Annotated in this window: 44 protein-coding genes, 1 tRNA gene and 2 pseudogenes (2 of these 47 only partly in view); 19 read left to right on the forward strand and 28 right to left on the reverse strand. The window is 71.3% G+C overall.

What is annotated here, in order from left to right:
* The 6 genes from ACIP94_RS09410 to ACIP94_RS09435 all read left to right on the forward strand — a co-directional run.
* Positions 1-1,765 carry the 3' portion of a phosphatidylglycerol lysyltransferase domain-containing protein gene (locus ACIP94_RS09410; protein ID WP_402421898.1) on the forward strand. It extends 65 nt beyond the left edge of the window, so the window shows 1,765 of its 1,830 coding nt (coding positions 66-1,830); the start codon falls outside the window, past its left edge; it ends in the stop codon at positions 1,763-1,765.
* Positions 1,766-2,097: 332 nt separating this feature from the next.
* Positions 2,098-3,030, forward strand: coding sequence for a dihydropteroate synthase (gene folP, locus ACIP94_RS09415; protein WP_402421901.1), 933 nt, complete (start codon positions 2,098-2,100; stop codon positions 3,028-3,030).
* On the forward strand, positions 3,027-3,530 hold the full coding sequence (locus ACIP94_RS09420) for a nuclear transport factor 2 family protein (protein WP_402421903.1): 504 nt from the start codon (positions 3,027-3,029) through the stop codon (positions 3,528-3,530). Before folP ends, ACIP94_RS09420 begins: the two co-directional genes overlap by 4 nt.
* 262 nt (positions 3,531-3,792) lie before the next feature.
* On the forward strand, positions 3,793-4,152 hold the full coding sequence (gene folB, locus ACIP94_RS09425; RefSeq protein WP_402421906.1) for a dihydroneopterin aldolase: 360 nt from the start codon (positions 3,793-3,795) through the stop codon (positions 4,150-4,152).
* Positions 4,149-4,760 carry a 2-amino-4-hydroxy-6-hydroxymethyldihydropteridine diphosphokinase gene (folK, locus tag ACIP94_RS09430; RefSeq protein WP_402421909.1) on the forward strand — a complete coding sequence of 204 codons (612 nt, stop codon included), beginning with the start codon at positions 4,149-4,151 and terminating at the stop codon, positions 4,758-4,760. The genes folB and folK overlap by 4 nt, the downstream gene beginning before the upstream one ends.
* 81 nt (positions 4,761-4,841) lie before the next feature.
* The gene (locus ACIP94_RS09435) at positions 4,842-5,333 is read left to right on the forward strand and encodes a DUF3180 domain-containing protein (RefSeq protein ID WP_402421912.1); all 492 of its coding nucleotides are present in this window, start codon (positions 4,842-4,844) and stop codon (positions 5,331-5,333) included.
* A 32-nt stretch (positions 5,334-5,365) separates the two neighbouring features.
* On the opposite strand, the gene folE is transcribed toward ACIP94_RS09435, so the two are convergent.
* From folE to dacB, 6 genes are all read right to left on the reverse strand, one after another.
* Complete coding sequence (gene folE / locus ACIP94_RS09440; protein WP_402421915.1) at positions 5,366-5,971, reverse strand: GTP cyclohydrolase I FolE; 606 nt, start codon at positions 5,969-5,971, stop codon at positions 5,366-5,368.
* Between the two features lie 145 nt (positions 5,972-6,116).
* The gene (gene ftsH, locus ACIP94_RS09445; protein ID WP_402421918.1) at positions 6,117-8,141 is read right to left on the reverse strand and encodes an ATP-dependent zinc metalloprotease FtsH; all 2,025 of its coding nucleotides are present in this window, start codon (positions 8,139-8,141) and stop codon (positions 6,117-6,119) included.
* Between the two features lie 222 nt (positions 8,142-8,363).
* Positions 8,364-8,924, reverse strand: a complete 561-nt coding sequence (gene hpt / locus ACIP94_RS09450; RefSeq protein ID WP_402421921.1) for a hypoxanthine phosphoribosyltransferase — start codon at positions 8,922-8,924, stop codon at positions 8,364-8,366.
* Between the two features lie 231 nt (positions 8,925-9,155).
* Positions 9,156-10,187 carry a tRNA lysidine(34) synthetase TilS gene (gene tilS / locus ACIP94_RS09455; RefSeq protein ID WP_402421923.1) on the reverse strand — a complete coding sequence of 344 codons (1,032 nt, stop codon included), beginning with the start codon at positions 10,185-10,187 and terminating at the stop codon, positions 9,156-9,158.
* Between the two features lie 193 nt (positions 10,188-10,380).
* Positions 10,381-11,514 carry a zinc-dependent metalloprotease gene (locus tag ACIP94_RS09460; RefSeq protein WP_402421926.1) on the reverse strand — a complete coding sequence of 378 codons (1,134 nt, stop codon included), beginning with the start codon at positions 11,512-11,514 and terminating at the stop codon, positions 10,381-10,383.
* 311 nt (positions 11,515-11,825) lie between these two features.
* The gene (gene dacB, locus ACIP94_RS09465; protein ID WP_402421929.1) at positions 11,826-13,481 is read right to left on the reverse strand and encodes a D-alanyl-D-alanine carboxypeptidase/D-alanyl-D-alanine-endopeptidase; all 1,656 of its coding nucleotides are present in this window, start codon (positions 13,479-13,481) and stop codon (positions 11,826-11,828) included.
* A 79-nt stretch (positions 13,482-13,560) separates the two neighbouring features.
* On the opposite strand from dacB, the gene ACIP94_RS09470 reads away from it, so the two are divergent.
* Positions 13,561-14,052, forward strand: coding sequence for an inorganic diphosphatase (locus ACIP94_RS09470; protein WP_402421932.1), 492 nt, complete (start codon positions 13,561-13,563; stop codon positions 14,050-14,052).
* A 223-nt stretch (positions 14,053-14,275) separates the two neighbouring features.
* Entirely contained in the window at positions 14,276-15,946 is a 1,671-nt protein-coding gene (locus ACIP94_RS09475) for a threonine/serine exporter ThrE family protein (protein WP_402423026.1), read from the forward strand.
* Positions 15,947-16,013: 67 nt separating this feature from the next.
* Here the strand turns inward: ACIP94_RS09475 and ACIP94_RS09480 are convergent, their stop codons facing one another.
* Both ACIP94_RS09480 and ACIP94_RS09485 read right to left on the reverse strand, forming a co-directional pair.
* Positions 16,014-17,150, reverse strand: a complete 1,137-nt coding sequence (locus tag ACIP94_RS09480) for a DedA family protein (RefSeq protein WP_402421935.1) — start codon at positions 17,148-17,150, stop codon at positions 16,014-16,016.
* A gap of 201 nt (positions 17,151-17,351) precedes the next feature.
* Positions 17,352-18,113: a MerR family transcriptional regulator gene (locus ACIP94_RS09485; protein ID WP_402421938.1), complete on the reverse strand. Its 762-nt coding sequence runs from the start codon at positions 18,111-18,113 to the stop codon at positions 17,352-17,354.
* A 194-nt stretch (positions 18,114-18,307) separates the two neighbouring features.
* On the opposite strand from ACIP94_RS09485, the gene ACIP94_RS09490 reads away from it, so the two are divergent.
* Both ACIP94_RS09490 and ACIP94_RS09495 read left to right on the forward strand, forming a co-directional pair.
* Entirely contained in the window at positions 18,308-18,610 is a 303-nt protein-coding gene (locus ACIP94_RS09490) for a hypothetical protein (RefSeq protein WP_402421941.1), read from the forward strand.
* A 117-nt stretch (positions 18,611-18,727) separates the two neighbouring features.
* Positions 18,728-20,137 carry a glutamate decarboxylase gene (locus ACIP94_RS09495; protein ID WP_402421943.1) on the forward strand — a complete coding sequence of 470 codons (1,410 nt, stop codon included), beginning with the start codon at positions 18,728-18,730 and terminating at the stop codon, positions 20,135-20,137.
* A 27-nt stretch (positions 20,138-20,164) separates the two neighbouring features.
* On the opposite strand, the gene ACIP94_RS09500 is transcribed toward ACIP94_RS09495, so the two are convergent.
* From ACIP94_RS09500 to ACIP94_RS09510, 3 genes are all read right to left on the reverse strand, one after another.
* Positions 20,165-20,713 carry a DinB family protein gene (locus tag ACIP94_RS09500; RefSeq protein ID WP_402421946.1) on the reverse strand — a complete coding sequence of 183 codons (549 nt, stop codon included), beginning with the start codon at positions 20,711-20,713 and terminating at the stop codon, positions 20,165-20,167.
* Between the two features lie 121 nt (positions 20,714-20,834).
* Positions 20,835-22,295: an aldehyde dehydrogenase family protein gene (locus ACIP94_RS09505; RefSeq protein WP_402421949.1), complete on the reverse strand. Its 1,461-nt coding sequence runs from the start codon at positions 22,293-22,295 to the stop codon at positions 20,835-20,837.
* 135 nt (positions 22,296-22,430) lie between these two features.
* On the reverse strand, positions 22,431-23,267 hold the full coding sequence (locus ACIP94_RS09510; protein WP_402423029.1) for a helix-turn-helix domain-containing protein: 837 nt from the start codon (positions 23,265-23,267) through the stop codon (positions 22,431-22,433).
* A gap of 343 nt (positions 23,268-23,610) precedes the next feature.
* Here ACIP94_RS09510 and ACIP94_RS09515 point away from each other — a divergent pair, with 343 nt between their 5' ends.
* Positions 23,611-24,099, forward strand: a complete 489-nt coding sequence (locus tag ACIP94_RS09515) for an ATP-binding protein (RefSeq protein ID WP_402421952.1) — start codon at positions 23,611-23,613, stop codon at positions 24,097-24,099.
* Between the two features lie 438 nt (positions 24,100-24,537).
* On the opposite strand, the gene ACIP94_RS09520 is transcribed toward ACIP94_RS09515, so the two are convergent.
* The 4 genes from ACIP94_RS09520 to ACIP94_RS09535 all read right to left on the reverse strand — a co-directional run bounded on the left by ACIP94_RS09520 (position 24,538) and on the right by ACIP94_RS09535 (position 26,184).
* Positions 24,538-24,795, reverse strand: coding sequence for a DUF397 domain-containing protein (locus ACIP94_RS09520; protein WP_234512092.1), 258 nt, complete (start codon positions 24,793-24,795; stop codon positions 24,538-24,540).
* A 126-nt stretch (positions 24,796-24,921) separates the two neighbouring features.
* Positions 24,922-25,431, reverse strand: coding sequence for an SRPBCC domain-containing protein (locus ACIP94_RS09525; protein WP_402421955.1), 510 nt, complete (start codon positions 25,429-25,431; stop codon positions 24,922-24,924).
* Positions 25,428-25,802, reverse strand: a complete 375-nt coding sequence (locus tag ACIP94_RS09530) for an ArsR/SmtB family transcription factor (RefSeq protein ID WP_402421958.1) — start codon at positions 25,800-25,802, stop codon at positions 25,428-25,430. The genes ACIP94_RS09525 and ACIP94_RS09530 overlap by 4 nt, the downstream gene beginning before the upstream one ends.
* A 7-nt stretch (positions 25,803-25,809) precedes the next feature.
* Positions 25,810-26,184 carry a VOC family protein gene (locus tag ACIP94_RS09535; protein ID WP_402421961.1) on the reverse strand — a complete coding sequence of 125 codons (375 nt, stop codon included), beginning with the start codon at positions 26,182-26,184 and terminating at the stop codon, positions 25,810-25,812.
* Positions 26,185-26,302: 118 nt separating this feature from the next.
* Between ACIP94_RS09535 and ACIP94_RS09540 the strand changes: the two are divergent.
* The 3 genes and pseudogenes from ACIP94_RS09540 to ACIP94_RS09550 all read left to right on the forward strand — a co-directional run.
* Positions 26,303-26,404 (forward strand): annotated as a pseudogene (locus ACIP94_RS09540) (30S ribosomal protein S14); the annotation flags it as partial.
* Positions 26,405-26,454: 50 nt separating this feature from the next.
* The gene (locus ACIP94_RS09545; RefSeq protein WP_402421964.1) at positions 26,455-26,961 is read left to right on the forward strand and encodes a hypothetical protein; all 507 of its coding nucleotides are present in this window, start codon (positions 26,455-26,457) and stop codon (positions 26,959-26,961) included.
* Between the two features lie 446 nt (positions 26,962-27,407).
* Positions 27,408-27,917, forward strand: coding sequence for a DUF4232 domain-containing protein (locus tag ACIP94_RS09550; protein WP_402421967.1), 510 nt, complete (start codon positions 27,408-27,410; stop codon positions 27,915-27,917).
* A 66-nt stretch (positions 27,918-27,983) separates the two neighbouring features.
* On the opposite strand, the gene ACIP94_RS09555 is transcribed toward ACIP94_RS09550, so the two are convergent.
* The gene (locus ACIP94_RS09555; protein WP_402421970.1) at positions 27,984-29,120 is read right to left on the reverse strand and encodes a DUF2786 domain-containing protein; all 1,137 of its coding nucleotides are present in this window, start codon (positions 29,118-29,120) and stop codon (positions 27,984-27,986) included.
* A gap of 116 nt (positions 29,121-29,236) precedes the next feature.
* Here ACIP94_RS09555 and ACIP94_RS09560 point away from each other — a divergent pair, with 116 nt between their 5' ends.
* Both ACIP94_RS09560 and ACIP94_RS09565 read left to right on the forward strand, forming a co-directional pair.
* Positions 29,237-29,986 (forward strand): Clp protease N-terminal domain-containing protein, encoded by a 750-nt coding sequence (locus tag ACIP94_RS09560; RefSeq protein WP_402421972.1) that lies wholly within the window; start codon positions 29,237-29,239, stop codon positions 29,984-29,986.
* A 57-nt stretch (positions 29,987-30,043) separates the two neighbouring features.
* Positions 30,044-31,741 carry a bifunctional 3'-5' exonuclease/DNA polymerase gene (locus ACIP94_RS09565; protein WP_402421975.1) on the forward strand — a complete coding sequence of 566 codons (1,698 nt, stop codon included), beginning with the start codon at positions 30,044-30,046 and terminating at the stop codon, positions 31,739-31,741.
* A gap of 55 nt (positions 31,742-31,796) precedes the next feature.
* Here the strand turns inward: ACIP94_RS09565 and ACIP94_RS09570 are convergent, their stop codons facing one another.
* Together ACIP94_RS09570 and ACIP94_RS09575 are read right to left on the reverse strand one after the other, a co-directional pair.
* Entirely contained in the window at positions 31,797-35,153 is a 3,357-nt protein-coding gene (locus tag ACIP94_RS09570) for a BTAD domain-containing putative transcriptional regulator (RefSeq protein WP_402423032.1), read from the reverse strand.
* Positions 35,154-35,659: 506 nt separating this feature from the next.
* Entirely contained in the window at positions 35,660-36,574 is a 915-nt protein-coding gene (locus ACIP94_RS09575) for a glycosyltransferase family 2 protein (RefSeq protein ID WP_402421978.1), read from the reverse strand.
* Between the two features lie 644 nt (positions 36,575-37,218).
* Between ACIP94_RS09575 and ACIP94_RS09580 the strand changes: the two genes are divergently transcribed.
* Entirely contained in the window at positions 37,219-38,058 is an 840-nt protein-coding gene (locus tag ACIP94_RS09580; RefSeq protein ID WP_402421981.1) for a TrmH family RNA methyltransferase, read from the forward strand.
* A gap of 119 nt (positions 38,059-38,177) precedes the next feature.
* Here the strand turns inward: ACIP94_RS09580 and ACIP94_RS09585 are convergent, their stop codons facing one another.
* Entirely contained in the window at positions 38,178-38,609 is a 432-nt protein-coding gene (locus tag ACIP94_RS09585; protein ID WP_402421984.1) for a hypothetical protein, read from the reverse strand.
* A 312-nt stretch (positions 38,610-38,921) separates the two neighbouring features.
* Here ACIP94_RS09585 and fxsT point away from each other — a divergent pair, with 312 nt between their 5' ends.
* Together fxsT and ACIP94_RS09595 are read left to right on the forward strand one after the other, a co-directional pair.
* On the forward strand, positions 38,922-41,219 hold the full coding sequence (gene fxsT / locus ACIP94_RS09590; protein ID WP_402421987.1) for an FxSxx-COOH system tetratricopeptide repeat protein: 2,298 nt from the start codon (positions 38,922-38,924) through the stop codon (positions 41,217-41,219).
* Positions 41,185-42,068: pseudogene (locus ACIP94_RS09595) on the forward strand (tyrosine-type recombinase/integrase). The gene fxsT and the pseudogene ACIP94_RS09595 overlap by 35 nt, the downstream one beginning before the upstream one ends.
* A 43-nt stretch (positions 42,069-42,111) precedes the next feature.
* Here ACIP94_RS09595 and ACIP94_RS09600 read toward each other — a convergent pair.
* The 9 genes from ACIP94_RS09600 to ACIP94_RS09640 all read right to left on the reverse strand — a co-directional run.
* Positions 42,112-42,188: transfer RNA gene (locus tag ACIP94_RS09600), tRNA-Thr, on the reverse strand.
* 106 nt (positions 42,189-42,294) lie between these two features.
* Entirely contained in the window at positions 42,295-43,839 is a 1,545-nt protein-coding gene (locus ACIP94_RS09605; RefSeq protein ID WP_402421990.1) for an alpha/beta hydrolase, read from the reverse strand.
* A gap of 269 nt (positions 43,840-44,108) precedes the next feature.
* The gene (locus tag ACIP94_RS09610; protein ID WP_402421992.1) at positions 44,109-45,314 is read right to left on the reverse strand and encodes a DNA polymerase III subunit delta'; all 1,206 of its coding nucleotides are present in this window, start codon (positions 45,312-45,314) and stop codon (positions 44,109-44,111) included.
* Positions 45,315-45,469: 155 nt separating this feature from the next.
* Entirely contained in the window at positions 45,470-48,784 is a 3,315-nt protein-coding gene (gene tmk, locus ACIP94_RS09615; RefSeq protein ID WP_402421995.1) for a dTMP kinase, read from the reverse strand.
* A 243-nt stretch (positions 48,785-49,027) separates the two neighbouring features.
* Positions 49,028-51,886 (reverse strand): type I DNA topoisomerase, encoded by a 2,859-nt coding sequence (topA, locus tag ACIP94_RS09620; protein WP_402421998.1) that lies wholly within the window; start codon positions 51,884-51,886, stop codon positions 49,028-49,030.
* A gap of 255 nt (positions 51,887-52,141) precedes the next feature.
* On the reverse strand, positions 52,142-52,339 hold the full coding sequence (locus tag ACIP94_RS09625) for a hypothetical protein (RefSeq protein ID WP_402422001.1): 198 nt from the start codon (positions 52,337-52,339) through the stop codon (positions 52,142-52,144).
* A gap of 676 nt (positions 52,340-53,015) precedes the next feature.
* On the reverse strand, positions 53,016-54,545 hold the full coding sequence (locus ACIP94_RS09630) for a methyltransferase (RefSeq protein WP_402422003.1): 1,530 nt from the start codon (positions 54,543-54,545) through the stop codon (positions 53,016-53,018).
* A 55-nt stretch (positions 54,546-54,600) separates the two neighbouring features.
* Complete coding sequence (locus ACIP94_RS09635) at positions 54,601-55,209, reverse strand: small secreted protein (protein WP_402422006.1); 609 nt, start codon at positions 55,207-55,209, stop codon at positions 54,601-54,603.
* Between the two features lie 243 nt (positions 55,210-55,452).
* Positions 55,453-57,671: the 3' portion of a sodium-translocating pyrophosphatase gene (locus ACIP94_RS09640; RefSeq protein WP_402422007.1), read on the reverse strand. 184 nt of this gene lie beyond the right edge of the window; the window shows 2,219 of its 2,403 coding nt (coding positions 185-2,403); the start codon falls outside the window, past its right edge; it ends in the stop codon at positions 55,453-55,455.

The raw sequence follows: 57,671 nt of genomic DNA on the forward strand, positions 1-57,671 counted from the left end.
CATACTCCGCGGCCCGCTCCCGGAATCCGTCCCCGCACTGGTCGCCAGGGCCTGCACACTCGTGGGGCTCCTGGACATCGCCGCAGGCGTCTTCCCGCGCTTCCGGCACAGCCGCATGCACCGCATCGTCGAGGTCCTGCCCGGGGCGTTCGGCCCGTTCGCGGCCGCCCTGTCGCTGAGCGCCGGCGTTCTTCTGCTGCTTCTCGCGCACGGGCTGCGGCGGCGCAAGCGCAGGGCGTGGCGCGCGGCCGTGCTGCTCCTCCCGGCGGGTGCCGTGGCGCAGTTCGTCTACCGCCATTCCGTCATCGGCGTGCTGATCTCGGTGGCGCTGCTGCTGCCGTTGCTGCGCCATCGAAGGGAGTTCGCGGCCCTGCCCGACCCGCGCAGCCGCTGGCGGGCGCTCGCCAACTTCGTGCTCATGGGGGCCGGTTCACTGGGCCTCGGCCTGGTCATCGTCAGCGTCCACACGCACCGCATGGTCGGCGACCCGAGCGTGTCCGACCGCATCGAGCATGTGCTGTACGGCCTGCTGGGCTTCGAGGGCCCGGTGGACTACACCGGCGACACCTCCTGGACGGTGGGCTTCTCGCTCGGCGCGCTCGGTCTGCTGACCGCGGTCACCACGATCTACCTCGCCTTCCGCCCCGAACACCCCGCCGCCCGGCTCACCGAGGAGGACGAGGCCCGGCTGCGCGCCCTGCTGGAGAAGCACGGCGCCCGCGACTCGCTCGGCCACTTCGCGCTCCGCCGCGACAAGGCGGTCGTCTTCTCGCCGAGCGGCAAGGCCGCGGTCACCTACCGCGTCGTCTCCGGCGTGATGCTCGCCAGCGGGGACCCGATCGGCGACGTGGAGGCGTGGCCCGGCGCCATCGAGCGGTTCATGGACGAGGCCAAGGCCCACTCCTGGACCCCCGCGGTCGTGGGCTGCTCGGAGACGGGCGGCGAGGTCTGGACCCGCGAGACCGGCCTGGACGCCCTCGAACTGGGCGACGAGGCGGTGGTGGACGTCAGGGATTTCTCACTCACCGGGCGCGCGATGCGCAACGTGCGCCAGATGGTGAAGCGCATCGAGCGGGCCGGTTACGAAACCCGGGTACGGCGCATCCGTGACCTCAGCGACGGCGAGCTGGAACGCATACGGCGCGCGGCCGAGGACTGGCGTGGCACGGACACCGAGCGCGGCTTCTCCATGGCACTCGGCCGCATCGGCGATCCCGCCGACGCCGACTGCCTCATCGCCACGGCGCACAAGCCTGACGCCGCGCAGGGCCCCTACGGCGATCTGAAGGCGATCCTGCACTTCGTCCCGTGGGGCACCGACGGTGCCTCGCTGGACCTGATGCGCCGGGACCGCTCGGCGGACCCGGGCATGAACGAACTGCTCATCGTGGCCGCCCTCCAAGCCGCCCCGAAGCTCGGGATCGAGCGCGTCTCGCTGAACTTCGCGATGTTCCGCTCGGCCCTGGCACGCGGCGAGAAGATCGGCGCGGGACCGGTGCTGCGCGCGTGGCGGGGACTGCTGGTCTTCCTTTCCCGCTGGTTCCAGATCGAGTCCCTGTACAAGTTCAACGCGAAGTTCCAGCCGCGCTGGGAGCCGCGGTTCGTGGTCTACGCGTCCTCCCGCGACCTGCCGCGCATCGGCCTGGCCATGATGCAGGCGGAGGGCTTTGTGAACCTGGCGCTGCCCCGCTTGCTGCGCCGCTCCGCCCCGGTGCAGCGCCCCTGCGCCCACACGGTGGCGGAGCACGGCGTCCGGGCGGCCTGACCCCACCGGACCCGGGCCGGGCCACCTGACCGGGCCGCCTCCCGGCCCGTACGACCGCGGGCCGCGCCGAGGGCCGATCCGCTCCCCTTCACGACAGGTCCAAGACAGGTGCACGACCGGTCCGAGCGAGGGCCCCGGCCCGCCCAGCCCGGAAGCCCTCGCTCGGACGCCCACCCACCTGGCCGTCCCCAAGTACCCCGCTTCCCTCACGGCACACCCGCGGCCACCACAGGCCCACCTGCCGCGGCACCGGCCCGGACCCGGGGCCCGATCCGGTCCCGCCCCGGACCCGCGGGCCCGGGGCGGGACCCTCGGGGGCCTACGCTGAACATATGAGCACGAAGACCGGGCGGGGCCACGTGGCGGGCCTTCCTACATGGGACCGCTGCGCGGTCATGGGCGTCGTCAACGTCACCCCCGACTCCTTCTCGGACGGCGGCCGCTGGTTCGACACCACCGCCGCCGTCAAGCACGGCCTCGACCTGGTCGCGCAGGGCGCCGACCTGGTCGATGTCGGCGGGGAGTCCACCCGCCCCGGGGCCACCCGCGTCGACGAGACCGAAGAGCTCAGGCGGGTCGTCCCGGTCGTGCGCGGCCTCGCCTCCGAGGGCGTCACGGTCTCCGTGGACACCATGCGCGCCTCCGTCGCCGAACAGGCCCTCGCCGCCGGGGCCGCCCTCGTCAACGATGTCAGCGGCGGCCTCGCGGACCCCGCGATGATCCCCGTCGTCGCGGCCTCCGGCGCCCCCTTCGTGGTGATGCACTGGCGCGGCTTCCTGGAGGGGGGCAACGTCAAGGGCGTCTACGAGGACGTCGTCACCGAGGTCGTCGACGAACTCCACGCGCGCGTGGAGGCCGTGCTGGAGGGCGGTATCGCCCCCGACCGGATCGTCGTCGACCCCGGCCTCGGCTTCTCCAAGCAGGCCGAGCACGACCTCTCCCTGCTCGCCCACCTCGACCGGCTGCACGCTCTGGGCCATCCCGTGCTGGTCGCCGCCTCCCGCAAGCGGTTCCTGGGCCGTGTCCTGGCCGGCCCCGAGGGCGCGCCCCCGCCCGCCCGCGAGCGCGACGCCGCCACGGCCGCCGTCTCCGCACTCGCCGCCCAGGCCGGCGCGTGGGCGGTCCGCGTGCACGAGGTCCACGCGACGGCGGACGCGGTGCGCGTCGCACGCGCCATCGAGGCGGCGCGCGCGGCCGGCCCCGCGCCGGACGGCCCCACCGACGGCACGCGCCCGGGCACCGGATCCGCCGAAGGAGCCCGGTGAGCACCGCCCACACCGATGTCGAACAGGTGGAGCGGGCCAACACCGCCTTCTACGAGGCGATGGAAAGGGGTGACTTCGAGGAGCTGTCCTCGCTGTGGCTGACGCCCTCCGACCTGGGCATCGACGAGGAGTATCACGACCCGGCGGACGCCGGCGTGGTCTCCTGCGTCCACCCCGGCTGGCCCGTGCTGACCGGCCGCGGCGAGGTCCTGCGGTCGTACGCCCTGATCATGGCGAACACCGACTACATCCAGTTCTTCCTGACGGACGTCCATGTCTCGGTGACCGGCGACACCGCCCTGGTGAGCTGCACCGAGAACATCCTCAGCGGCGGCCCGGCCCCGGAGGAGGGCGAGGAGCTGGGCCCCCTCGTCGGCCAGATCGTCGTCGCCACGAACCTGTTCCGCCGCACCCCCGACGGCTGGAAGCTCTGGTCCCACCACGCCTCCCCCGTCCTGACCGAGTCCACCGACGAAGAGGACGACGACTCGTCCGCGTGAAGCAGGTGGCAGACGCTGCCGGATTGGGTAGGCGGCCTGACGTGGCGGGAATCACCTACCCCCGGGTAGGGGTCGGCTACCGCCGCGTAAGACACCGTGTTTGCCAGGGAAAACGCCCGATGAAGCCTCCGGCCGTGACAGGGGCGCACGCTTTCGCGAGCGAACGCTGTCGGTGCCCGCAGGTAGATTCGCATTCGAGGCTGGTGCACCGACCGCACTCGGTGCGCACCTGCCGCTACCGACGATTGCAGGAGTGATTCGCGTGGATCGTGTCGCGCTGCGCGGCCTGAAGGCCCGCGGACACCACGGCGTGTTCCCCAAGGAACGCGAGGAGGGGCAGACCTTCATCGTGGACCTCGTGCTGGGCCTGGACACCCGGCCGGCCGCGGTCGACGACGACCTGTCGAAGACCGTGCACTACGGCATCGTCGCCGAAGAGGTCGTGGCCCTGGTCGAAGGAGAGCCCGTGGACCTCATCGAGACGCTCGCCGAGCGCATCGCTCTCGCCTGCCTCAAGCACGCCCCGGTCCGCGAGGTCGAGGTGTGCGTGCACAAACCGGACGCGCCGATCACCGTCCCCTTCGACGATGTGACCGTCACCATCACCCGGAGCCGAGTATGAGCGCCTTCTTCGCCGGGGGTCAGAGCGACCCGACCGTACAGCCGGTGCCCGCCTCCGTGGTGGAGCAGGTGGACGCCGCCGACACGACCCTGCAGAACCCCAAACGCGCCGTGATCTCCCTCGGCTCGAACCTGGGCAACCGCCTGGAGAACCTCCAGGGCGCCATCGACGCCCTGGAGGACACCCCGGGCGTCCGCGTCAAGGCGGTCTCCCCGGTCTACGAGACGGAGCCGTGGGGCGTCGCCCCGGGCAGCCAGCCCGCGTACTTCAACGCGGTGGTCGTGGTGAAGACCACCCTGCCCCCGTCCTCGCTCCTGGAGCGGGCCCATGCGGTGGAGGAGGCCTTCCACCGGGTGCGGGACGAGCACTGGGGCGCGCGCACCCTGGACGTGGACATCATCGCGTACGCGGAAGTCGTCTCCGGCGACCCGGTGCTGACCCTCCCCCACCCGCGCGCCCACGAGCGGGCCTTCGTCCTCGCCCCGTGGTACGACCTGGACCCTGCGGCCCAGCTCCCCACCCGGGGTCCGGTGGCGGATCTGCTCGCCGCCGTCACCCTCGAAGGCGTCACGCCCCGCCCCGACCTGGAACTCCGGCTGCCGGAATAGTCGTTAAGGTCTACCGGGCCGGGATGCTCCCGGCTCCACGACCGCGGACGGGTGACCGTCGGGCGCTGACGAAGGGGCATCGTGAAAGAGCTGCGCATCAGGACGCTGGCGGCGGTGTTCGTGGTGGCCGGAGTGCTGTCCTGGGCGGCGGCCCGTCTGTGGAGCGCGGTGGGCACCCTCCCCCGGGTCCCCCTGGCCGCGCCCATTGTCCTCGCCCTGATCGCCGTGGTCCTGCTGGCCACGGCGCTCTCCCTGCGGACCCGGCTGAAGGCCCAGCGGGAGCGCCGCCCCGGCGCGAAGGGCGTCGACCCGCTGATGGCGGCCCGGGCGGTCGTCTTCGGCCAGGCGAGCGCCCTGGTGGCGTCCCTGGTCGCCGGAATGTACGGCGGCGCGGGCGTCTTCCTCCTGGAGTCGCTGGACATCCCCACGACGCGCGACCAGGCCATCTACGCCGGCTTCTCGGTCCTGGCGGGCATCGCCGTCATAGGGGCCGCCTTCTTCCTGGAGCGCGTCTGCCGCCTCCCGGACGACGACGAGCACAGCGGCGACGGCGACACAAAAGCGGTCTCGTAGGGCCCTGAGGGAGCACCGCGGCCCGCGGGGCCTCAGCGCGCCATGATGAGGCTCATGGCCTCGTTGCGGGTGGCCGCGTCCCGTAGCTGACCGCGCACCGCCGAGGTGATCGTCTTCGCGCCGGGCTTGCGGATGCCGCGCATCGACATGCACATGTGCTCGCACTCGACCACGACGATCACCCCGCGCGGCTCGAGGATCTCCATGAGCGAGTCGGCGATCTGCGTCGTCAGCCGCTCCTGCACCTGCGGCCGGCGCGCGAAGACGTCCACGAGCCGGGCCAGCTTCGACAGGCCCGTGATCTTTCCGCTGGTGGCCGGGATATAGCCGACGTGCGCGACCCCCCTGAACGGCACCAGGTGATGCTCACAGGTCGAGAACACCTCGATGTCCTTCACCAGCACCATCTCGTCATGGCCCAGGTCGAAGGTCGTCGTCAGGACGTCCTCGGGCTTCTGCCACAGGCCGGCGAAGATCTCCCGGTACGCGCGGGCCACCCTTCCCGGAGTCTCGCGCAGGCCCTCCCGGTCCGGGTCCTCCCCGACCGCGATGAGCAGCTCCCGTATGGCGTTCTCCGCGCGCTTCTCGTCGTACTCGCCGATTCTGCCCTCGCCGTCCAGCGTCACCGGGTCGGTCATGTGGTGCCTCGTTCCTGCGCCTGGGACGCGTGCGGATTACGCGTCTGGTGTGCGGCCTGAAGGGAAACGCCGCGCCCCCCAGGCTAAAACCCTGGGGGGCGCGGCAGAAATTCCGGGCCTTCGGGGCCCTTGGGAGGGCCCTGGATCAGCTCTCCCGGCGGTCCTCCGGAGCCTTCTCGGTGGGGAGGGACTCGGTCGCGTTGGCGATCGCCGGGGCCGCGCCGTTCGCCCCGTTCGTCAGTGCGAGCTCCTTCGGGGAGAGCACCGGCGGGCGGGTGGACGGCGTGCGGCGCGAGGAGCCGGTCCAGGCGGGCCGCGGCGGGCGCTTGACGACCGGGGCGAAGATCTCGGCGATCTCCTCCTTGCCCAGGGTCTCCTTCTCGAGCAGCGCGAGCACCAGGTTGTCGAGGACGTCGCGGTTCTCGACCAGGATCTCCCAGGCCTCGTTGTGCGCGTTCTCGATCAGCTTCTTGACTTCCTCGTCCACCAGCGCGGCGACCTCCTCCGAGTAGTCGCGCTGGTGAGCCATCTCACGTCCGAGGAACGGCTCGGTGTTGTCGCCGCCGAACTTGATCGCGCCGAGACGCTCGGTCATGCCGTACTGCGTGACCATCGCGCGGGCCGTGGACGTGGCCTTCTCGATGTCGTTCGCGGCACCCGTGGTCGGGTCGTGGAAGACCAGTTCCTCGGCCGCGCGGCCGCCCAGCATGTAGGCGAGCTGGTCCAGCATCTCGTTGCGCGTCGTGGAGTACTTGTCCTCGTCCGGGAGCACCATCGTGTAGCCGAGGGCGCGGCCGCGGGAAAGAATCGTGATCTTGTGGACCGGGTCGGAGTTCGGCGAGGCCGCCGCGACCAGGGCGTGACCGCCCTCGTGGTACGCGGTGATCTTCTTCTCCTTGTCCGACATGATCCGGGTCCGCTTCTGCGGGCCCGCGACCACGCGGTCGATCGCCTCGTCCAGCATCTGATTGTCGATCAGCTTGCGGTCGCTGCGGGCCGTGAGGAGGGCCGCCTCGTTCAGCACGTTCGACAGGTCGGCGCCGGTGAAGCCGGGGGTGCGGCGGGCGACGGCCGCCAGGTCGACGTCCGGGGCGACCGGCTTGCCCTTCTGGTGGACCTTGAGGATCTCCAGACGGCCCTGCATGTCCGGGCGGTCGACCGCGATCTGGCGGTCGAAGCGGCCGGGGCGCAGGAGGGCCGGGTCGAGGATGTCGGGGCGGTTCGTGGCGGCGATGAGGATCACGCCGCCCTTCACGTCGAAGCCGTCCATCTCGACGAGCAGCTGGTTCAGGGTCTGCTCGCGCTCGTCGTGACCGCCGCCGAGACCGGCGCCACGGTGGCGGCCGACCGCGTCGATCTCGTCGACGAAGACGATGGCCGGTGCGTTCGCCTTGGCCTGCTCGAACAGGTCACGGACTCGGGAGGCACCGACACCGACGAACATCTCGACGAAGTCGGAACCCGAGATCGAGTAGAAGGGCACGCCCGCCTCGCCCGCGACGGCACGCGCGAGCAGCGTCTTGCCCGTACCGGGAGGCCCGTAGAGGAGGACACCCTTGGGGATCTTGGCGCCGACGGCCTGGAACTTGGCCGGCTCCTGGAGGAACTCCTTGATCTCCTGGAGTTCCTCGACGGCCTCGTCCGCGCCCGCGACGTCCGTGAAGGTCGTCTTCGGGGTGTCCTTGGTGATGAGCTTCGCCTTGGACTTCCCGAAGTTCATGACCCGGGAGCCGCCGCCCTGCATCTGGTTCATCAGGAACAGGAAGACGACCACGATGAGGACGAAGGGCAGCAGAGAGAGCAGGATCCCGACGAACGGGTTCTGCTTGGACGGCGAGACCGTGTAGCCGTCCGGGATCTGCTTGGTCTGGTACTTGTCCTGCAGGATGTTGGCCAGGGTCTCGCCCTGGTGCCCGATGTAGCTCGCCTGGATCTTCGAGCTGTCCTGGACCTTCTGGCCGTCCTTCAGCAGGACCTTGACGATCTGCTCGTCGCCGGTGGTCAGCTTGGCCGACTGGACCTTGTTCTCATTGATCGCCGCGACGACCTGGCCGGTGTCCACCGTCTTGTAGCCGCCGGAGGAGCCGACGACCTGCATCAACACGACCACGGCAAGGACGGCCAGCACGATCCACATGACCGGCCCACGGAAGTATCGCTTCACGTCCATCCATACGGAGCGGTGCCGCCCCGTCCCTCCTGCCATAGTGAGTTTGATAAAGACAGTTCTTCTGACGGTACCCCAGGATTGTCACCCGCAGCCGCGGGGACCGCTGGCAATACCGTCCACGCATGCTCCAACGGCGCGAGACCCGCTGGGGTTCCCGAACGTACGGAAAGAGCCCGGACCCCGGGGTTCGGCCGCCGTCGCCGACGGCCGGACCCCCGAGGTTCAGCCGCCGTAGACGTGAGGCGCGAGCGTACCGACGAACGGGAGGTTGCGGTACTTCTCCGCGTAGTCGAGGCCGTAGCCCACGACGAACTCGTTCGGGATGTCGAAGCCGACCCACTCGACGTCGATGGCGACCTTGGCCGCCTCCGGCTTGCGCAGCAGCGTGCACACCTTCAGGGAGGCGGGCTCGCGCGAGCCGAGGTTGGAGATCAGCCAGGACAGGGTCAGGCCGGAGTCGATGATGTCCTCGACGATCAGGACGTGCCTGCCCTTGATGTCGGTGTCGAGGTCCTTGAGGATCCGCACGACGCCGGAGGACTGGGTGCCGGCGCCGTAGGAGGACACGGCCATCCAGTCCATGGTGAGGGGGGTGGACAGCGCCCGCGCGAGGTCGGCCATGACCATCACCGCGCCCTTGAGGACACCGACGATCAGCAGGTCCTTGCCCGCGTACTCCGCGTCGATCTTCGCGGCCAGCTCGGCCAGCTTCGCGTCGATCTCTTCCTTGGCGATGAGCACCTGCTTGAGGTCGGCACCCATGTCTTTCGCGTCCACCCGCATCACTTTCGGTCGTCCCGCCGCTTTGATTGCCCGCTCGCCTCGGGGGTGCCCGTGCCGCTGTGGACGGTCGACCGTCCGCGGACACCCGCGCGGGGCAGCCGCAACGACTACAGCCCTCGCGGCCGGTATCCACTGTCCCTCGCGACAGCGGCACACCCCTTCGGCTCGCTCGCGCGGCTGACCGGTCCCACCCCGGAGGGTGACCGGACGCCTCCCGAAGGGGGCGGGTTTTCAGCCGTGCCGAATCACCAGTCTGCCACCCTGACGCTGGGCGACGACTTTGCCCGGGAGATTGATGGCTCCCTGGCCGCGCCAGCCGGTGATCAGGCGGTCCACTTCCTCGATGTGACGGGCGAAGAGGGACCCGGCCGGAGCACCGGCCTCGATGGCGACGCGCCGCAGGATCCTGCGGCGCACGGCGGGGGGCAGGGCGTAGAGCTTCGCGCACTCCAGGAGGCCGGAGGCGTCGCGTACCGCGGTCTCGGCCTGGCTGGCCCAGGCGTCGAGGGCGTCGGCGTCGTCGCGGGAGAGCTGGGCCGTGCGGGCGAGGGCTTCGACGACGCCCTTGCCGAGCGCCTTCTCCAGGGCGGGCAGGCCCTCGTGGCGGAGCCGGGAGCGGGTGTACGCGGGGTCGGCGTTGTGGGGGTCGTCCCAGACGGGCAGGGCCTGGACCATGCAGGCCTTGCGGGCGGTCTGCCGGTCGATGTGCAGGAAGGGGCGACGGTAGCGGCCGTCGGCCCCCGAGACCGCGGCCATGCCTGACAGGGAGCGGATGCCGGAACCGCGGGCGAGGCCGAGCAGGACGGTCTCGGCCTGGTCGTCGCGGGTGTGCCCGAGGAGGACCGCTGTGGCGCCATGGCGCTCGGCGGTGGCGTCCAGGGCGGCATAGCGCGCGTCGCGGGCGGCGGCTTCGGGGCCTCCGGCGCGGCCGACGCTCACGGCGATGGAGACGACCGGGTCGAGGCCCAGCTCGCGCAGGCGCAGGACCACCTCGTCGGCGCGCAGGTCGGAGCCGTCCTGCAGTCCGTGGTCGATGGTGATGCCGCCGGCGCGGACGCCGAGTTTGGGGGCCTCGAAGGCGAGGGCGGAGGCGAGCGCCATCGAGTCGGCGCCGCCGGAGCACGCCACGAGCACGAGCGGCGCGGAGGGGCGCTCGTGGGAGGGGGAGGCGCTGCTCGGTTCCGTGGTCTGCTCGGTGATGATGTCGTGGAGGACGCGGCGAACCGCCAGGCGTATCGCCGCGACCGCAGGATGGGGACCCATGTCCGGTTCCCTTCATGAAGTTGTCGGGGGGTGAGCCCGATTGCTGGTCACTCTGAGTGTGTAAATGGTGACAGAAACGGGCCGTTCCCCGAGCATTGCACGCCTACCCATCGCTCACGGTCCCTCGGACGAGTGATTGGCGGGGCGTTCACCTGCCGACGGCCGGATTCGTCTCACCCCGCTCGCGCCGGGCTTACGGCTCCGCCCTGCGATGCACCCGTGCGACCCAGTCCGCCGGTTTGGCGATCTCCGCCTTGGTGGGGAGGGTGTTGGGAGAGGTCCACACCCGGTTGAAGCCGTCCATGCCGACCTGCTCGACGACCGCCCGCACGAACCGCTCTCCGTCACGGTACTGCCTGAGTTTGGCGTCCAGGCCAAGCAGTTTGCGCAGGGCGAGGTCGAGACGGGAGGCGCCCCTGGCGCGGCGCTGCTGGAACTTCTCGCGGATCTCGGCGACGGACGGGACGACGTCCGGGCCGACGCCGTCCATCACGAAGTCCGCGTGGCCTTCGAGGAGGGACATCACGGCGGTCAGCCGCCCGAGGATCTCCCGCTGGGCGGGCGTCTGCACGAGTTCGACGAACGAGTGACCGTCGTCACCCTCTTCGCCCTCCGTGCGGCCCCCGGCGAGGGACTGGACCGCTTCCCTCAGGCGCTCCAGGACCGTCATGGGGTCGACATCGGTCTCTCCCAGGAAAGACTGGATTTCGCCCTCGAGGTGATCGCGCAGCCAGGGCACCGCGGTGAACTGCGTGCGGTGCGTCTCCTCGTGCAGGCACACCCAGAGGCGGAAGTCGTGGGGGTGGACGTCCAGCTCGCGTTCCACGTGCACGATGTTCGGCGCGACCAGCAGGAGGCGGCCGCCGCCGTTCTCACCCGCGGGCAGTTCGCGGGTGGCCGGGGCGAAGGTCTCGTACTGGCCGAGGACCCGGGAGGACAGGAACGACAGCAGCATGCCCAGTTCCACGCCCGTGACCTTGCCGCCGACGGCACCGAGGACGGCTCCGCCGGGGGTGCTCCCGCGCCGCCGCTCCATCTTGTCGAGGAGGGGCCTGAGGATCTCCCGGAATCCGGCGACGTTCGCCCGGACCCAGCCGGGCCGGTCGACGACGAGGACGGGAGTGTCGCGGACGCCCTCCTCGCCCATACGAGCAAAGCCCCGGACATGTTCCTCCGAGGCCTTCGCGTGCCGGCGCAGCTCCGCGACGACCGCGCGGGCCTCGTCGCGGCTCACCTCGGGGCCCGGCCGCACGAGCCGGGTCGCGGTCGCCACCGCGAGATTCCAGTCGACCATCCCAGGAGATCCGGCACCACCGATGCTCGTCATGCGTCAACGGTACGTGAGCACCGCCGCTCGGGGCAGGGCAGCGCAACGCGGGACGGTGCGCCCCGAGGGGAGCCCACCGCCGAGGTTGGTGCCCCACCAGGGCAGCGCACGCGCGGGCGGCCCGGAGCGGCGCACCGCACGGGGGTGGGGCGGTGCGCCACCGGCGAGGTGGGGCGGTGCGCCACCGGCGGTGCGGGGCTGCGCCCCACCGGCGGTGCGGGGCCGCGCGCCACCGGCGAGGTGGGGCGGTGCGCCACCGGCGGTGCGGGGCTGCGCGCCACCGGCGGTGCGCCCCGAGGTCGGGCGGTGCGCTACCGGCAACCGCAGCCCGCCAGCCCCGCCGCCGTGCGGTCCAGGGCCTCCCGGGCGGCCGTCTGGTCCATCGAGCCGTCTGTCAGGAAGGCGAACGCCAGCAGCCGGCCGTCGGCGTCGACCACCGTCCCGGCGAGGGTGTTGACGCCCGTCAGCGTGCCCGTCTTGGCCCGTACGAGACCGGTGCCCGAGCGTTCGGCGGCCTCCGTGTAGCGGTCGCTGAGGGTGCCCGTGAAGCCGGCCACCGGCAGACCCGTCAGAACCGGGCGGAGTTCGGGGTGGGACGCGGAGCCGGCGAGGGCCAGCAGGGACGTGAGCAGATCCGCCGTGAGCCGGTCGTCGCGGTTCAGCCCGCTGCCGTCGTGGAACGTCGCCCCGGTGAGCGGGAGCCGCAGCTTGCCGAGCTGGGCGGCGATCGCGGCCGCGCCGCCGTCGAAGCTCGGCCGGCCGCCGGTGGCCAGGGCGGTCTGGCGCGCGAGGGCCTCGGCGATGTCGTTGTCGCTGTTGGTGAGCATCCGCTCGACCACGGCGGACAGGGGCGGCGACTGGACGGAGGCGACGGTCTCGGCACGGGGCGTGGCCTTCGCCGCCGGGACGCCGGGGGCGGAGGTCTTGATGCCGCGCTCGCGCAGCAGCCCGCCGAACACGCGGGCCGCGTCCCCCGCCGGGTCCGTGCTGCGGTCCGCGGGCCCGTTGGTGGAGTCGTCCCGGCGGCCCTCGTCGGCCATCAGGGCCGTGACCGGGGCGAGGTTGGGGTTGGTCCCGATGGGGTGCAGCGCTTCGCCGGTGAACAGGGAGGCGTCGTAAGCGAGCGACACCGAGGTCACACCGCGCTTCTTGAGGGCGGCGGCGGTCGCGTCGGCGAGGGTGCGCAGGCTCGCCCAGCCGTCGGCCCGTGCACGGGCCGTCAGTGTGGGGTCGCCCCCGCCGACGAGCACCAGCTTGCCGGTGCCGGGCTCCAGCACCGTGCGGGTCGTGAGGCGGTGGTCGGGGCCGGCCGCGGAGAGCACGGCCACCGCGGTGGCGATCTTGGTCGTGGAGGCGGGGGTCAGCGCGTCGTCCGGGCTCTTGCCGTACAGTCGCCTGCCGGTCGCGACGTCGACCACCGCGGCCGTGCGCTTGGAGCCGAGGGAGGGGTCCCCGAGCAGCTTGTCGAGCGTGGCCGCAAGAGTCCGTGTGCCCGGCGCCGACAGGGTCGTGGCGGCGCCGACGCCGGCCAGCACGGGCGCGGCGGTCGGCGCGGGCGCCGGCGCCTCCGCCGTCGCGCCCGCGCCGCGTCCGTGATCTGCGCCACCCTCGCGGTCCCACGCTGCGGCCCGGTCGCGCTCGGCCGTACGCTGACCGGAGGAGTCCCAGGGACCGGCGGCATGCGCGGCCCCGACCGCGAGCACCAGGCCCATGACGGCGGCGACAGCCGCCAGTTGCGGGGTGGTGAGCCTCCCGGCGCGCGGGCGCGCGAGGTGCGCGATCCGTGCGACGTGCGGTTTCACCGCTCCGGTGAACCGTGCCATGCGTGGTCTCACGGTCTCGGCGACCCGCCGCGCGCGGGGTCGCACGGCCCCGGCCACGCGTGCGAGGCGCGGTCTCACGGCCTGCGCGGCCCGCGCCAGACGCGGCCTCGCGGCCCGCCAGGCCCTCAGCTCCGGCACGACCACCAGCCCCTTTCGCGATCACACACCTGCGTGAGGGACACTTAACCACCAGAACTATGTGTTGATCATGGAGGAGCCACCGGTGGAGTTCGACGTCACGATCGAGATCCCGAAGGGTTCGCGGAACAAGTACGAGGTGGACCACGAGACCGGTCGTATCCGCCTGGACCGTCGACTTTTCACCTCGACCAGCTACCCGGCCGACTACGGCTTCGTCGAGAACACCCTCGGCGAGGACGGCGACCCGCTGGACGCGCTGGTCATCCTTGAGGAGCCGACCTTCCCGGGCTGCCTCATCAAGTGCCGCGCCATCGGCATGTTCCGGATGACGGACGAGGCCGGCGGCGACGACAAGCTGCTGTGCGTGCCGGCGTCCGACCCGCGCGTGGAGCACCTGCGGGACATCCACCACGTCTCCGAGTTCGACCGCCTGGAGATCCAGCACTTCTTCGAGGTCTACAAGGACCTGGAGCCCGGCAAGTCCGTCGAGGGCGCCAACTGGGTGGGGCGTGCGGACGCGGAGGTCGAGATCGAGCGCTCCTACAAGCGCTTCAAGGAGCACGGCGGCCACTGACCCCTGTCGTCGACCGCGGGCCGCGTGATCCCACAGGGGTGACGCGGCCCGTTCGCGTACCTGTGCGCATACTGAGGCGTACGTGAGGTACATGCGGGACACAGGCTGAGGAAAGGCAAGAGGGAAGCAGGTGGCGGAGCCGGACACGGAGGACCGCAAGCCGCGGTCGGACGAGGCGAGGAGCGCATACCCGGCCCCCGGGTGGGGCGGCGACGACTCCGTGATGACGTCCGAGTTCACGATTCCGTTGGAGCTCGAGGTACTGACGACCGGCGGTGCCGAGTCCTCGACGACGTCCGAGTTCGCCGTTCCCGAGGGCCTCGACGTGCCGGCCGCCGGCACGGAGTCGGAGACGACCTCCGAGTTCGCCCTCCCGGACGGCCTGGAGGTCCCGCAGCCGCACGCGGCCGAGCCGGAGGGGTCGGCGTTCAGCCCGCCGAGCACCTACAGCGTCCGGCACGCCCCGGCGGCCTTCACCCCGCCGTCCGGCATCCCCATGGTCCGGCTGACCGACGAGGTGCCCTGGCAGGACCGTATGCGCACGATGCTGCGGATGCCGGTCGCCGAGCGGCCCGCTCTGGAGCCCGCGCAGAAGGCCGGGGAGACGGGCCCCGCCGTGCCGCGCGTGCTCGACCTGACCCTCCGAATCGGCGAACTGCTGCTGGCGGGCGGTGAGGGCGCCGAGGACGTGGAGGCCGCGATGTTCGCGGTCTGCCGTTCGTACGGGCTGGACCGCTGCGAGCCGACCGTCACCTTCACGCTGCTGTCCGTCTCATACCAGCCGTCCCTGGTGGAGGACCCCGTGTCGGCGTCGCGGACGGTACGCCGCCGCGGCACGGACTACACACGCCTGGCCGCCGTCTTCCGGCTCGTGGACGATCTCAGCGACCCGGAGACCGCGGTCTCCCTGGAGGAGGCCTACCGCCGGCTCGCCGAGATACGCCGCAACCGGCACCCCTACCCCGGCTGGGTGCTCACCGGCGCGAGCGGGCTGCTCGCCGGTGCGGCCTCGATTCTCGTCGGTGGTGACCTCGTGGTCTTCATCGCCGCGGCGATCGGCGCGATGCTGGGCGACCGCCTGGCGTGGCTGTGCGCCGGGCGCGGACTGCCGGAGTTCTACCAGTTCACGGTGGCCGCGATGCCCCCGGCCGCGATCGGCGTCGCGCTCACGGTCGCCCATGTCGAGGTGAACGCGTCCGCCGTGATCACCGGTGGTCTCTTCGCGCTGCTGCCGGGACGGGCCCTGGTGGCGGGCGTGCAGGACGGCCTGACCGGCTTCTACATCACCGCGGCGGCACGCCTGCTGGAAGTCATGTACTTCTTCGTGGGCATCGTGACCGGCGTACTGGTGGTCCTGTACTTCGGGGTGAAGCTGGGCGCCCAGCTGAACCCGGACGCCGCCCTGCATCTCTCCGAGCGGCCGGTCGTGCAGATCATGGCGTCGATCCTGCTGTCCCTGACCTTCGCGATCCTGCTCCAGCAGGAACGATCCACCGTGCTGCTGGTGGCCCTCAACGGAGGAGTCGCCTGGTGCGTCTACGGCGCCATGCACTACCCGGGCGGCATCTCGCCGGTCGCCTCCACGGCCGTCGCCGCCGGCCTGGTGGGCCTGTTCGGGCAGTTGCTGTCGCGCTACCGGTTCGCGTCCGCGCTGCCGTACACGACCGCCGCCATCGGGCCCCTGCTGCCCGGTTCGGCGACCTATTTCGGGCTGCTGTCGATGGCCCAGAACCACGTCGACAACGGCCTGGTGTCACTGGCGAAGGCAGCCTCCCTCGCCATGGCCATCGCCATCGGCGTGAACCTCGGGTCGGAGATCTCGCGGCTGTTCCTTCGGATTCCGGGCGGTTCCGCCGAGGGACGCCGGGCGGCCAAGCGGACGCGCGGCTTCTGACGCGCGTCCTCCGAGGCCCTTCGCGGCCCGGGCTCCGGGCGGGACGGCCGGATTCCGGGCGCCCGGGTCAGTTCTGCGGGTAGCCCTGGCTGTAGGGGTGCGGCTGCTGGGGCTGCTGCTGCGGCGCGTAGCCCCGGTCGCTGCCGTACGGCTGCTGCGGCTGCTGCGGCTGCTGGTGGTCCTGGGGGTACTGCTGGGCATAGGGCTGCTGCCGGGGCCGGCCGTAGTACTCGTCGTAGCCGCCCTGGTTCGTTCCGTACGGCTGCTGTCCCTGCCCACCGTGGTTCTGCTCGCCGTGGTTCTGCCCGCCGTAGGTCTGGCCCTGCTGGCCGTAGGCCTGGTTCGGGTTCGGGTGGCCGTAGGCCTGGTTCGGGTGGCCGTAGGCCTCGTTCGGGTTCGGGTGGCCGTAGGCCTCGTTCGGATGGCCGTAGGCCTGGTTCTGGTCCTGGCGGGCCGGCGGCACGGCGCGCAGCCGCGTCGTCGCGTCGTCCATGACCGGCTGCCGCTGCCCGAAGGCCGGCTGCGGGAAGGGCGGCTGCTGGAGGGGTGGCTGCTGCGCGGCCGGGGCCTGCGCCGACTCGTTCCTGGCCTTGGAGCGTGCCCGCAGGAACTCGATGGCGATCGGGACCACCGAGACGAGGACGATCAGGATGAGGATCGCCTCGATGTTGTTCTTGACGAAGCCGATGTTGCCCAGCCAGGAGCCGAGCAGGGTGACGCCCGCGCCCCACAGGGCGCCGCCGATGACGTTGAAGACCAGGAAGGAGCGGTACCGCATGCCGCTGACCCCGGCGATGATCGGCGTGAACGTGCGCACGACGGGCACGAAGCGGGCCAGCACCAGGGACTTCGGACCGTACTTCTCGAAGAACTCGTGGGCCTTGGTGACGTTCTCCTGCTTGAAGAGGCGGGAGTTCGGCCGGTTGAAGAGCGAGGGGCCGACCTTCTTGCCGAACATGTAGCCCGCCTGGTCGCCCAGGATCGCGGCGAGGCAGATCAGCGCGATGGCTCCCGCCAGAGGGAAGTCCATCTGGTTCGAGGTGATCAGCAGACCGCAGGTGAACAGCAGCGAGTCGCCTGGCAGGAAGAACCCGATGAGCAGTCCGGACTCGGCGAAGACGACGAGGAGCAGGCCCCAGATACCGAAGGTGCCCAGGAGGTGGTTCGGATCCAGCCAGCTCGGGCCGAGGGCAAGCGTCATCACGGTTCCGGGCTCCTGAAGGGGTGAGGGGAGGCGCGGCGCCCTGACGGGCGGCCGGCACCACGGCGATGGCCGGACAAAGCTATCAACGGACGGCGTCCCCAGCGGGTTCCACCGGTGTCTCCAGCATGCACCGTGCGTGAGGTACGACTCCAAGGGGCGCCGACCACGGGCCGGCACCCCTTACCCGCACCTGTCCTGCGCTCACCCGTCGTGGCGGTCCGCGTTCGCCGTGATCGCGTCCCTGAGGTGCTCGGCGAGACCCGGCCGCATGGAGTCGTAGAACGCCCTGAAGCGCTCGTCGGAGACGTACATCTCACCGAGACAGCGATGCAGCTCGTACGAGCACTCGTAGAACCATGTGCAGATGTGCTGCCGGTGTTCCTCGGCCAGGTCCATGGCCCGCTCCCCGGCCGGGGGCTCCCCGGCGGCCATGAGGGCGTCGTAGCGCTCGCCCCAGGCGGCCGTCTCGTCCTGTATGCGCTTCCAGTCGTCCTTGGTGTAGCGCGCGGTGCGCCGCTGCGACTCGGCGTACTCCGACGTGCCGCCCCAGCGGCGCTCGGCCTCCTCCGCGTACCGCTCCGGGTCCTTGGCCCCGAACACCTCGAACCTCTCCTCGGGCGTGAGGTTGATGCCCATCGTGCGTGCCTCCATGGCGTGCTCCACGGCCGCCGCCATCTTCTGCAGTCGCTCGATCCGGGCGGTCAGCAGCTTGTGCTGCCGGCGCAGATGCGCGCCCGGGTCCGCGTCCGGGTCGCCGAGCAGGGCGGCGACCTCCTCGAGCGGAAAGCCAAGTTCCCGGTAGAACAGGATCTGCTGCAACCGGTCGAGGTCGGCGTCACCGTAACGCCGGTGACCGGCGTGCGTGCGCTCACCGGGTACGAGCAGGCCGATCTCGTCGTAGTGGTGCAACGTGCGCACGGTCACACCGGCGAAATCGGCCACCTGGCCCACCGAGTAACTCACTTCCGCTCCCTTCTGGGTACGCATTCAGACTCGGGCCTCACGTCGCGTGAGGTGCAAGGCGCATGTTCCCGGCCGCCTCGGGACGCCGGGATCACCCGGAAGACCCGCACCACGTGGAACGCGGGGAACACCGGGAACGCGGACCGCCCGCGTGCCAGGGCGTTCATCACGTTTTGCCCCCCTATGGTGGGCGCGTGGCCCAGGACACCGCGCAGAAGGCAGCCGTCGCCCCGGCGACCCCCGCGCGGGGGCTGCTGCCGCTGACCCTCCCGGCGCTCGTCGCCGGGTTCGGAGCCAGTCTCCTCGGCCTTGCCATGAGCGGACCCGCCACACAGCTCCGGCAGGTCCTGTGGGGGAACCTGCCCGACGCCGTGGGCGTGGGCCGCTACTCCGCGCCCCGGATCCTGGTCGTGATCACCGCGACGGGCGTCCTGGCCGGCCCCCTCGTCTGGAAGGCACCCGGGGTGAACGGGAGACGGCGCACTCGCCCCAAATGACCGCAGCACCGCAGAAGCACAGGACCGCGGCACCGCCGCACCGCAACACCGCAGGAACGCAACACCACAGGAACGCGGACCGCAGGACCGTTACGACACGACGGGAGACGAGACACCATGGCGCTGCACACGGGCCGGGGGAAACCCGACGAGCACCCCAGGTCGATGAACCCCTTCTACGGAGAGGCCAACCCGGTCGTCGAGATGACCGAGGCGCCGCCCAGGCATCGGCTCCCCGCGGGCCCGATGCTGCCCACGACCGCCTACCAGCTGGTCCACGACGAACTGATGCTGGACGGCAACTCGCGGCTGAACCTGGCCACCTTCGTCACCACCTGGATGGAATCCGAGGCCGGGACGCTGATGGCCGAGTGCCGCGACAAGAACATGATCGACAAGGACGAGTACCCCCGCACGGCCGAGCTCGAGCGCCGCTGCGTGGCCATGCTCGCCCACCTGTGGAACGCGGACCCGCAGTCCGCCGTGGGCTGTTCGACGACCGGCTCCAGCGAGGCCTGCATGCTCGCCGGACTGGCCTTCAAGCGCCGCTGGGCCCGTCGCAACGCGGACCGCTACCCCTCCAAGGACGCCCGCCCGAACCTGGTGATGGGGGTGAACGTCCAGGTCTGCTGGGATAAGTTCTGCAACTTCTGGGAGGTCGAGGCGCGCCAGGTACCCATGGAAGGCGACCGGTTCCATCTGGACCCGCAGTCCGCCGTCGAGCTGTGCGACGAGAACACGATCGGGGTGATCGGCATCCTCGGCTCCACGTTCGACGGGTCGTACGAGCCGATCGCCGACCTGTGCGCGGCCCTGGACGACCTCCAGGAGCGTACGGGCCTCGACATCCCCGTGCATGTGGACGGTGCCTCCGGGGCGATGATCGCGCCCTTCCTGGACGAGCACCTGGTGTGGGACTTCCGGCTGCCGAGGGTCGCGTCGATCAACACCTCCGGCCACAAGTACGGGCTGGTCTACCCGGGCGTGGGCTGGGCCCTGTGGCGCGACGCGGAGGCCCTTCCGGAGGAACTCGTCTTCCGCGTCAACTACCTGGGCGGCGACATGCCGACCTTCGCGCTCAACTTCTCCCGCCCGGGGGCCCAGGTCGTGGCGCAGTACTACACGTTCCTGAGGCTGGGCCAAAAGGGCTTCCGGGCGGTCCAGCAGACGACCCGGAACGTGGCGCGGGCTCTCGCCGACCGGGTGGAGGCACTGGGCGACTTCCGACTCCTCTCCCGCGGCGAGGAGTTGCCGGTCTTCGCGTTCACGACCACGCCGGACGTGACGGCGTACGACGTCTTCGATGTCTCCCGGGGGCTGCGCGCATACGGCTGGCTGGTGCCCGCGTACACCTTCCCCGCCAACCGCCAGGACCTGTCCGTGCTGCGGATCGTGTGCCGCAACGGCTTCTCCACGGACCTGTCCGATCTGTTCATCGAGGATCTGAACCGGCTGCTTTCGGACCTGCGGCGGCAGCCGTGTCCGCTGACGCACGACAAGAAGGTCGCCACGAGCTTCCACCACTGACGCCGCCGGGCTCGGCCGCCCGCCGGGTCAGCCCTGGGGCGTGCCCTGCTCCACGGCCACCAGTTCGAAGGCCTTCCTCCCGTCCAGCGACTCCCGGACGATGTCCGCGTGGCCCGCGTGCCGGGCCGTCTCACGGATCAGGTGGAGCACCAGCCATCGCATCGAGACACGCTCGTCGGGCGGGAACCAGGGGTCGTTGGGCAGCGGGAAGGTGTCGTCGAGGCTCGGCACCGAGCGGATGAACGCCTCGGTCTCGGCGGCGACCTTCCCCCAGTACGCGAGCTGTGACTCGACCGTCTCGTCCTCCAGGAGCTCGAAGCTCTCGTGCCAGTTCGCCTCGGTCCGCCGCAGGGCCGGCGGCTCCTGCCGGGCCCGGGCGACCCAGCCCTGCTCGGTCTCGGCGACGTGCTTGAGCAGCCCGCCCAGGGACAGCCTGCTCGCGCTGGGGCGGGAGCGCGCCTGCTCCTCCGTCAGCCCGAGCAGGGCCCGGCGGATGCCGCCCCGTTGCTCCTCCAGGAAGGAGAGCAGTGCACCGCGTTCGTCGCCCCGCTCCTCCGCGCGTACATGCATGACCATGAACGGCCGCCTTTCCTCGGTTCCGGCGAGATCACCCTCTGCCTGACACCGAAGACGCTAGAGGCCCTTGCGGTCAGCTTCTGTCCGCAAGGGCCCCCACGGCGACATCATCGCGAAGAACTCAGAACGGGAACGCGCTCCGCCCGTGCTGCACCGAGATCCACTTCTGTGTGGTGAACGCTTCGATCGTGGTCTCGCCGTTCAGCCGGCCCATGCCCGAGTGCTTCTCGCCGCCGAAGGGGACGAGCGGCTCGTCGTGGACCGTGCCGTCGTTCACGTGGAACATGCCCGTGTCGATCCGCTTGGCGAAGGCCACACCGCGCTCCACATCGGCGGTATGGACGGCGCCGCTGAGGCCGTAGGGGGTGTCGTTGACGAGGCGGACGGCCTCCTCCTCGCCGTCGAAGGGGATGAGGAGGGCGACCGGGCCGAAGATCTCCTGCTGGAAGATCGAGGAGTCGGCGGGGACGTCCGTCAGGACTGTCGGCCGCACCAGGTTGTCGGTGGTCGAGCCGTGCACGAGGGCCGTGGCGCCCTCCGCGATGGCCTGCTCCACCGCGCCGGAGATCGCATCCGCCTGCGAGGAGTTGATGACCGGGCCGAGGACGGTCTCCGGATCGCGCGGATCGCCCGCTTTGAGGGAGCGCACCTTGGCGACGAACTTGTCGGTGAACTCGGCCTGGATCGAGCGGTCCACCAGGACGCGGTTGGCGGCCATGCAGACCTGGCCCTGGTGCACATAGCGACTGAAGACGGCCGCGTCGACCGCGTAGTCGACATCCGCGTCGTCGAGGACCACCAGGGCGCTGTTGCCGCCGAGTTCGAGGACGGAGCGCTTGAAGAGCGACGCGCAGACGGTGGCGACGTGCCGGCCGACCTTGTCGGAGCCGGTGAAGGAGATGACCTTCGGGATCGGGTGCTCGATGAAGGCGTCGCCGATCTCGGCTATGTCGGTGATCACGACGTTCAGCAGACCGCCCGGCAGTCCCGCTTCCTCGAAGATCTTCGCGACCAGGGAGCCGCCGACGATGGGGGTGTTCTGGTGCGGCTTGAGGACCACACCGTTGCCGAGGGCGAGCGCCGGGGCGACGGACTTGATCGACAGCAGGAAGGGGAAGTTGAACGGGCTGATCACGCCGACCACGCCGACGGGCACACGGTAGAGGCGGTTCTCCTTGCCGTCGATCGGGGAGGGCAGGATCTTGCCTTCGGGGCGCAGCGCGAGCTGGATCGACTCGCGCAGGAACTCCTTGGCGAGGTGCAGCTCGAAGGCGGCCTTCAGCCGGGTGCCACCCAGCTCGGCGGTGATCACTTCGGTGATCTCGGTCTCGCGGTCCTCGATGAGCCTGAGGGCCTTCTCGAACACCACGCGGCGGGCGTAGGGGTTGGTGGACGCCCACTGCTTCTGGGCGGCCGCGGCGGCCTTGTACGCGTCGTCGATCTCGTCGACCGTGGCTATGGTGATCGACGCCAGCTTCTCGCCGTCGTACGGATTGAAGTCGATGATGTCCCAGGAGCCTGTGCCCGGGCGCCACTCACCACCGATGTACTGCTGAGCCAGATCGGTGAAGTAGGACGACATGTGATCCCTCAATCCCTCGCAGCCGAAGCAGACACACGCTCACACACCCGCGATCACGTCACGGCCTGATTACGCGTCATCGTACTTCTGTTTAAAGGGAGTTGCGGGATCGCTCGACATACTCCGGATGGAGACTCAGAAAAGCTGGAGCAAGTCCCGCAGCAGGTCGCGGCTTTCGTCCGGTCCGGGGCTGTCCTGCTGGAGCTCCTTCATCGCGGACTCGTACTGGAGCACGTCCTCGCGCTTGTCCAGATACAGGGCGCTGGTGAGCTGCTCCAGATAGACCACGTCGGACAGATCGGACTCGGGGAAGCTGAGGATGGTGAAGGCTCCGCTCTCCCCGGAGTGCCCGCCGAGGCTGAACGGCATGACCTGGAGGCGGACGTTGGGCAGATCCGAGATGTCGATCAGATGCCGAAGCTGGCCGCGCATCACCTCGCGGTCACCGTAGGGGCGGCGCAGGGCTCCCTCGTCGAGAATGACGTGAAACTGCGGGGCGTTCTCCGAGAGGAGGTACTTCTGCCGCTCGAGCCGCAGGGCCACCCGCCGGTCGATGTCCCCCGCACTCGCGCCCTTCATGCCCCGGGCGACGACCGCGTGCGCGTACGCCTCGGTCTGCAACAGGCCGTGCACGAACTGGACCTCGTACGAACGGATCAGATGTGCCGCGCCCTCCAGGCCGACGTAGGTGGGGAACCAGCTCGGCAGCACGTCCGAGTAGCTGTGCCACCAGCCGGCGACATTGGCCTCCTTCGCGAGGGAGAGCAGGGACGTCCGTTCGGCCTCGTCGGTGATCCCGTACAACGTCAACAGGTCCTCGACGTCACGCGTCTTGAAGCTCACCCGTCCCAACTCCATGCGGCTGATCTTCGACTCCGAGGCCCGGATCGAGTAGCCGGCCGCTTCCCTGGTGATGCCGCGCGCCTCGCGAAGACGCCTGAGATGGGATCCCAGCAGAATGCGCCGCACCACCGACCCGCTCGAGTCACCAGCGCTCACTTGTCAGCCTCCCCAACCGTCCTTCAGACCGCGCAGTCTGCCACTAAAACACTTCGAGCAGTACTCGTACGGTTACAGAAATGGAAAGCAGTCAAAGCTGAGACACGTCGGAGATCAGGAAGGGGCAAGCAACAGGGAAGAAACTGGCCGAAGAAACAAGCAGAAAGCGGTACAGCAGCGGCCAATTCCGGCGCGTGCACGTGCATCTGCCCTTGCATCTGCCTGGCTCATCCGAAACCATGGTCCCGCGCCACCGCTCCATCGCACCGACCGCGAACACCCGGGAGTGCCTCGCATGGGGACGAATGGATCGACCATGCTCGAGCCCTTACGGCAGGGACTTCCGCCGCTCGACCTCGCGGCCGTGTCCAGCGCAGCCTCCTGTGCCCTGCCAGCCCGCCTCGAAGCGGTCCGGGAAGCACGCCAGTTCACCCGAAGAACCCTGAACCAGTGGGACGTGGGCGAGCGCTTCGACGATGTGTGTCTCGTGGTCTCCGAACTCGTGACCAACGCCCTGCGACACGCTCTGCCCGCCCCCGCCCTGCGCGCGTGTGACCAGCACCCCCCGGTGCGGCTGCACCTGGTGCGCTGGACCACGCGACTGGTGTGCGCCGTGCGCGACCCCAGTCACGACAGTCCGGTCGCGGGCGACTCGGAGGACTTCTCGGCCGAATCGGGCCGCGGGCTGTTCCTGGTCGACTCGTTCGCCGACAGCTGGGGCTGGCACCCGCTGGCGGGCACGCTGAACGGCAAGGTCGTCTGGGCCCTGTTCCGGCTGCCGTCCACCCCGGCGTGCGCGGAGTGACGCCCCGCGGCGCTTTCTGAGGCGGTGGATCTACGCGTGTTACATCCCGCGGCGCACAACGCGCCGCGGGACGAACGCGGTGACGGGCCGACCGGCCGGGGGCTGCCCGGGCCGACGGAACGACCGGGCGCTCTCACGCGTCCCGCCGCCGACTGCGCGCCCGTTCCTGCGCTTCCGCCCTCGTGCCCGCGCGCTTCCACGCACGCGTTTCCGCACTTCCACCTTCACGCCCCCACGCACACGTTCCCGCACTTCTGCGCACGGCGTTCCCGCACTTCTGCGCACGGCGTTCCCGCGCTTCTGAGCACGCGTTCCCGCGCGTGCGCGCACGCGCCCCGTGCTTGCGCGCACGCGTCCCTGCCCTTGTGGGCACCGGGACCCCTGTGCTCTACGCGCGTTGCCCGTGCACCTACACGTGTTACCGCGTGCCCGCACGGGTCACGCGATCAGATGGTCGAACTCCCCGTCCTTGATGCCGAGCAGCATCGCCTCGATCTCCGCACGGGTGTAGACGAGCGCGGGCCCATCGGGGAAGCGGGAGTTGCGTACCGCCACCTCTCCCCCGGGCAGCCGGGCGAACTCCACACATGACCCCTGGGAGTTGCTGTGCCGGCTCTTCTGCCAGGCCACTCCGTGCAGCTCCGTCGCAGCCATGCCGTTGTACACGTCATCCACGTCGCACACGTCGTGGTCCACAGGTCGCTCCCGGGTGGTGCATTGGCTGGTATGGCCGTCTATGCAGTGGTCAACTGTCCCGGATCATAACTCTGTTCACATGCAGATGCATGGGCAGATGCACGTGCACGGGGGGTGTCCCTGCGATTACAGCGTTTGCAGTCCTTTGACTACAGCGTGACTGCCGCCTGACTGCAGCTCGTCAAGCGTTTGCCCCAGAGCCCGCAACACATGCGACCTCCAGCCCCCGTCCATGATCTTCCGCGCCATCAGCTGTGCCGGATCGTCCGGGTCGAACCCTTCATGCACTAGGAACAGACGCGTTCCGCGCCCTTCCTGTTCCAACGTCCAGGTGATGGTCCAGTGCACGGGACGGTCGGGGTCGGCGTCGGCCCACCGGACGCGCAGCATCCGCTCTGGCTCGAAAGCGAGGACCCGCACGTCAACCGTGCCGGAGAAGTTGGCGTTCGGTCGTGGGACCGAGGTCATCGTGTAGCGGTGGCCGACTTCGAGACGGAAGTTCTCCGCCCCGGGCATCAGCCACTGCGCGAGCAACGCGGGTTCGGTGAGGGCGCGCCAGACCTTGGCCGGCGGATGCGGCAGAAACTGGTCGACGCGGAGGGTGGTGAGGTCGCCGTCACCGGGCGCGGTACTCATGGACGGTCATCGTCGGGCATGTGGTCGAGCAGTTCACCGAGGCCCTTCAGCCGCTCGCGCCAGAACCGCTCGTACGGGTGGAGCCAGTCCTGCACCTCGGCGAGCGGAGCCGCCTCGAGACGGTAGATGCGCCGGCGGCCGGAACGCTGCTCGGAGACGAGCCCCGCCTCCCGCAGCACCTTCAGATGCTCCGAGAGGCTGGGCCGCCGCATGGCGAAGTGGTCGGCCAGGGCCTGGACGGGCTGCGGGCCCTCCTCACGCAGCAGACGCAGCACCTCGCGGCGCGTGGCGTTGGCGAGGGCGGCGAACACCCGGTCCTCGTCGGCCGCGCGGACGTCGGCGGCCGTACCCCCCGTACCCGTCCCGGTCATGGCGCGATCAAAAGCCTTCCTTCTCCGTGAGCAACATCAGACCGTTGCCGTCGGGGTCCCGGAAGGAGGCCATCCGGCCCCAGGGGAGGTCGTCCGGGCCCTGCACGGGGACACCCGCCGCGGTCAGCCGGGCGCAGTCGGCGTCGACATCGGTCGTCACCAACATGATCCCCCGGACCTCGCCGGGCCGGAAACCGCCCATGTCCGGGCCGGAGAGCGTGAAGACGGTCTGCGCGCCCCTGGGTGCGACCTGGAGCCAGCGCCCCTGAGGCATCGCGCGGTCGGCGGTGATCTCGAAGCCCAGGAGGTCCGTGTAGAAGCGCAGGGCGCGGTCCTGGTCGGAGACGGGGAGCGTGACGAATGAGGCATGGGTGATGGTCATACGCGGCACGATAGGTAGGGGATGCCCTACGCGTCAAACGTAGGGCATCCCCTACCTATAGCCGTGAGGACACCACTGGCGGCCGGCCCGAGCGGGCCTGGCGGGCGTGAAGGTCTGCCGTTCGCGCGGCCGCGTCCGGACCTTCGGCCTGTCCCGGATCAATCTGCGTGAGCAAGCGCACGCCGGATATCTCCCCGGGGTGCGCAAGTCCTCCTGGTAGCTTGCTGCGGCCGTCCCCGATCCCATCGGCACCCCTGGGAGACTTCAGTGATGACCGCGATCCACGTCACCCGCCGGCAGGCCCGTGTCTCGCTCGCGTCCGCGGGCCTTGCGGCCGCGCTCCTGCTGACCGGCTGCACCAGCGGTTCCGGGGACGATGGCTCGGGGACGGGAGGCGGCTCCTCCACGCCGAGCGCGGCCGGGTCCACGGCGGACACCGGCGGCTCGCCGAGCGCCAAGGCCGGGAAGCTGGAGGGCAGTTGGCTTGCCACGACCGGCGGCAAGGCCGTGGCCTTGGTGATCACGGGCAAGCAGGCCGGGCTCTTCGCGACGGGCGGCACCGTGTGCAGCGGGACGGCGGGCGAGGAGGCGGGCATGCAGATGATCCACCTCAAGTGCACGGACGGCAGCAAGAGCCGGGCGACCGGCATGGTCGACTCCGTGAACTCCACGAGCATGAAGGTGACGTGGCAGGGCGGCCTCGGCGCGGAGTCCTATGTGAAGGCCGAGGGCGGCAAGCTGCCGAGCGGGCTGCCGACGGCGAACCTGGGGTCGTGACCCGCCGGCTGTCGCCCGGGGCTTAGGGATCTGAGGGATCTGAGGGGTCGGAGGGGCCGGCCTGCGGGGGCCTTCCAGCTCCGGGGCCCGTCGCCGTGTGAAGCGTTGGCGCCTTTCGGCGGCGTCCTCGGATGGGGCCCTTTCGGTGGCGCTTTTCGCCTGCGTCCGTCGACGTCGTCTTTCGGCGCCTGTGGCCCGTGGGCGCGTGCCGGTCGTTGAGCGCCTCGCGGTCGGCTCGTTCCGCTGGGCGCACGGGGTCATATCCGCCGGCGCGCGGAGGCATGTCCGGCATCGCACGGGGGCATGCGCCGTTGCGTATGGGGCCATAGGGGATGAACCGCCCCCGTCACGGGCTGGAGCGCGGGCCGGATACCGGGGGCGCGCAACGTCTCGCGGACCGCCTGCGTGATGATCCTTGGACACCGTCACGATCCCAGAGGACCCACATGCGTACGATCCGCGTCCCCCTCGCCGTCACCGCGCTCGCCGCGGCCCTCACCCTGACCGCCTGCGACAGCAAGAGCGGCGGCCACGACGGGGCGAAGGCCGCCGAGTGCGCGGTCGCCGTCAAGGTCGGTCCCGGCAACGCGGCCACCTCCGCGGGCGACACGGGCAACGTCCCTGTCACCGTCACGAACCGCGGCAGCGACACGTGCACCTTCCAGGGCTTCCCGGGTGTCGAGATGACCGGCGGCAGTTCCTCCTGGAGCGTCGCGAAGGAGCAGGATGCCAAGCCCGCGAAGGTGACGCTCCAGAAGGGCGAGGCGGCGACCTTCACCATCACCTACGTTCGCGGGGACGGCGGCTCGCTCAGCGCGGCGACGCGCGCCGTCAAGATCACCATCCCGGGCGCCGGCGACGCGAAGAGCTACCCGTGGTCGTACGGCGACGTGGCCCTGAAGACCCCGGACAGCCCCGACGCCTCGGTGAGCCCGATCCAGGTCGCCGGCGACTGACCGGTCCGCAGGGCCTGACCCGTATCCCGGGGAGCCGGGGTACGGGCGTGGAGCGGGGAGGCCCGCTCAGGGAAGGCGCGGTCGGTCCCCGGCCCCCGGTTGTTCCCCGACCCGGGCCCGGTCGGCGGCCGCGGCCCCCTGCTCCCAGCCGGCCGCGTCGTCGACCCCGCGCAGCCGGGTGGTGACCGTGTCCGGGAACATCCGCTCCATGTGGTCCGCGACGGCCACGTCCCGGGCCGCCAGTACGGGGAGCAGATCCCCCTCGGACCCGGCCACCTGGCCCTCGGCGGCGGCCCTGAGCCGGTCGCCGATGCGGTGTGCGTAGGCGGCCAGAAACGACTGCCGGAACGTCTTCGTACGCTTCCGGCCGCCCTTGCGCTGCGCCGCCTCCGCCTTCGTCATGGCGGCGGTGGCCTGCACGAGCAACGAGGTGTAGAGGAGCTCGACGGCCTCCAGGTCGGGCTCGAAGCCGATGACCGTGGAGAAGCCGAAGGGCTCGTTCCACACGGCCCGGCAACGGTTCGCGGTCGCCACCGCGTCCAGGAGCACCGCCTTGGCCGTCTCGTACGGCGGTTCCACGCCTATGCGGCAGGCGCCCGGCGCCTCCCCGGTGTGCGCCCGGGCGGCGAGCAGCGCCTCGTCGATGCTGTGCCGGGCCATCAGCTCCTGCGCCTTGGCGCTGAGCGCCTCCGCCTCCTCCGGATATCCGGTCGCCTCCGCCTTCGCGAGCAGCGCACGGATACGGGTGAGCATCCGGGACTCCGGCTGCTGCGGGGCGGCGGTCCGCCCGGGCGCGTCGAGCGGTTCGAGGGCGGGGAGGCGGAGCAGCAGGCGGTACAGCTCCAGTACGGCGGTGGCGTACGAGAAACGGTCGGGCAGGCCCGGAGGTTCCGCGTCCAGGTCCTGGAGCTGGGCGGCCCAGCGCGCTCCCGGGGACGGCCGCTGTCCGGCTTCCTTGAGGATCAGCGCCGACACCAGGCGTACATGCGGGTCGTCCAGTTCGCGCCGCACGATGCGTACGACGTCGGCGGGCTGCCAGCCGCGCCGCCAGGCGGCGCCGACGAACTGCTCGCCGCGCCGGGCCAGTTCGCCGTCGGCCGCCGGATCGGCGGCGAGCAGCGAGGCGCCGGTGTCCAGGGCCGCGTCGGCGTCATCGTAGAGGGCTGTGTGGAAAGCGCGGTCCACGGTGGTCGTCGTACTCACGCGTTCGATCGTGACATGAGCGCCGCCCGGACCCGTCCCGGCCCTTCCTCACGTAGGGCGAGCCGAACCGTCAACTTCAGGTTGACAGAGACCAAGCGTCAACCTACAGTTGACACATGACGGCCAAGCCTCAGATCACAGTGAATCTGCGTCTCGACGACCTCATCGAAGCCATCAAGAAGGTGCACACCGACGCCCTGGAGCAGCTCCAGGACGCGGTACTCGCCGCGGACCACCTCGGCGACGTGGCCGACCATCTGATCGGCCACTTCGTGGACCAGGCCCGGCGCTCGGGAGCCTCCTGGACCGACATCGGCAAGAGCATGGGCGTGACCCGGCAGGCGGCGCAGAAGCGCTTCGTTCCCAAGGAGTCGGCGGACCTCGACCCCAGTCAGGGGTTCGGCCGCTACACGCCACGCGCGCGCAACGTCGTCATGGCGGCCCACAACGCGGCGAAGGAGGCGGGCAACGCCGAGACCGTGCCCGAGCACCTCGTCCTCGGCCTGCTCGCCGAACCGGACGGCCTCGCCGCCCAGGCGATCACCGCGCGCGGGATCTCCCTGGACGCGGTCCGCGAAGCGGCGACCTCGGCACTGCCGCCCCGCGCCGAGGAGGTCCCCGAACTCGTGCCCTACGGCCCCGCCGCGAAGAAGGCCCTCGAACTCACCTTCCGCGAGGCCCTCCGCCTGGGGCACAACTACATCGGCACCGAGCACATCCTCCTCGCGCTCCTCGAACTGGAGAACGGCGAGGGCGTACTGTCCGGACTCGGGCTCGACAAGGCGACCACCGAGGAGCACCTCGCGAAGGCGCTGGCCGAGATCAGCAAGGCCCTCGGACACACGGCCCCCGGACAGGAGGACTGAGCCGGCCCGGACGGCACGTCCGGCCCGTTGTCAGACCCCCCTGTCAGACTCGCAGACATGACCGGGCGCTGGGCTCTCGCTCCGGCCGAGGACGGCGGCGTGGAGATCGCCGCCCTCGGCCCGGACGGCCTGCCCGCCGGGCCTGTGGTCAGGGAGGGGGATCTCGCCGAGGCCGTGCGGACACGGCCCGAGGTCACCCGGTGGGTGTGGCGGTCCACCGCCGACGTCCAGCCGCGTCTGCTCGCCACGGGGGTGCGAGTCGACCGGTGCTACGACGTCGAGGCCGCCGAGACCCTCCTCCTCGGCCACGAGGGGCGCCTCGGTGAACCCCGGTCGGCCGCCGCCGCACTGGCCCGGCTGCGCGGCGGCCCCGTACCCCCGGATCCCCCGCCCCGCTCCGCCGAGCCCGGCTCGCAGTCCTCCCTGTTCGAGCCGCGCCCCGTCCACGTCCCCCTGAAGGACCTCGTCGAGGTGTACGCGGACCAGCAGCGCCGGCACGGCGCCGCCGCGCACCCGGACCGCATGCGGCTGCTCACCGCCGTCGAGTCGGCCGGGATGCTCGTGGCCTCCGAGATGAACCGGTCCGGGCTGCCCTGGAGCGCCGACGTCCACCGCGAGCTGCTCCACGAACTGCTCGGCGAGCGGTACGCGGGCGGCGGTGAACCCCGGCGGCTGGCCGAGCTGTCCGACGAGGTGTCGGCCGCCTTCGGCCGCCGGGTGAGACCCGATCTGCCCGCCGATGTGGTCAAGGCGTTCGCACAGGCCGGGATCCGGGTGCGGTCCACCCGTCGCTGGGAGATCGAGTCCGTCGACCACCCCGCGGTCAAGCCCCTTCTGGAATACAAGCGGCTGTACCGCATCTGGGTCGCCCACGGCTGGTCCTGGCTCCAGGACTGGGTGCGCGACGGCCGCTTCCGGCCCGAGTATCTGCCGGGCGGCACGGTCACGGGACGCTGGGTCACCAACGGCGGAGGCGCCCTCCAGATCCCCAAGGTCATCCGCCGCGCCGTCGTCGCCGACCCTGGCTGGCGGCTGGTCGTGGCCGACGCCGCCCAGATGGAGCCGCGGGTCCTGGCCGCGATCTCCCGCGACCCGGCGTTCATGGAGGTGGCCGCCCGCGAGGCCGACCTCTACCAGTCGGTGTCGGACCGCGCGTTCTCCGGCGACCGTGACCAGGCCAAGCTCGCGGTCCTCGGCGCGATCTACGGCCAGACGTCCGGCGACGGCCTGAAGAACCTCGCCGCCCTGCGCCGCCGCTTCCCCAGAGCCGTCGCGTATGTCGACGACGCGGCGCGCGCGGGCGAGGAGGGCCGGCTCGTGCGGACCTGGCTCGGGCGGACGTCCCCGCCGGCGGCCGGCGCCTCGGAGGACGCCACGCAGGAGGCGGGCATCCCGCAGGAGGACGCCCAGGAGAGTGCGGCCGACGAACCCCAGCAGTGGATGCCGGGGTACGCCTCGACGAACTCCCGCGCCCGCGGCCGCTTCGCGCGCAACTTCGTGGTGCAGGGCAGCGCCGCCGACTGGGCCCTGGTACTGCTCGCCGCCCTGCGCCGCTCCTGCGCGGGCCTCGCCGCCGAGCTGGTGTTCTTCCAGCACGACGAGGTGATCGTGCACTGCCCGGCCGAGGAGGCGGACACGGTGGCCGCCGCGATTCAGGAGGCCTCGGACCTGGCGATGCGGCTGACGTTCGGCGAGACACCGGTACGCATTCCGTTCACCACGGCGGTCGTCGAGTGCTATGCGGACGCGAAGTGAGGGCGCCGACGTGGTCGAGCGGCGACCGGAGTGCCGCCTGGGCGGGCCGCCCGGCTCACCCCTCCGCCAGCCGTTCCCGCAGTTCCCCCACCACCGGGCTGTCCGTGCCGTCCAGCGCGGCGAGGGCGGTCGTCCACTGCCGGCGGGCCTCGTCGACCTCGCCGTCCGCCAGGTGGAGCAGACCTCGCTGGTGGCGGGCGAGACCCCCGGCGTAGCAGTCGCCGCGGCGGCCCGCGAGCGTCAGCAGCACATCGCACTCCCGCGAGGCCCGCTCCAGGTCGCCCCGCTCCCGAAGCGCCCGCACCAGCCCCAGCCGGGTCTGCGACTCGCCCTGCCAGTGGCCATGGCCGCCGAGGATGCGCAGGCTCTCCTCGAAGTGCGGTACGGCGGCATCCGGTTCACCGAGGATGAGATGGTCGAAACCGATGTTGCAGTGGGCGGTGTGGCGGATGACGACATGGCCCATCCGCTCGCCGATCTCCAGGCTCCGGCGGTGGTGGTCGACGGCCGCTCTCGGGTCCGTGTGCGCGTAGAGGTTGCCGAGGTTGCTGTAGGTGATGGCCTCCTGCATCGGGTCGCTGAGGACCCGTGTGTACTCCAGGCACCGCCGCAGCGTCTCGCCTGTCTCCTCGTAGCGGCCGAGCTGCTCCAGCAGCACCGCGCGCCTGTTGAGACCGCGGAGCAGACAGGAGAGGTGGTCGAGGCACCCCCAGATCGCCAGCGCCTCGTCGAGCTGGGCGAGCGCGTCGTTGCCGCGGCCCTTCAGGCAGTTGAGACCGGCCAGGTCCAGCAGCGCGAACGCCTCCGCGGGCGCGTCACCAAGCCGGTGCACCCCGTGCAGGGCGGCGCGGACGAGCACCTCCAGCTCGGCGACATGGCCGCGGCTCTGGAGATGGGGAGCGATCAGGCGGACGAGCAGCGGGACATGGGCGGAGGTGTCCGCATGACGCTCCACCAGGGCGACCATGTTGTCCAGTTCGAGGGCGATCCAGTCGGCGGCGGCGCGGGCGGAGCCGAAGACGGGCACGGCCGCCACGTCCGCGGCGTACGTCACGGGCTGCGACGGTGTCGCCCGGAGCCGGTCCTCGCGCTCGGCACCCGACTCGGCGGTGGCCTCGTACGCGCGGGTGGCCATGGCCGTGTACCAGCGCAGGGCGACTTCCGCGGGGCTGTCATCCGCGGGGTCCGGGGCGGGGTGGTGTGCGGGGTCGGGGGCGGGGTGGTCCGCGGGGTTCGGGGCGGGGTGGTGTGCGGGGTCGGGGGCGGGGTGGTCCGCGGGGTTCGGGGCGGGGTGGTGTGCGGGGTCGGGGGCGGGGTGGTCCGCGGGGTTCGGGGTGGGGTGGCGGCCCACGGTCTCCTCGTTCACCGCGGTCTCCCGGGCGAAGTCCCGGACGAGGTCGTGCGGGGCGTACCGCCCGTACGCCGTCTCCTCCAGGAGGGCGACATCGACGAGCCGGTCGAGGGCGGCCTCGGCACGGCGCTCGTCCGTGCCCAGAAGGCGGGCGAGCAGGGCCGCCCCGTAGCCCGGCAGGTCCAGCGCGCCGATACGGCCGAGGGCACGCGCCGCGTCCCGGTCGGCCTCGCGGTCCGAGGCCCGTAGGGCGTCATGGGCGACGGCGAGTGATCTGCGCACGCTCAGGTCGTCGTACTCCAGGTGGTGCAGCCGGCCCTCGGTGGCGGCCAGTTGACCGGCCAGGACGTCCGGGGCGAGCGCGCGGCGGGCGGCGAGCCGGGCGGCGACGACGCGCAGGGCGAGCGGCAGCCGCCCGGCGAGTTCGACGAGCGGATGCGCGGCGTCGAGCCCGTCCCTGCCGGAGACCGCACGGAGCAGGGCCGCGCTGTCCTCGTCGGAGAGAGGGGCGAGCGGGACCCGGTGGGCGCCGTCGAGCGCGGTGAGCGGAGAACGGCTCGTCACGATGACCGCACAGCCGGGTCCGCCGGGCAGCAGCGGTCTCACCTGGGCGGCGTTCGCGGCATCGTCCAGCACCATCAGCGTGCGGGTGGGGGCGAGAAGGGAGCGCAGCAGCGCGGCCGCCGCGTCCGGGTGCCGGGGAATACGGCGGGGCTCGGCGCCGAGGTCGCGCAGCAGCGCGGTGAGCGCCTGCTCGGGGGTGAGCGGGGTCATGCCGGGCGTGGCGCCGTGCAGATTGACGTAGAGCTGGCCGTCAATGAAACGTTCCCGTAGGCCGTGCGCCACGTACAGCGCGAGCGCGCTCTTGCCGACGCCGGCCATACCGCTGAGCACGGCGACGCGAGGGGTGTCGCTTTCGGCACCGAGGAAGCGGTGCAGTTCGCGGCGGTCGGCATCGCGACCGGTGAAGTGCGCGGGCGCGGGCGGAAGTTGGGCGGGCCGGGGCACGGCGGGCGTGGCCGGGGCGCCGCTGCCGGCGTCGGGTGTGGCCTGAGCCTCGGGCGCGACCTGGGCGCCCGCGCCGGAAACGTGGGGTTCGCCCGGGGCGTGCGGTCCGGCGGTGCCCCCGCCGCCGATGCCCCTGCCGTCTGCCTCCCCTCCGTCGGACGCCCCGCCGTCGGTGTCCCCGTCCTCTCCCCGCGCGTGCCCGATTCCCCGCGCGTGCCCGATGTGCCTGGCGTGCCCGATGTGCCTGGCGTGCCCGGGGCCGGCGCTCCTCTGCGGGAACCCGGACAGGCCCGGTTCGTCGTCCCGGAGGATCTCCAGATGGGCCTCGCGCACCGCGCTGCCGGGCTCGACCCCGAGTTCCCCGATCAGCCGTGCCCGCAGATCGCGATGGACGGCCAGGGCCTCGGCCGGGCGGCCGGTGCGGTGCAGTACGAGCATGAGCAGCCGGTGGAAGCCCTCCCGCAAGGGGTGTTCGGCCACCAGCGCGGCCAGCTCCGGCGCGAGACCACCGAGCCGGGCACCGCCGAGGTGCAGCTCGGCGTCGTACCGCCACTCCAGGGCCAGCAGCCGCGCCTCCTCCAGGCGCTGCACCAGCGCATGTCCGACCGTGTCGGGAGACAGCCCGCTGAGCGGGGCTCCGCGCCACAGTGCGAGCGCGGCGGATGCCTCGCCGACGGTGCGTTCCCAGTCGCGGCCGGTGTGCGCGGCGCGGGCTGCGGACGCGTGCCTCTCGAAGACACGGACGTCCAGCTCACCCTCGTCGACCCGCAGGAGATAGCCGGGCGGCACGGCCCGCAGCCGCTCGGGGCCGTCCGCGCCGAGAACGCGGCGCAGCCGGGTGACATGGTTCTGCAGGGACGCCTGCGCGGAGGCCGGCGGGGCGCCGCCCCAGAGGGCGTCCTTGAGCGCGTCGACCGAGACGACGCGGCCCGGCCACAGCAGCAGCGCGACCAGCAGGGCACGCATCTTGCCGCTGCCGATCGGCCGGCTCCCCCCGTCGGAGTCGTACACGACGGGCGGGCCCAGCAGCCCGAACCGCAGCCCGTCCCGCATAGCCGCCCCGCTGCCCTTCCGCACGGCCCGACCGCCGTGCCTCACTTCACCGTGCGGCACGACTGCCGCTCACCGCTCTGCCGCGCGTACAGCCGCCTCGTTTTGACGCGGAGTTCGCATCCGCGTACGGCGAGTTCCGGCCGTTCGGCCCACGAGCTCCCCGGGGAACCGGCCAGCTCACGGCTCCTTTCAGGACCGTTGGCCACATGTTAGCGATCTGTTGGCGTGGCCTGATGTGATCCCTTCATCGGATCTGGCCCGACGGTGCGCGCGTAGATGCGCAGCTCGGGGGAGTGTCGCCGCCGTGGCCGGATTCCGGAAGCACGAGGGCCCGGTCGTCGGAGGTGAACGACCGGGCTCTTCGTCATCGGGGGCGTGCGGGCGGACCCCCGCCCCACGCTCCGCCGCCGTCCACCTCGCCCACCTCTGAGCCCCTACAGCTCCGTTGGGCCTCTAGGCATCTACGCCCTCTACAGCCGCTACGCCCGCTACAGCCGCTACAGCCGCTACAGGACAGGCGGTCGCCCCAGTCTCGTCAATCGCCACACCGTGCGCCAGCGCATGGGCCGCCGCTCGCCGCCCGAGGTCCGCAGCCCCTCCACGAACCCGCCGAACCAGGCCCTCAGCCCGCCGACCGATCGCGTCCGCAGGAGGGTGACGGCGATCCAGACCCCCAGGTGCACGGGGATGAGTGGCAGGGGCAGCCGACGCCGTACGAGCCACACGCGGTTCCGCGCGGTGACCCGGTAGTAGATGGCGTGCCGGGCGGGCGAGGTCTTGGGGTGCTGGAGGAGCAGTTCGGGCGCGTAGAGGATGGTCCAGCCGGCGTCGGCGGCCCGCCATGCGAGGTCCGTTTCCTCGTGCGCGAAGAAGAACTCGGCCGGCCAGTCCCCGGTTTCGGCGAGCATCGCCATGGACAGCGCGTGCCCACCGCCGAGGAAGCCGGTCACCGGCCCGCCGCGCATCGGATCGGCGGCGCCGACACGGGGCACATGCCGCCGCTGGGTCTCGCCGTATTCGTCGGCGATACGGAACCCGACGATGCCGAGCCTGGGGTCGGCCGCGTAGAGATTCCGGACGCGCCGGAGTACGTCGGCTTCCACGAGCAGCCCGTCGTCGTCCAGTTCGACCACGACATCGACGTCCCCGAACTCCCGGAGCCGGGCGAGGGCAACGTTTCGCCCGCCGGGGCAGCCGAGGTTCTCGTCGACCTCGACACAGGTGACCTCGCCCGGAAGACCGAGACGCTCGGCGAACTCGGGCAGAGGGCAGCCATTGCCGACGACGACGATGCGGGACGGGGCGAGGTCCTGCTTGGCGACGGAGGTGAGGAGGGCGTCGACCTCGGCGGGCCGGTTGCCCATGGTGACGACCGCTACGGCGATACGGGGCCCCGGCTCCTGCTGCGACACGACACCCACCCCATCCCGGCCTACGACTGTTCACGCGATGCTAGCCGTTAACCAAGAGGACGCTCAGTGTCCTCCGGTTCTCCGCGCACCGGATGATTTTCCGACCGAGTGGGGCGGTTTTCTCCCCCGCGAGCACGGTCCGCCCCACCACGCACCCGCCGAACCACCACCGACACCGGCCACCACCTCCACCCCTCACGCAGGGCGCACAAGCGCACCGCAGGCACCGCAAGCACCGCAAGCACCGCAAGCACCGCAAGCACCGCAAGCACCGCAAGCACCGCAAGCACCGCAAGCACCGCAAGCACCGAACACATTGAACACACCGAACAAACCGAACACACCGACCCGGAATTCTCACCGATCAGCGAGAAAGGTGTCCCGCCTCGAAAACCGCCCCATGAATTCACGCTCGCCGCCCAACCCCCGACTTCCATTTCCTCATATCCCTCCTCGCGCCATAACCGAGAGCGTCACCCCCCACCGCCCGGCCGTCGTCGCCCTACAGCCCCCACCCCGGCCGACCGGCACCGCGAAGCGGCGGCCCAACGGGTCGGGTACCCTGGCCACGACCGCGCGCAGCGCACGAGAGGAACACAAGAGAAAGGGGACGGAGGATCGGAGCCCGAAAGGCACCGTGATTCCCACCGCCGATGCCGTCCATCCCGCGGGCTGGTTCGCCCAAGGAAATCTCCAGCCCCAGCAATCCTCATGTAAAGGAACTCGCCGCCCTCCGCCGCCGGCGGAACAGGCAGAATTCCGGAGTGACCCTCGTCGAGGGTTATGAGGAGCTGGATCTCGCCCTGCGGGCCGGAGTCCGTCCCCGCGAGCTGTATTTCTGCCCCGCGCTGACCGGTGGTTCGGACCCGAGGAACGTCCTGGCGCGCGCCGCCGACCGCGGAGCCGTCCTCTTCAGCCTGAGCCGGCAGGCCTTCGACAAGGCTGCCTACCGTGAGGGCCCGGACGGCTGGCTCGCCGTCGTACCGGACATCGAGACCGACCTCTCCCGTATCGATGTCGACAACCGCTCCCTCTTCGTCGTCTGCGAAAGCGTCGAGAAGCCGGGCAACCTGGGCTCGGTGCTACGCACCGCCGACGCGGCCGGCGTCACGGCCGTCATCTCGGCCAACCCCGTGACCGACTGGGGCAATCCCAATGTGATCCGGGCCAGCAAGGGCACGGTGTTCGCCGTCCCGATCGCCTCGGCCGACTCCGGGGACGTCATGCGCTGGCTGGACGAGCATTCGGTCAACGTCGTCGCCGCCACCCCCGACACGGACGTCCTGATGGCGGACGTCGACATGACCGGGCCCACGGCGATCCTGGTCGGCAGCGAGAAGTACGGCCTGTCGGACCAGTGGCTGTCGGGCAGCCACACCAAGGCGAAGATCCCCATGTTCGGCCAGGTCGACTCCCTCAACGTCGCGGTGTCGGCAGCCCTCTTCACCTACGAGGCCGTACGACAGCGCATGGCGTCGTCCCCCCGGGGCTGAGAGACACCCACCCCTCCAGAGACACTGTCACGGCGTGCCCAGCCACGACTCGAGGGCCGCGTCCAGCACCATGTCCTTGCGGCCGCCGAGCCGGAAAACGCCGGGTGTCCGCGCCGCGGTCACCTCACCGCGCAGCACCGCGCTTCCGTGGGCCAGCTCGTGATGGACGATGCCCACCCTGCCGCCGCTGCACAGCAGTTCGGCGGTGGAGCGCCGTTGCTCCGAGGACCCGGCGGCCCACACCGGTGCGGCGGCGAGCAGGGAGTGAGCCCGAAGCCGAAGCCCAGGGCCAGGTCCCGCCGGAAGACCGGCCGCAGCATGTGCGCGAGGTTGCCCGCGCGCTCCAGCCTGCCGCCCAGCGCGACCGGCACCAGCTCCGCTCCGAAGCCCTCCTCGGTGACCATCTCCTCGGCGGCGCCGCACAGTTCATCGCGCTCCTCCGCCGCCGGCAGGGCGCGGAAGCCCATCGGATTGGCCCGGTCGTACGGGCCCTCGAAGCGCTGCTCCAGAGCCTCGGCGCGGTCCTGCCGCGTGATGGTGTGTTCTGCCATGGTTCGACTCAGTGGGGCGTCCATGGGCGTCTGCTGCGATTACTGAGCGCCTGGTCAGCCAACCTGTTGGACGGCCGTGGACGGAGGCGAACCATCCCAGACCCAGCACCAACTGAGCCTGCAGCTGAGGCCCGGGAGCCCGCGTGGAGGGCCAGCCACGCTCGCCCTCGGTGGAGTGCGCGATGCGGTCCCGGATCCTGCCTGTTTTCTGGCTTGCGTGGGTGAACGCAGGTCGGTTGCGGGTGGGGGGTTCTAGGCTCGGGAGTTCAGTGCGGTGGCTGGACTCGGGGGATGGGGATGGGCGGCGTTGAGGTGCCTGACGGGGCATGGTTCGTCAGTCACGCGGGGGCGGACCGGGCCTGGGCGGAGTGGGCGGCGTGGCAGTTGGTCGATGCCGGTTTCCAGGTGGAGTTGGACTACTGGGACTGGGGTGCGGGTGACAACTTCGTCCTGAAGATGGACGCCGCTTTGGAACGGGGGCGTTTTCTGGCGTTGTTCTCCCCGGCCTACTTCGAGCCGGACCGGTTCACCACGCCCGAGTGGACCGCCATCGTGGCGATGAAGGAGAAGATCACCCCTGTTCGTGTCGCCGAGGTCGTCTCGCCGGCGATCCTGCGCCCCCTCATTGCCCCGAAACTGTTCGAGTTGAGTGAGGAGGCCGCCCGCCGGGTGCTGTTGGAGGCGGTCAGCGGCCCGCGTCGGCCGACCGTTGAGCCGGGCTTTCCCGGGGCGTTGCGGCAGCTGGGTGGCAGCGGGCCCCGCCTGCCCGGGTCGTTGCCGCGGGTGTGGAACCTGCCCGCCCGCAACGCCTCCTTCACCGGCCGGGACACCCTCCTTGTCCACCTGCGTCAGACACTGGCAACCAGTAGTCGTGTGGCCGTGCAGGCGCTGCACGGACGTGGCGGGGTCGGTAAGACCCAGCTCGCCGTCGAATACGCGTACCGCTTCGCCGGCGAGTACGAACTGGCCTGGTGGATTGCCGCCGAGGATCCCGCCCTTATCCCCGATCAGCTCGCCCAGCTCGCCACCCGCATCGGCGCCGCACCCGCCGACGGACCCTCCGCCGACGCCGTGGACGCGCTCCTGGGTGAGCTACGCACCCGTTCTCGCTGGCTGCTGGTCTTCGACAACATCGAAGACCCCGCGGTCCTGGCCCCCTATCTGCCGGGTGGTGGCGGCCATGTGCTCATCACCTCCCGCACTCCTCACTGGCAGGCCCACGCCAGCCCGCTGAATGTCGACGTCTTCACCCGTGCCGAATCGGTCGCCCTGCTGCATGCCCACGGCGCCGTTCTGGGGGAGACCGACGCCGACCTCCTCGCCCTTGCCCTCGATGACCTCCCCCTCGCCCTCGCCCAGGCCGCCGCCCTGCTCACCGACGGTCTGTCCGCTGCCGACCTGACCGCCGAACTGGCCCGTAACACCGCCGAGGTCCTGGCCGAGGGCCGCCCCACCGACTATCCCGTCTCCCTGGCCGCGCAGGTCCGTCTCACCACCAGCCGCCTGGAATCCGACCACCCCGGCGCGGCCGCCCTGCTGTCCGCCCTGACCCTGCTGGCCCCCGAACCCTTCCCCGTCACCACCTGCGCCGGCCACCTCCCCGATGACGCCTCCATACCCCTGACCGACGCCCTGGCCACCCGCCTGGCCGGCAGCACAGCGCTACGCGCCATCACTCGGCACAGCCTGGCCCGGGCCCAGAACGGCACCATCCAGCTCCACCGCCTCACCCAGACCGTGCTGCGCGACCAGCTGACACCCGACCAACGCCGGCAGGCGGGCCGGGACGCCGAGGCCCTCCTGACCGCGGCCACTCCCGGAGACGTCGGACATCCCTCGACGTGGCCCGCATGGCGAACACTCCTGCCCCACCTCCTCGCCGTGGACCCGGCCCTCATCACCACCGAGGGGGGACGGGATGTGGTCCGCGAGGCCTGCTGGTACCTACTGGACCGCGGCCAGGCCCGCACCACCCGAGACCGCCTCCAGCAGTTGTACGACACCTGGTTGCGGCAACTCGGCCCGGACCACGAATGCACCCTGCGGACCGCCAACTACCTCGCCCGCGCCCACGACGACACCAGGGACCATGCGCGCGCCCGCGCCCTGGACGAGGACACCCTCCAGCGGCGCCGCCGTCTCCTGGGCGAAGATCACCCCGCCACCCTGGGCACCGCCTCCAACCTGGCCATCCGGCTGGCGGCGCTGGGGCAGACCGAAGAGGCCCGCACCCTGGGCGAAGACACCCTCACCCGGCAGCGGCGGGTACTGGGCGAAGACCACCCCGACACCCTGCGCACCGCCTCCAACCTGGCCAACCGGCTGGCGGCGCTGGGACAGACCGAAGAAGCCCGCACCCTGGACGAAGACACCCTCACCCGGCAGCGGCGGGTACTGGGCGAAGACCACCCCGACACCCTGCGCACCGCCTCCAACCTGGCCAACCGGCTGGCGGCGCTGGGACAGACCGAAGAAGCCCGCACCCTGGGCGAAGACACCCTGACCCGGCGGCGGGGGGTACTGGGCGAAGACCACCCCGACACCCTGACCGCCATCAGGTTTTTGGAGCGGTTGGATGCGGCGCGGAACGATCCCGATATCGAGGAGTGATCAGTCAGCACACCGGCGATCCCCAAATCACGAGTTGTCCGATCTTGATCCGCGACCGTCCACACGTGTCCTTGGGATTCGAACGTCCGCAGGTCAGGGCTGTAGCCGAACGTCCAGGGAGCTGCTTGGACTGCTCGGGAGATGGCCACGAGTGAGATCGCCGACGTCGGTCATCCCGCGCGTCGGCAGGCACCGCATCGACAAGCCGCAGCCTGAGCATCTGGAGCGGATGTACCGGGCCATGCTCGACGCCGGCCAGGCCCCGTCGCACGTCGTGAAGGTCCACCGCATCCTGTCCCGCGCCTGCACGAAGCACGCAAGCGCCTGGCCCGAGCGCAGGGAGGGCGGACTCGTCTTCACTCGGCCCAAGACCAAGAAGAGCCGGAACGTCGTCCCCATCTCGCCTGTATTCATCCCGTTCTTGCACGACCACAAGGCTTGACAGGACGACATGCGAGCGGCAGCCGGGGAGCTTTGGCAGGAGCACCATGTCGTGTTCTCACGGCCGGACGGGCGCCCGCTCGACCCGCGCGCCGACTACGAGGAGTTCAAGGAGCTGCTCAGGGAGGCCGGGATCGACGACCGACATCTTTACGACGGGAGCCGCCACATGGCCGGCACGATCCTGAACGAGCTGGGCGCCGACATGCCCACGATCATGGAGATTCTCCGGCACACCCGGATCAGCCAGACCCGGCGCTATGTGAACGGTCGATCCCACCTGTCGAAGGACCCAATGCGGCGCATGGGCGAGTTCTTGGTACCCGCTCCACAGGGCCCTACCGAGGGGGAAACTGAGACCGCCGGTACCGCGTGGCACGCGCCCGCCGCCGTCGCCGCATCCGCTGAACGCAAAACCCCAGCTCAGACGGCGTCTGTGCTGGGGTTCGGATGGAGCCGCCTTCGGGATTCGAACCCGAGACCTACGCATTACGAGTGCGTTGCTCTGGCCATCTGAGCTAAGGCGGCGCGCCGCCGCACTATGGTGCGATCAGCAACGTCGGTAAGTCTACACAGTTTCCGGGGGCGCTCCGACCACCCCCCGGAGGCGACGCCTCCGGGGGGCCGGGAACAGTTACGAGCAGTGCTTTCCCCTCGCCGGTGGCGTGCCCCGCAGCAGATACGCGTCGATCGCCGCGTCGATGCACTTGCTGCCGCGGCCGTATGCCGTGTGTCCGTCGCCGTCGTAGGTCAGGAGTCTCGCGGAGGAGAGCTGCGATGCCAGGGCCTGCGCCCAGAGGTACGGGGTCGCCGGGTCGCGGGTGGTGCCGACCACTACGATCGGCGCCGCGCCCCGGGCCACGATGCGCTGCGGTCGGCCCGTCGCCTTCACCGGCCAGTACGCGCAGTTCAGCGACGTCCAGGCCAGCCCTTTCCCGAATACCGGTGATGCCTTCTCGAACACTGGAAGCGCCTCCTCCACCTCCGCCGGGCCGGAGAACGCCGATGGCAGGTCCAGACAGTTCACGGCCGCGTTCGCGAACATCAGGTTCGCGTATCTGCCGTGTGCGCCCCGCTCGTAATAGCTGTCGGACAGGACGAGCAGCGCGGCCCCGTCGTGGTGCTTGATCGCAGAGGTCAGCGCCGTGCGCAGCTGGGGCCAGGCCGCCTGGTCGTACATCGCGGCGATCACCCCGGTCGTGGCCAACGCCTCGCCGAGCCTGCGGCCGCTGGCGTCCCCGGTCGGGAGGGGGGACGCGTCGACCTTCGTGAAGAACGCCTTCAAATGGTCGCCGACCTTCGCCGGCGACGTCCCCGGGACGCCCAGCGGGCAGTCGGACCGCCGGACGCAGTCCCGGGCGAAGGACTGGAAGGCCGTCTCGAAGCCCACCGTCTGGTCCTCGTTGAGCCGGCGGGCGGACAGGGACGGATCCATCGCGCCGTCCAGCACCAGCCGGCCGACGCGGGCCGGGAACAGCCCCGCGTACGTCGCCCCGAGGAACGTCCCGTACGACGCCCCCACATAGTTCAGCTTCCGGTCGCCCAGCACGGCGCGCAGGATGTCCATGTCACGGGCCGCCTCGACCGTCGAGACATGGCGCAGCAGGTTCGCCGAATGGCGCTCGCAGCCCTCCGCGAACTTCTTGTCCGCGGCGACGAGCCGGTTCACCTCCGTCTGGTTGTCGGGCGTGAGGTCGGTCTGCGCGTAGGCGTCCATCTCGGGCCCGTTGAGGCACACGATCGGCTCGCTCTGGCCCACGCCGCGGGGGTCCATGCCCACCATGTCGTAGCGGGCGCGGATCTCGGCCGGATAGCCGGCGCCCGCGTACTGCTCCAGATAGCCGATGGCCGAGCCGCCCGGCCCGCCCGGGTTCACCAGCAGCGAGCCGAGGGGTTTGCCGTGGCCCGTGGCGCGCTTGCGGGCCACGGCCAGTCTCACGTCGCCCGCGGTGGGCCGGGCGTAGTCGCGGGGCGCCTTCATCGTGGCGCACTCGAATCCGGGGACTTTGCAGGGGCTCCAGGTCAGCCTCTGCGCGTAGTACGGAGACAGGGCCGGCGGCGTGGCCCGGGGCAGCGGGGCCAACGCCTCATCCGCTGTCGTCGCCGTCGTCACACCCCTGGCGGAGCAGGCCGATGCGAGCAGTGCGGCGGCGGCGAGCAGCACACCGCCCGTCCGCATCGCCCGGGACGGATGAGCCTGGGTCGGAGGAGCCTGGGTCGGGCGGAGAAGGCGGAAGAGGCGGAACGGACGGGAGCGAGGACGGTGCGGGCGGTGGGTCGGGGGCGAGGGGGGTGGTCCGGTGATGCGCCTGGTCTGCATCCCGTGAGCGTAACCCTGAGCGACGACTTGATTGCTCTGCGTCGCCTCGGCCCTTCGTACGAGTGACACGGTCAATCCACCGCGCGCCGTACCCCTCTCCCGGGCGTCCGGCCGCGTCCCGTACCGCCTCAGCCGGTCCGGAGCGCCATCGTCATGGCCTCCACCGCCAGCAGAGGTGCCACATTGCGGTCCAGGGCCTCCCGGCAGGCGGCGATCGCCTCGATGCGACGCAGGGTCGACTCGGGCGTGCTGCCCCGGGCCAGGCGCTCGAGAGCGTCCTCCGCGTCCGCGTGGGCCAGGGCGATACGGGAGCCGAACTGGAGGGCGAGGACATCGCGGTAGAAGCCCGTCAGGTCGGTGAGGGCCTGGTCCAGGCTGTCGCGCTGCGTACGCGTTCTACGGCGCTTCTGCCTGTCCTCCAGCTCCTTCATCACGCCCGCCGTGCCGCGCGGCATCCGGCCTCCCTGCGCCGCGCCCAGCGCCGCCTTCATCTCCTCCGTCTCCTTGCCGTCCATCTCCTCGGCGAGCTGCTTGGAGTCCTCCGTGGCCGCGTCGACCAGCTCCTGGGCCGCCCTGAGGCAGCCGCCGATGTCGTCGATCCGCAGCGGGAGCTTCAGTACGGCCGCCCGGCGGGCCCGGGCCCGCTCGTCGGTGGCCAGGCGGCGGGCACGGTCGACATGACCCTGGGTGGCGCGAGCGGCGGCGAACGCGGTCTCCGGCTCGAGGCCGTCGCGCCGGACGAGCATGTCCGCGACCGCCTCCACGGACGGCGTGCGCAGATTGAGGTGGCGGCAGCGGGAGCGGATCGTCGGCAGGACGTCCTCCAGGGACGGGGCGCACAGCAGCCAGACCGTGCGCGGCGCGGGTTCCTCCACCGCCTTCAGGACCGCGTTGGCCGACTTCTCGTTCAGCCGCTCGGCGTCCTCGACGAGGATCACCTGCCAGCGGCCGTTCGCCGGCGACGTGAACGACTTGCGGACCGTGTCGCGCATGTCGTCGGCGAGGATCTGCGTGCCCACGGCGGCCACCGTCGTCACATCCGCGTGGGTGCCGACCAGCGCGGTGTGGCAGCCGTCGCAGAAACCGCAGCCGGGAGCGCCGCCGAGTGCGCGGTCGGGGCTCACGCACTGCAACGCGGCGGCGAAGGCCCGTGCCGTCTGTGTACGCCCCGCGCCGGGCGGGCCCGTGAACAGCCAGGCGTGCGTCATCTTGGACGCCTCGGGCAGCGGGGTGTCGGCGGCGGCAGCGGTCACGAGGGCGTCGGCGTCACGGGCAGCCGCGTCGAGCTGCTCGCTCACCTTCTCCTGCCCCACGAGGTCGTCCCACACGGTCACGGGACACCGCCTTTCCGTCGTACCTGCCCGGGCGTCGTACCTGCCCGGGCGTCGTACCTGCCCGGGCGTCGTACCTGCCCTACCGCGATCCATTGTGCGGGCCGCCACTGACAACCGGGCGGGGTAACCGCCGGATGCCGGCGTCACCGCCCCTCTCAGCCGCGCCGGTCCCTTCCCCGGCCGTCGTCGTGCCAGCCCTCTTCCTCACGGGAGCCGAGCAGTTCGTCCGCCAGGGTCGGGAGGTCGTCCAGCGGGGTCTCCTCCGCCCAGTCCGGACGGGGCCGGCGCCGCGGACGGCCCTCGGGGTCCATCTGCGGCAGCTCGCGCGTGCGGTCCTCGGCCCCGTCGGGCCGCGGTGCCGCCTGCTCGTCCCGGAAGAAGCCCGGCGGCACCCGGTCCGCCGGATCATCGGCGCCGCCGCCCCGCACGGGCGGCAGCACGGCCGTCTCGTCGGCGGCACCCGGCACCACCGGGGGCAGCACGGCCGTCTCGTCGGCGGCACCCGGCACCACCGGGGGCAGAACCGCCGTCTCGTCGGCGGCACCCGGCACCACCGGGGGCAGAACCGCCGTCTCGTCGGCGGCACCGGGCACCACCGGCGGCCTCGGCAGCTTCGCCGTGGTCTCCGCCTCGCTCTGGCCCGGCCGTACCGGCGGCATGACCGCGGTCTCGTCCACCGGCCCGCCGGACGCGTTCGACGGCGTGACGAGCGGCGTGGCCACGGTGGTCTCGTTGTCCGCCGGGGAGGCCGAGGAGCCCCGCGAGGGCGCACCCCCGGAACCGGACGCTCCGGCACCGCCACCGGCCGTACCCGCACCGGCCGCCGTACCCGAACCGGCCGCCGGAGCCGCAGCCGCCGACGCGGCCGATGCCGCCGCCTCCGCCGCGGCCCGGCGTGCCTCCTCGGCCCGCAGCAGCGCCTCCTCGGCCTTGCGCTGCTTCTCCAGACGGCGCTCCTCGGCCTCCGCCCGCAGCCTGGCCTCCTCCTCGGCCTGCCTGCGCCGCTCCTCCTCCTGGGCCTTGCGGCGCGCCTCCTCGGCCTGCCTGGCCTGCTCCTCCGCGAGAAGGCGTGCCCGCTCCTCCTCGGCGCGCCGACGGGCTTCCTCGGCCCGCTGCCGGGCCTCCTCCGCCTGTCGCTCCGCCTCGCGGCGCTGCGCCTCCTCCAGCTCGCGCTGCTTGCGCTCCTCCTCCTCGGCCCGGAGCCTGGCGAGCTGCTCCTGGCGCTCGCGCTCCAGCCGCTCCTCCTCGGCCTTGCGCGCGGCCTCCTCCTCGGCCTTGCGGCGCGCCTCCTCCTCGGCCTTACGGCGCGCCTCCTCCTGGGCCTTCACCTCGGCCTCGGACAGCGGCAGCAGCCGGTCGAGCTGGTGGCGGATGGCCGTCGTGACCGCCTCGGGCTCCTGGCCGGCGTCGACGACCAGATAGCGCCCGGGGTCGGCGGCGGCCAGGGTGAGGAAACCGGACCGTACGCGCGCGTGGAACTCGGCCGGCTCCGACTCCAGCCGGTCCGGCGCCTCGGTGAACCGCTCGCGCGCCGTCTCGGGGGACACGTCCAGCAGCACGGTGAGATGGGGGACGAGACCGTTGGTCGCCCACCGGTTGATCCGGGCTATCTCCGTCGGGGACAGGTCCCGGCCCGCTCCCTGGTAGGCCACGGACGAGTCGATGTACCGGTCGGAGATCACGACCGCGCCCCGCTCCAGGGCCGGCCGTACGACCGTGTCGACGTGCTCCGCGCGGTCCGCCGCGTACAGCAGCGCCTCCGCGCGGTGCGACAGACCGGCGCTGGAGACGTCCAGCAGGATCGACCGCAGCCGCTTGCCGACCGGTGTCGCCCCCGGCTCACGGGTCAGCACGACCTCGTGCCCCTTGGCGCGGATCCACTCGGCGAGCGCCTCGGCCTGGGTGGACTTCCCGGCTCCGTCGCCGCCCTCCAGAGCGATGAAGAAGCCGGTCCCCGCAGGCGCCTCCACCGGGTCGTCGCCGCGCAGCGCGTCGCGCAGGTCGCGCCGCAGCGGCACCCCGGAGCGGTCGTCGACCTTGGCGAGGACGAGCGCCGCCACCGGCAGCAGCAGCGCGCCGACCAGCATCAGGGTGAAGGCGGCGCCCCCGTGTGCGAACACGAACTTGCCGTTCTGCAGCCGGTGCGGCCCGATCGCCGCGGCCACCACCGGCGCCACCAGCGCGCCGAGGGCGACAAAGACCCGTGCGACGGCCTGGAGGTGCTCGGTGGTCCGGGCCCGCCGGTGGTCCTCGATCTCCTGGTCGAGCAGCGTGTGCCCGGTGTTCGCCGCGACGCCCGCGCCGACGCCGGCGAGCGCGGCGATCAGCAGCACGGTGGTGACGTCCGGGACGAGCCCGGCGGCGAGCAGCGCGACCCCGGTGAACGCGATCGCCAGGGCGAGCAGCCGGCGCCGCGACAACGACGGCAGCATGCGGGGCGCCGTACGGATGCCGACGGCCGTGCCGCCGGTCAGCGCGAGGACCAGCAGGCCGTACGTCACGGGGCCGCCACCCAGGTCCTTGGCCAGCAGCACGGAGACGGCGACGGCGGCCGCGACGGCCCCGGCGACGGCCGCGCAGGCCGGCACCAGCAGCGGAATCGCGCCCGTACGGCCCTTGTCGACGCCCGTGCCCGCCCTGGGGCGGCGCAGGCCCTCCAGCGGCGACCGCGCGCGGGGGGTACGGGCGTCGGGCAGTTCGAGAGAGGTGAGGACGGACAGCGAGGCGGCGAACAGACCGGCCGCGACATACGAGGCCAGGGCCGCCTGGTGCAGGGAGAACCAGGCGATGCCCGCACCCAGCAGATTGCTCAGAAGCGACACGAGGACAAGCCCGGCGGCGGCAAGCGGCACCGCCACGAACCCCGTACGCAGCGACAGGCGCCGCAGCGCGTCCATGTGGTCCGGCAGCGGGCGCACCGTCGCACCCTCGAGCGGCGGCGCGGGCAGCAGGGCGGGCGCCGCGCTCTCGCGGCACACCGTCCAGAAACGCTCGGCGACACCGGTGACGAAGGCGGTGACCAGCAGCACCGGCAGGGCGTTGCCCGGCGTCCAGTCGATCCACAGGGGGGCGACGATCAGCAGGGCGGCCCTGAGCGCGTCCGCGCCGACCATGGTCCAGCGGCGGTCGAGCGGTCCCTCCTTCGAGGTCAGCGCGGTGAGCGGCCCGAGGAGAACGGCTCCGAAGAGCAGGACGGCGAGGATGCGCGCGCCGAAGACGGTCGCGATCACGAACCCCACGCCCCGGTAACCGCCACCGAAGGAGCCTTCGGTGATGGCCACCTGGAGAGCGAGCATGACAAGTACGAAAAGGGCGAGGGCGTCGCCCACCCCGCCCACGAGCTGGGCGCTCCACAGCCGCTTCAGCTGCGGGCTGCGCAGCAGGGCGCGGACGGCGCGCTCGCGGGAATCCGCGACCAGGGCGTCGTCGGGGGCCGGATTCTGGGCCGTTGGCTGCTCGGCTCGCGTCATGCTTTCAGCCTATCGGCAGCCACCGACAGCCCGTGGCAGGCGCCCGAACGTGCGCCCGCCCCGTCATCGAACTGATGCCGGGGCGTGCGTAACGCGAGGCCGGGGCGGGCCCGGGCAGGAGGATCATCCAAGGGCCCGTCACGGGGGAATGCACCGAAAGGGTGCCGATGCGGGGAAGACACCGAAAGGGCGCCCTGCGGCGAAACCGCCGCGGGGCGCCCACACGAGGCACGGGGACCGGGCTCAGTCCTCGGCGGTGTCCCCCGGGGCCGTCGCCGTCTTCGCGGCTGCGGTCTTCTTCCCCGCCGCCTTCTTGGCCGTGGTGGTCTTGGCCGCCGTCGCCTTCTTCGCGGTGGTCTTCTTGGCGGCCGTCTTCTTCGCCGCCGTCGACGCCGTCTTCTTGGCCGGCGCCTTCTTCGCGACGGCCTTCTTCGCCGTCTTCTTGGCGGGTCCCTTGGCGCGCTTCTCCGCGAGAAGCTCGAAACCGCGCTCCGGCGTGATGGTCTCGACGCTGTCGCCGGAGCGCAGGGTGGCGTTCGTCTCGCCGTCGGTGACGTACGGCCCGAAGCGGCCGTCCTTCACGACGACGGGCTTTCCGCTGACCGGGTCCTCGCCCAGCTCCTTCAGGGGCGGCTTGGCGGCCGCACGACCGCGCTGCTTCGGCTGGGCGTAGATCGCCTGCGCCTCCTCCAGCGTGATCGTGAAGATCTGGTCCTCGGACTGGAGCGACCGCGAGTCCGTGCCCTTCTTGAGGTACGGGCCGTAGCGCCCGTTCTGCGCGGTGATCTCCTGTCCGTCGGCGTCGGTGCCGACGGTCCGGGGCAGGGACATCAGCCGCAGCGCGTCATCGAGGGTCACCGTGTCCAGGGACATCGACTTGAACAGCGAGGCCGTGCGCGGCTTGATCGCGTTCTTGCCCGTCTTGGGGGTGCCCTCGGGGAGGATCTCCGTGACGTACGGGCCGTAGCGGCCGTCCTTGGCGACGATCGGACGGCCCGTCTCCGGGTCCGTGCCCAGCGGGCGCTCGCCGCTCGGCTTCGCGAGCAGCTCCTCGGCCAGCTCGACGGTCAGCTCGTCCGGCGCCAGGTCGGCCGGGATGTCGGCGCGCTGGTGCTGCTCGGAGTCCTTCTCGCCCCGCTCGATGTACGGGCCGTAGCGGCCCACCCGCAGCACGATGTCGTTGCCGACGGGGAACGACGACACCTCGCGCGCGTCGATCGCGCCCAGGTCGGTCACCAGCTCCTTGAGGCCGCCCAGGTGGTCGCCGTCGCCGTTGCCGGCGTCCGCGGCGACGCCCTCGACCGTACCCTCGCCGAAGTAGAACCGCTTCAGCCACGGCACGGCCTTGGCCTCACCGCGTGCGATGCGGTCGAGGTCGTCCTCCATCTTGGCGGTGAAGTCGTAGTCGACGAGCCGCCCGAAGTGCTTCTCCAGGAGGTTGACCACGGCGAAGGACAGGAAGGACGGCACGAGGGCCGTGCCCTTCTTGAACACATAGCCGCGGTCGAGGATCGTGCCGATGATCGACGCGTACGTCGACGGGCGGCCGATCTCGCGCTCCTCCAGCTCCTTGACCAGCGACGCCTCGGTGTAGCGGGCCGGGGGCTTGGTCGCGTGGCCGTCGACGGTGATCTCCTCGGCGGTCAGCGCGTCGCCCTCGGAGACCTGCGGCAGCCGGCGCTCGCGGTCGTCCAGCTCCGCGTTCGGGTCGTCGGCACCCTCGACGTAGGCCTTCAGGAAGCCGTGGAAGGTGATCGTCTTGCCGGACGCGCTGAACTCGGCGTCCCGTCCGTCGGCGGCGGTGCCACCCATGCGGATGGTGACCGAGTTACCGGTGGCGTCCTTCATCTGGGAGGCGACCGTCCGCTTCCAGATCAGCTCGTAGAGCTTGAACTGGTCACCGGTCAGGCCCGTCTCCGCCGGGGTGCGGAAACGATCACCCGAGGGCCGGATCGCCTCGTGCGCCTCCTGCGCGTTCTTGACCTTGGCCGCGTAGGTGCGCGGCTGCTCGGGCAGGTAGTTCGCTCCGTACAGCTGGGTGACCTGGGCGCGGGCCGCGGTGATCGCCGTGTCCGACAGGGTCGTGGAGTCCGTACGCATGTACGTGATGAAGCCGTTCTCGTACAGCTTCTGCGCGATCTGCATGGTGGCCTTCGCGCCGAAGCCGAGCTTGCGGCTGGCCTCCTGCTGCAGCGTCGTCGTGCGGAACGGCGCGTACGGCGAGCGGCGGTACGGCTTGGACTCGACCGACCGGACCGAGAACCGGGTGTTCTCCAGGGCGGCGGCGAGCGCCCGGGCGTTCGCCTCGTCGAGGTGGAGGGTGTTCGCGGTCTTCAGCCGGCCCAGCGAGTCGAAGTCACGGCCCTGCGCGACGCGCTTGCCGTCGACCGTCGCCAGCCGTGCCACCAGCGTCGACGGGTCGGACGGGTCACCCGCGCGGCCGGTTCCGAAGGTGCCGGTCAGGTCCCAGTACTCGGCGGAGCGGAACGCCATGCGCTCCCGCTCGCGCTCCACCACCAAGCGCGTCGCCACGGACTGGACCCGGCCCGCCGACAGCCGCGGCATGACCTTCTTCCACAGGACCGGCGAGACCTCGTAGCCGTAGAGGCGATCGAGGATGCGGCGGGTCTCCTGGGCGTCCACGAGCCTCTGGTTCAGCTCGCGCGGATTGCGCACGGCCTGCTGGATCGCGTCCTTGGTGATCTCGTGGAAGACCATCCGCTTGACCGGGACCTTCGGCTTCAGCACCTCCTGGAGGTGCCAGGCGATGGCCTCGCCCTCGCGGTCCTCATCGGTGGCGAGGAAGAGCTCGTCGGAGTCCCGCAGCAGATCCTTGAGCTTCTTTACCTGCGCCTTCTTGTCGGCGTTGACGACGTAGATCGGCTGGAAGTCATGTTCGACGTCCACGCCGAGGCGACGCACCTCACCCGTGTACTTCTCCGGCACCTCCGCGGCGCCGTTCGGAAGGTCGCGGATGTGCCCGACGCTCGCCTCGACGGTGTAGCCGGGGCCGAGGTAGCCCTTGATCGTCTTCGCCTTGGCAGGCGACTCGACGATGACGAGTCGGCGACCGCCCTGTGCGGTCTCGCTGGTCGGGGACAACTTCGCTCTTCTCTCCGGTCGACTGGGGCCTCCCCAGGCCTTCGTCCCGGGGTCGGGTCATGGTGACGCTGCGGAGTGTGACGGTACATCCCGCCCCCGTGTCAAACAGGAAAAGCCCGCAACGGCCACTCGAACGGTAACCCGACTACCGGCATTCCTGCCGCCCGGAGTGGCTGACAGCCCTTCCGGCCCTTTCCGGAGTGTGATCCCCCGGTTACCGAAGACCCGGACGGCGGACGACCGGGAACCGTGATGTCAGAGGCGCATGAGGCACCACACCCCGGCCGCGAGCGAGGCCAGGCCGGCGAGGCTCGCGAGGGCGGCGGATGCGATGCGGCTCACACCCTCGGCGACAGGTTCGCGGCGGTGCAGCCGGGCCGCGGTCCAGGTCAGCAGTCCGGCCCCGAACAGGGCGAAGACCGTACCCGCGAAGATCGCCGGCCCGCTCTCCATGTCCCGTTCCCTCCGCTCCCGCACTGCCCTGCGACGGGAGGCTGACATGTACGGGAAGCGTGCGCGCGAACACGGGGTGAACGCGCGGGGGGCGACCCGCCATACGTCACCCATGCGCCCCCTGGCACGATGCCTAGCCGTAGACGCCGGGATCGTGGGGCCTGGCTCGCGGGCCTGCGCTCGTGGGGCTGCGCTCGTGGGGCTGGCCCCGCGGGCCTGCGCTCCTAGGCCCGGGCTCCTAGACTTCGGCTCGAAAGTCCTGGGTCCGAGACCCATGTTCGTCGACCCGGGTCCGTAGACGCCGAGCCTGTGTGGGGCGCGGGCCGGGGCGTGTGGCTACGGCGACACGCCGACGTCGGGTTCCCCACGTCGCCCCAGGCGGGGGCACGCGCCTGTGGGGGCCGTCGGATCGGCCGCACCCGGAGGATGTTGGCCGGTTTCACGCCCCCGACCATCCCGGCCACGACCTGCCGCCCGCCATCCGCCGCCCGCGCCCGCCACCCCGAGTACCGCCCGGCCGCCATCCGCCGCCCGCACCTGCCGCCCCAAGCACCGCCGCCCGCGCCCGCCACCCCGAGCAAGGGTCCACTCGGCAGCGGCGCTCCCAAGAGTGCGCGGGCGCGAGCGGCCTGAACGAGTGCGGCGCAGGGCGCCGTGCGCGCCCCGGGGCATTCCGCTAGCGCGCCGGTTCCAGAAACCCCTGCTCGACCAGCAGCCGGATCTGTGCGGGGGTCCGGTCGCGCAGCAATACGGGGTCCTCGCCGACGAGTTGGGCGATCGCGTCGAGGATCCGCCCCGCGCTCAGCGTGCCGTCGCAGACGCCGGCGAAGCCCGCGCCGACCGTGTCGACCTTCGTGGCACGCCGCATCCCGCGGTTCTGGCGCAGCACGACATGCTCGGGGTCCTCCGCGCCGGGCAGCCCGACCTGCTCCTGGACGACCTCGGAGGCGAGCCTGAAGTGCCCGGCGAGCAGGGCCGCGTCGTCGTGCTCGCGCAGATAGTCGACGCGGTCGAAGTGCGCGCGTACCGTGGCGCCGAGCGGCTGTTCGACCGGGTGCGGCCACTCCTCGACCGTGATCGACGGCTCGGCGGCGTCCGTCCGGTGCAGCGCGATCCAGCCGAAGCCCACCGCCCGGACCTTGCGCGCCTCGAACTCGTCGAGCCAGGCGTCGTACCGCGCCTGGTACTCCGCCGTGTCGCCGCGATGGTCGCCCGCGTCCCGCAGCCACAACTCGGCGTACTGCGTGACGTCCTGGACCTCGCGCTGCACGATCCAGGCATCACAGCCGCGCGGCACCCAAGAGCGCAGCCGGTCCTGCCAGTCCTCCCCCTCGACGTGCTGCCAGTTGGCGAGGAACTGCGCGAACCCGTCCTCGTTCAGCCGCTCTCCCGCCCGCTGAACGAGCGTGCGGCACAGATCGTCCCCGCCCATCCCACCGTCGCGGTAGGTGAGCCGGGCGCCCGGCGAGATCACGAAGGGCGGGTTGGAGACGATCAGGTCGTATGTCTCGTCGTCCCGGATCGGCTCGAACAGCGAGCCCTGCCGCAGATCCGCGGCCGGCGCGCCGGACAGCGCCAGGGTGAGCGCGGCGATGTGCAGGGCACGCGGGTTGACGTCGGTCGCGGTCACGCGCGTGGCGTGCTGGGCGGCGTGCAGCGCCTGGACCCCGGAACCGGTGCCGAGATCGAGGGCGGAGCCGACGGGAGTGCGCACGGTGATCCCGGCGAGGGTGGTGGAGGCGCCGCCGACCCCCAGGACGACCTGCTCGTCCCGGCTGCCGATGCCACCCGCCCCGCCGACCGCGCACCCCAGGTCGGAGACGATGAACCAGTCCTCGCCGTCGGATCCGCCGTACGGCCGGACGTCGACGGTCGCCGCGAGTTCGTCGCCCCCGGTGCGCATCAGCCACCCGGCGTCCACGCACGCGTCGACGGGCAGGACGTCCGCCACGCGCGCGTGCGGCACCGGCTGTTGAAGCAGGAACAGCCGGACGAGGCTCTCCAGCGGTGTGTCCCCGCGCGTGGCCCGGAGCGCGGGCACGGTCTCACTCCGGGCGAGCGCCGCGTACGCGGGCGCACCGAGCAGTTCGAGCAGCCCGTCGGCGGTGAAGGAGGCCGCCAGCAGGGCGTCCCGCAGCCGTGCGGTGACGTCGGCTCGATCGGTGGAGGGCAGCGTGGACAGACTGGAGTTACTCACGCCCCCCATTGTGGCGCGGGGAGGCCGGCCCTGACCGCAGCACCGGCTACCCGAAACGCGCCGTTCAGCCGGCCGTCGCCGGGGCCGAGGCGGACGTGGAGGCACTCTTGCAGCTCGCCTGCTTCGTCATCGCCGCGCCGACCTCGCCCGCCTCCAGCTGCCTGAGCGCGTCGTTTCCGCTCTTGCTCAGCTTGTCGAGCTGGGTGGCGATCCCCTTGAGCCCGTCGGCGAACTTCGCCTGATCCTTGGTGTCGAGCCCGTCCATCTGCTTCTTGAGCTCGGCGTACGCCGTGGAGATGCCGTCGAGCTCCTTGACCGCGTTCTTCTGCTTGACCGCGCCGTTGTCGACCTCGGGGGCGCCCGCCCGCTCGACGCCCCCACCGATCGCCTTGTAGGCGTCCGACATGTCCTGAAAGGCCTGGGAGTCCGTCTTCTGGACCTGCTCGGGCGTGCTGTTGTCCGAGGTCTGCTTCTGGATCGCGGTGCTGGCGTCGGCGATCTTCTTCGCCTGGGGCTGCACCGCGTCGCAGACCTGCTTGGCCCAGGAGCCGAGCTTGTCGTCGCTTGCGCCGCTCTTGCCGCCGCTGGTGCATCCCGACAGCGCCAGTACCAGTACCGCACCGCCGGACAGTGCGGCTGCGAGCTTCTTGTTCACCGGATTGGTCCCTTCCATGGCTCTCTCGGCCCCGGAAGATACACGCCAACCGGGCGACGGCCGCGTGGCGATTGTCGTTGATGACCGCCCTTGCTGCTATTTGCGCCAAGAGAGAGAAGGGTCACGCAGAGGGGCATGAACAGGGACAGGGCGGGCGTACGGGCTCGCGATGAGCACCGTACGCCCGCCCCTTTGTCCCGGACCTGGCCAGGCGTTTGTCCCGGACCTGACCAGGCGGAAGAGCGGGTGCCGTATGGCCGGTTACGAAACCACCGCCGCGTCGGGCGACTTGGCGACCCGCTCGGCGTTGTCTTCGTCACCCACGGCGATTCCGCGTCGCTTGGAGATGTAGACCGCACCCGCGATCACGACCAAGGCGAGGACCGCGACCAGGATCCGGACGGCGAGATTCTTGTCGCTGCCGTACGAGAACCTGATGACCGCCGGCGCGATGAGCAGCGACACCAGGTTCATCACCTTCAGAAGCGGGTTGATCGCCGGGCCCGCGGTGTCCTTGAAGGGGTCGCCGACCGTGTCGCCGATCACCGTGGCGGCATGCGCCTCGCTGCCCTTGCCGCCGTGATGCCCGTCCTCGACGAGCTTCTTGGCGTTGTCCCAGGCGCCGCCGGAGTTGGCCAGGAAGACCGCCATCAGCGTGCCGGTGCCGATCGCGCCCGCGAGATAGGCGCCGAGCGCGCCGACACCCAGGGTGAACCCGAGGGCGATGGGGGCCATGACGGCCAGCAGACCGGGGGTGGCCAGCTCCCTGAGGGCGTCCTTGGTGCAGATGTCGACGACCCTGCCGTACTCCGGCTTCTCCGTGTAGTCCATGATCCCGGGCTTCTCACGGAACTGCCGCCGCACCTCGAATACCACCGCACCGGCCGACCGCGACACGGCGTTGATCGCCAGCCCCGAGAAGAGGAAGACGACCGCCGCGCCCACGATGAGGCCGACCAGGTTGTTGGGCTGTGAGATGTCCATGACCAGGCTCATCGGTCCGCCGTTGCCGACCTTCACGCCCACGTCCTGTGCGGCCGTGGTGATGGCGTCGCGGTACGAGCCGAAGAGCGCCGAGGCCGCGAGGACGGCGGTGGCGATGGCGATGCCCTTGGTGATCGCCTTGGTGGTGTTGCCCACGGCGTCCAGGTCGGTGAGCACCTGCGCGCCCGCGCCCTCGACGTCGCCGGACATCTCGGCGATGCCCTGCGCGTTGTCGGAGACCGGACCGAAGGTGTCCATGGCGACGATCACGCCGACCGTGGTGAGCAGACCCGTGCCGGCCAGCGCCACCGCGAACAGCGCGAGCATGATCGAGGTGCCGCCCAGCAGGAACGCTCCGTACACCCCGAGCCCGATCAGCAGCGCCGTGTACACGGCGGATTCCAGGCCGACGGAGATACCGGCGAGGACGACCGTCGCGGGTCCGGTCAGCGAGGTCTTGCCGATGTCCCGCACCGGGCGGCGGGTGGTCTCGGTGAAGTAGCCGGTGAGCTGCTGGATCAGCGCGGCGAGCACGATGCCGATGGCCACGGCGACGAGCGCGAGGATCCGCGGATCGCCGTCCTTGGCCCGGATGGCCGCGTCGGAGACGCCCTTGAGGCTCGTGTACGACGACGGCAGATAGGTGTAGACGGCCGCGGCGACCAGCCCCAGCGAGATCACCGCCGAGATGAAGAAGCCCCGGTTGATCGCGGACATCCCACTGCGGTCGGCGCGCCGCGGCGCCACCGCGAAGATGCCGATCATCGCGGTCACCACCCCGATGGCGGGCACGATCAGCGGGAACGCCAGCCCCGAGTTGCCGAACGCGGCCTTGCCGAGGATCAGCGCCGCGACCAGCGTCACCGCGTACGACTCGAAGAGGTCGGCCGCCATGCCCGCACAGTCGCCGACGTTGTCGCCCACGTTGTCGGCGATGGTCGCGGCATTCCGCGGGTCGTCCTCCGGAATGCCCTGCTCGACCTTGCCGACAAGGTCGGCGCCGACGTCGGCGGCCTTGGTGAAGATGCCGCCGCCGACACGCATGAACATGGCGATCAGTGCCGCACCGAGACCGAAGCCCTCGAGGACCTTCGGGGCGTTCGCCGCGTACACCAGCACCACGCAGGAGGCGCCCAGCAGACCGAGCCCCACCGTGAACATGCCGACGACGCCGCCCGTGCGGAATGCGATCTTCATGGCTCGGTGCGAGACGGTGGTGAGGTCCTTCTCGGGCTCGCCCTTCGCCGGGGTCGCCTCGCGCGCCGCGGCCGCGACCCGCACATTGCTGCGTACGGCAAGCCACATGCCGATATAACCGGTGGCCGCCGAGAACGCCGCACCGATCAGGAAGAACACCGAGCGTCCGGCCCGCTGGTTCCAGTCGTCCGCCGGCAGCAGCATGAGCAGGAAGAACACGACCACGGCGAATACGCCGAGCGTGCGCAGCTGCCGGGCCAGATAGGCATTGGCGCCTTCCTGTACCGCCGCGGCGATCT

Origin of the sequence: Streptomyces sp. NPDC093261 (assembly GCF_044753645.1) — a bacterium.
Lineage (GTDB): Bacteria > Actinomycetota > Actinomycetes > Streptomycetales > Streptomycetaceae > Streptomyces.

What these genes read in the sequence shown, in the direction of transcription:
- folP (WP_402421901.1), top strand. Translation starts at nt 2,098, where the DNA reads ATGAGCACGAAGACCGGGCGGGGCCACGTGGCGGGCCTTCCTACATGG.
- folK (WP_402421909.1), top strand. Translation starts at nt 4,149, where the DNA reads ATGAGCGCCTTCTTCGCCGGGGGTCAGAGCGACCCGACCGTACAGCCG.
- folE (WP_402421915.1), bottom strand. Translation starts at nt 5,971, where the DNA reads ATGACCGACCCGGTGACGCTGGACGGCGAGGGCAGAATCGGCGAGTAC.
- ftsH (WP_402421918.1), bottom strand. Translation starts at nt 8,141, where the DNA reads ATGGACGTGAAGCGATACTTCCGTGGGCCGGTCATGTGGATCGTGCTG.
- hpt (WP_402421921.1), bottom strand. Translation starts at nt 8,924, where the DNA reads ATGCGGGTGGACGCGAAAGACATGGGTGCCGACCTCAAGCAGGTGCTC.
- tilS (WP_402421923.1), bottom strand. Translation starts at nt 10,187, where the DNA reads ATGGGTCCCCATCCTGCGGTCGCGGCGATACGCCTGGCGGTTCGCCGC.
- ACIP94_RS09460 (WP_402421926.1), bottom strand. Translation starts at nt 11,514, where the DNA reads ATGACGAGCATCGGTGGTGCCGGATCTCCTGGGATGGTCGACTGGAAT.
- ACIP94_RS09475 (WP_402423026.1), top strand. Translation starts at nt 14,276, where the DNA reads ATGACGTCCGAGTTCACGATTCCGTTGGAGCTCGAGGTACTGACGACC.
- ACIP94_RS09495 (WP_402421943.1), top strand. Translation starts at nt 18,728, where the DNA reads ATGGCGCTGCACACGGGCCGGGGGAAACCCGACGAGCACCCCAGGTCG.
- ACIP94_RS09500 (WP_402421946.1), bottom strand. Translation starts at nt 20,713, where the DNA reads ATGGTCATGCATGTACGCGCGGAGGAGCGGGGCGACGAACGCGGTGCA.
- ACIP94_RS09505 (WP_402421949.1), bottom strand. Translation starts at nt 22,295, where the DNA reads ATGTCGTCCTACTTCACCGATCTGGCTCAGCAGTACATCGGTGGTGAG.
- ACIP94_RS09515 (WP_402421952.1), top strand. Translation starts at nt 23,611, where the DNA reads ATGCTCGAGCCCTTACGGCAGGGACTTCCGCCGCTCGACCTCGCGGCC.
- ACIP94_RS09525 (WP_402421955.1), bottom strand. Translation starts at nt 25,431, where the DNA reads ATGAGTACCGCGCCCGGTGACGGCGACCTCACCACCCTCCGCGTCGAC.
- ACIP94_RS09530 (WP_402421958.1), bottom strand. Translation starts at nt 25,802, where the DNA reads ATGACCGGGACGGGTACGGGGGGTACGGCCGCCGACGTCCGCGCGGCC.
- ACIP94_RS09535 (WP_402421961.1), bottom strand. Translation starts at nt 26,184, where the DNA reads ATGACCATCACCCATGCCTCATTCGTCACGCTCCCCGTCTCCGACCAG.
- ACIP94_RS09545 (WP_402421964.1), top strand. Translation starts at nt 26,455, where the DNA reads ATGACCGCGATCCACGTCACCCGCCGGCAGGCCCGTGTCTCGCTCGCG.
- ACIP94_RS09550 (WP_402421967.1), top strand. Translation starts at nt 27,408, where the DNA reads ATGCGTACGATCCGCGTCCCCCTCGCCGTCACCGCGCTCGCCGCGGCC.
- ACIP94_RS09560 (WP_402421972.1), top strand. Translation starts at nt 29,237, where the DNA reads ATGACGGCCAAGCCTCAGATCACAGTGAATCTGCGTCTCGACGACCTC.
- ACIP94_RS09565 (WP_402421975.1), top strand. Translation starts at nt 30,044, where the DNA reads ATGACCGGGCGCTGGGCTCTCGCTCCGGCCGAGGACGGCGGCGTGGAG.
- ACIP94_RS09570 (WP_402423032.1), bottom strand. Translation starts at nt 35,153, where the DNA reads ATGCGGGACGGGCTGCGGTTCGGGCTGCTGGGCCCGCCCGTCGTGTAC.
- ACIP94_RS09580 (WP_402421981.1), top strand. Translation starts at nt 37,219, where the DNA reads ATGCCGTCCATCCCGCGGGCTGGTTCGCCCAAGGAAATCTCCAGCCCC.
- ACIP94_RS09585 (WP_402421984.1), bottom strand. Translation starts at nt 38,609, where the DNA reads ATGGCAGAACACACCATCACGCGGCAGGACCGCGCCGAGGCTCTGGAG.
- ACIP94_RS09605 (WP_402421990.1), bottom strand. Translation starts at nt 43,839, where the DNA reads ATGCGGACGGGCGGTGTGCTGCTCGCCGCCGCCGCACTGCTCGCATCG.
- tmk (WP_402421995.1), bottom strand. Translation starts at nt 48,784, where the DNA reads ATGACGCGAGCCGAGCAGCCAACGGCCCAGAATCCGGCCCCCGACGAC.
- ACIP94_RS09625 (WP_402422001.1), bottom strand. Translation starts at nt 52,339, where the DNA reads ATGGAGAGCGGGCCGGCGATCTTCGCGGGTACGGTCTTCGCCCTGTTC.
- ACIP94_RS09630 (WP_402422003.1), bottom strand. Translation starts at nt 54,545, where the DNA reads ATGGGGGGCGTGAGTAACTCCAGTCTGTCCACGCTGCCCTCCACCGAT.
- ACIP94_RS09635 (WP_402422006.1), bottom strand. Translation starts at nt 55,209, where the DNA reads ATGGAAGGGACCAATCCGGTGAACAAGAAGCTCGCAGCCGCACTGTCC.